Source organism: Sphingopyxis sp., from assembly GCF_965279755.1.
In the GTDB taxonomy this organism is placed as follows: domain Bacteria; phylum Pseudomonadota; class Alphaproteobacteria; order Sphingomonadales; family Sphingomonadaceae; genus Sphingopyxis.
In genome coordinates, this window is sequence record NZ_OZ257261.1 from 336,568 (window position 1) to 394,238 (window position 57,671).

Annotated in this window: 50 protein-coding genes and 1 tRNA gene (2 of these 51 only partly in view); 16 read left to right on the forward strand and 35 right to left on the reverse strand. The window is 65.3% G+C overall.

The annotated features are described in order from the left end of the window. From ACQY80_RS01685 to pyk, 4 genes are all read right to left on the reverse strand, one after another. Positions 1-1,214, reverse strand: the beginning of a protein-coding gene (locus ACQY80_RS01685; protein WP_428683006.1) for a cyclic nucleotide-binding domain-containing protein. 1,222 nt of this gene lie to the left of the window's left edge; 1,214 of the gene's 2,436 nt are visible here — the first part of the coding sequence; it begins with the start codon at positions 1,212-1,214; its stop codon lies off the left edge, out of view. Positions 1,215-1,461: 247 nt separating this feature from the next. Next, on the reverse strand, positions 1,462-1,851 hold the full coding sequence (locus ACQY80_RS01690; protein ID WP_428683008.1) for a DUF3060 domain-containing protein: 390 nt from the start codon (positions 1,849-1,851) through the stop codon (positions 1,462-1,464). 91 nt (positions 1,852-1,942) lie between these two features. Then, on the reverse strand, positions 1,943-2,716 hold the full coding sequence (locus ACQY80_RS01695; RefSeq protein WP_428683010.1) for an arginyltransferase: 774 nt from the start codon (positions 2,714-2,716) through the stop codon (positions 1,943-1,945). Positions 2,717-2,915: 199 nt separating this feature from the next. After that, a complete protein-coding gene (pyk, locus tag ACQY80_RS01700) occupies positions 2,916-4,370 on the reverse strand; it encodes a pyruvate kinase (protein WP_428683012.1) in 1,455 nt (484 codons plus the stop codon). A gap of 106 nt (positions 4,371-4,476) precedes the next feature. Here pyk and ACQY80_RS01705 point away from each other — a divergent pair, with 106 nt between their 5' ends. The 9 genes from ACQY80_RS01705 to ruvB all read left to right on the forward strand — a co-directional run bounded on the left by ACQY80_RS01705 (position 4,477) and on the right by ruvB (position 9,906). Further along, positions 4,477-4,797, forward strand: coding sequence for a DUF1244 domain-containing protein (locus ACQY80_RS01705; RefSeq protein ID WP_428683014.1), 321 nt, complete (start codon positions 4,477-4,479; stop codon positions 4,795-4,797). Between the two features lie 63 nt (positions 4,798-4,860). Beyond that, positions 4,861-5,103: a DUF2312 domain-containing protein gene (locus ACQY80_RS01710; RefSeq protein WP_106000147.1), complete on the forward strand. Its 243-nt coding sequence runs from the start codon at positions 4,861-4,863 to the stop codon at positions 5,101-5,103. A 23-nt stretch (positions 5,104-5,126) separates the two neighbouring features. Continuing rightward, a complete protein-coding gene (locus tag ACQY80_RS01715) occupies positions 5,127-5,444 on the forward strand; it encodes a YbjQ family protein (protein ID WP_428683016.1) in 318 nt (105 codons plus the stop codon). Positions 5,445-5,500: 56 nt separating this feature from the next. Beyond that, complete coding sequence (locus ACQY80_RS01720; RefSeq protein WP_428683018.1) at positions 5,501-6,247, forward strand: YebC/PmpR family DNA-binding transcriptional regulator; 747 nt, start codon at positions 5,501-5,503, stop codon at positions 6,245-6,247. Between the two features lie 166 nt (positions 6,248-6,413). Continuing rightward, entirely contained in the window at positions 6,414-6,887 is a 474-nt protein-coding gene (gene ruvC, locus ACQY80_RS01725) for a crossover junction endodeoxyribonuclease RuvC (RefSeq protein WP_428683020.1), read from the forward strand. A gap of 264 nt (positions 6,888-7,151) precedes the next feature. Continuing rightward, positions 7,152-7,751, forward strand: coding sequence for a Holliday junction branch migration protein RuvA (gene ruvA, locus ACQY80_RS01730; protein ID WP_428683022.1), 600 nt, complete (start codon positions 7,152-7,154; stop codon positions 7,749-7,751). Next, on the forward strand, positions 7,748-8,158 hold the full coding sequence (locus ACQY80_RS01735; protein ID WP_428683024.1) for a GFA family protein: 411 nt from the start codon (positions 7,748-7,750) through the stop codon (positions 8,156-8,158). Before ruvA ends, ACQY80_RS01735 begins: the two co-directional genes overlap by 4 nt. Next, on the forward strand, positions 8,151-8,882 hold the full coding sequence (locus ACQY80_RS01740; RefSeq protein ID WP_428683026.1) for a haloacid dehalogenase type II: 732 nt from the start codon (positions 8,151-8,153) through the stop codon (positions 8,880-8,882). Before ACQY80_RS01735 ends, ACQY80_RS01740 begins: the two co-directional genes overlap by 8 nt. 1 nt (position 8,883) lies before the next feature. Then, positions 8,884-9,906, forward strand: a complete 1,023-nt coding sequence (ruvB, locus tag ACQY80_RS01745; protein WP_428683028.1) for a Holliday junction branch migration DNA helicase RuvB — start codon at positions 8,884-8,886, stop codon at positions 9,904-9,906. Here the strand turns inward: ruvB and ACQY80_RS01750 are convergent. Together ACQY80_RS01750 and ACQY80_RS01755 are read right to left on the reverse strand one after the other, a co-directional pair. Next, entirely contained in the window at positions 9,886-10,092 is a 207-nt protein-coding gene (locus tag ACQY80_RS01750; RefSeq protein ID WP_428683030.1) for a helix-turn-helix transcriptional regulator, read from the reverse strand. The two genes, ruvB and ACQY80_RS01750, sit on opposite strands and share 21 nt — an antisense overlap. Before the next feature lie 9 nt (positions 10,093-10,101). Further along, positions 10,102-10,548 (reverse strand): hypothetical protein, encoded by a 447-nt coding sequence (locus tag ACQY80_RS01755; protein ID WP_428683032.1) that lies wholly within the window; start codon positions 10,546-10,548, stop codon positions 10,102-10,104. A 181-nt stretch (positions 10,549-10,729) separates the two neighbouring features. On the opposite strand from ACQY80_RS01755, the gene ACQY80_RS01760 reads away from it, so the two are divergent. The 6 genes from ACQY80_RS01760 (at position 10,730) to pal (ending at position 15,217) form a co-directional block, all read left to right on the forward strand. Beyond that, positions 10,730-11,194: a YbgC/FadM family acyl-CoA thioesterase gene (locus tag ACQY80_RS01760; protein ID WP_428685717.1), complete on the forward strand. Its 465-nt coding sequence runs from the start codon at positions 10,730-10,732 to the stop codon at positions 11,192-11,194. Further along, positions 11,188-11,886 carry a protein TolQ gene (gene tolQ / locus ACQY80_RS01765; RefSeq protein WP_428683034.1) on the forward strand — a complete coding sequence of 233 codons (699 nt, stop codon included), beginning with the start codon at positions 11,188-11,190 and terminating at the stop codon, positions 11,884-11,886. Before ACQY80_RS01760 ends, tolQ begins: the two co-directional genes overlap by 7 nt. Next, complete coding sequence (tolR, locus tag ACQY80_RS01770) at positions 11,886-12,395, forward strand: protein TolR (RefSeq protein WP_428683036.1); 510 nt, start codon at positions 11,886-11,888, stop codon at positions 12,393-12,395. Before tolQ ends, tolR begins: the two co-directional genes overlap by 1 nt. A gap of 9 nt (positions 12,396-12,404) precedes the next feature. Then, entirely contained in the window at positions 12,405-13,229 is an 825-nt protein-coding gene (locus tag ACQY80_RS01775) for a hypothetical protein (RefSeq protein WP_428683038.1), read from the forward strand. Positions 13,230-13,234: 5 nt separating this feature from the next. After that, the gene (tolB, locus tag ACQY80_RS01780; RefSeq protein ID WP_428683040.1) at positions 13,235-14,599 is read left to right on the forward strand and encodes a Tol-Pal system beta propeller repeat protein TolB; all 1,365 of its coding nucleotides are present in this window, start codon (positions 13,235-13,237) and stop codon (positions 14,597-14,599) included. Positions 14,600-14,707: 108 nt separating this feature from the next. After that, positions 14,708-15,217: a peptidoglycan-associated lipoprotein Pal gene (pal, locus tag ACQY80_RS01785; protein WP_428683042.1), complete on the forward strand. Its 510-nt coding sequence runs from the start codon at positions 14,708-14,710 to the stop codon at positions 15,215-15,217. Here the strand turns inward: pal and ACQY80_RS01790 are convergent. The 15 genes from ACQY80_RS01790 to ACQY80_RS01860 all read right to left on the reverse strand — a co-directional run bounded on the left by ACQY80_RS01790 (position 15,204) and on the right by ACQY80_RS01860 (position 31,707). Continuing rightward, positions 15,204-15,974, reverse strand: coding sequence for a prepilin peptidase (locus tag ACQY80_RS01790; RefSeq protein ID WP_428683044.1), 771 nt, complete (start codon positions 15,972-15,974; stop codon positions 15,204-15,206). The genes pal and ACQY80_RS01790 overlap by 14 nt on opposite strands. Before the next feature lies 1 nt (position 15,975). Continuing rightward, positions 15,976-16,692 carry a type II secretion system protein N gene (gene gspN / locus ACQY80_RS01795; protein ID WP_428683046.1) on the reverse strand — a complete coding sequence of 239 codons (717 nt, stop codon included), beginning with the start codon at positions 16,690-16,692 and terminating at the stop codon, positions 15,976-15,978. Beyond that, positions 16,689-17,171: a type II secretion system protein GspM gene (gspM, locus tag ACQY80_RS01800; RefSeq protein ID WP_428683048.1), complete on the reverse strand. Its 483-nt coding sequence runs from the start codon at positions 17,169-17,171 to the stop codon at positions 16,689-16,691. Before gspM ends, gspN begins: the two co-directional genes overlap by 4 nt. Further along, positions 17,168-18,313, reverse strand: coding sequence for a type II secretion system protein GspL (gene gspL / locus ACQY80_RS01805; RefSeq protein ID WP_428683050.1), 1,146 nt, complete (start codon positions 18,311-18,313; stop codon positions 17,168-17,170). Before gspL ends, gspM begins: the two co-directional genes overlap by 4 nt. A 1-nt stretch (position 18,314) precedes the next feature. Then, a complete protein-coding gene (gene gspK, locus ACQY80_RS01810) occupies positions 18,315-19,322 on the reverse strand; it encodes a type II secretion system minor pseudopilin GspK (protein WP_428683052.1) in 1,008 nt (335 codons plus the stop codon). Further along, complete coding sequence (gene gspJ, locus ACQY80_RS01815) at positions 19,319-19,930, reverse strand: type II secretion system minor pseudopilin GspJ (RefSeq protein WP_428683054.1); 612 nt, start codon at positions 19,928-19,930, stop codon at positions 19,319-19,321. Before gspJ ends, gspK begins: the two co-directional genes overlap by 4 nt. Then, positions 19,927-20,301: a type II secretion system minor pseudopilin GspI gene (gene gspI, locus ACQY80_RS01820; protein ID WP_428683056.1), complete on the reverse strand. Its 375-nt coding sequence runs from the start codon at positions 20,299-20,301 to the stop codon at positions 19,927-19,929. Before gspI ends, gspJ begins: the two co-directional genes overlap by 4 nt. Next, on the reverse strand, positions 20,291-20,764 hold the full coding sequence (locus ACQY80_RS01825) for a GspH/FimT family pseudopilin (protein WP_428683058.1): 474 nt from the start codon (positions 20,762-20,764) through the stop codon (positions 20,291-20,293). Before ACQY80_RS01825 ends, gspI begins: the two co-directional genes overlap by 11 nt. Continuing rightward, complete coding sequence (gspG, locus tag ACQY80_RS01830; RefSeq protein WP_428683060.1) at positions 20,739-21,239, reverse strand: type II secretion system major pseudopilin GspG; 501 nt, start codon at positions 21,237-21,239, stop codon at positions 20,739-20,741. Before gspG ends, ACQY80_RS01825 begins: the two co-directional genes overlap by 26 nt. 4 nt (positions 21,240-21,243) lie before the next feature. Further along, positions 21,244-22,461: a type II secretion system inner membrane protein GspF gene (gene gspF, locus ACQY80_RS01835; protein ID WP_428683062.1), complete on the reverse strand. Its 1,218-nt coding sequence runs from the start codon at positions 22,459-22,461 to the stop codon at positions 21,244-21,246. Continuing rightward, the gene (gspE, locus tag ACQY80_RS01840; RefSeq protein WP_428683064.1) at positions 22,454-23,947 is read right to left on the reverse strand and encodes a type II secretion system ATPase GspE; all 1,494 of its coding nucleotides are present in this window, start codon (positions 23,945-23,947) and stop codon (positions 22,454-22,456) included. The genes gspF and gspE overlap by 8 nt, the downstream gene beginning before the upstream one ends. Continuing rightward, entirely contained in the window at positions 23,944-26,157 is a 2,214-nt protein-coding gene (gspD, locus tag ACQY80_RS01845) for a type II secretion system secretin GspD (RefSeq protein WP_428683066.1), read from the reverse strand. Before gspD ends, gspE begins: the two co-directional genes overlap by 4 nt. Before the next feature lie 5 nt (positions 26,158-26,162). Then, positions 26,163-27,032 (reverse strand): type II secretion system protein N, encoded by an 870-nt coding sequence (locus ACQY80_RS01850; protein WP_428683068.1) that lies wholly within the window; start codon positions 27,030-27,032, stop codon positions 26,163-26,165. A gap of 188 nt (positions 27,033-27,220) precedes the next feature. Next, positions 27,221-30,001 (reverse strand): TonB-dependent receptor domain-containing protein, encoded by a 2,781-nt coding sequence (locus tag ACQY80_RS01855; RefSeq protein ID WP_428683070.1) that lies wholly within the window; start codon positions 29,999-30,001, stop codon positions 27,221-27,223. Between the two features lie 83 nt (positions 30,002-30,084). Beyond that, a complete protein-coding gene (locus tag ACQY80_RS01860) occupies positions 30,085-31,707 on the reverse strand; it encodes a hypothetical protein (RefSeq protein WP_428683072.1) in 1,623 nt (540 codons plus the stop codon). A gap of 307 nt (positions 31,708-32,014) precedes the next feature. Here ACQY80_RS01860 and ACQY80_RS01865 point away from each other — a divergent pair. Further along, positions 32,015-32,101: transfer RNA gene (locus ACQY80_RS01865), tRNA-Leu, on the forward strand. 219 nt (positions 32,102-32,320) lie between these two features. On the opposite strand, the gene ACQY80_RS01870 is transcribed toward ACQY80_RS01865, so the two are convergent. From ACQY80_RS01870 to ACQY80_RS01935, 14 genes are all read right to left on the reverse strand, one after another. Next, positions 32,321-33,631, reverse strand: a complete 1,311-nt coding sequence (locus ACQY80_RS01870) for a tetratricopeptide repeat protein (protein WP_428683074.1) — start codon at positions 33,629-33,631, stop codon at positions 32,321-32,323. 151 nt (positions 33,632-33,782) lie between these two features. Beyond that, positions 33,783-34,844: a helix-turn-helix transcriptional regulator gene (locus ACQY80_RS01875; protein WP_428683076.1), complete on the reverse strand. Its 1,062-nt coding sequence runs from the start codon at positions 34,842-34,844 to the stop codon at positions 33,783-33,785. 79 nt (positions 34,845-34,923) lie between these two features. Next, entirely contained in the window at positions 34,924-38,607 is a 3,684-nt protein-coding gene (locus tag ACQY80_RS01880; RefSeq protein WP_428683078.1) for an autotransporter domain-containing protein, read from the reverse strand. A 465-nt stretch (positions 38,608-39,072) separates the two neighbouring features. Next, positions 39,073-41,595, reverse strand: a complete 2,523-nt coding sequence (locus ACQY80_RS01885) for a beta-glucosidase H (protein WP_428683080.1) — start codon at positions 41,593-41,595, stop codon at positions 39,073-39,075. Further along, positions 41,595-41,930, reverse strand: a complete 336-nt coding sequence (locus ACQY80_RS01890; RefSeq protein ID WP_428683082.1) for a hypothetical protein — start codon at positions 41,928-41,930, stop codon at positions 41,595-41,597. Before ACQY80_RS01890 ends, ACQY80_RS01885 begins: the two co-directional genes overlap by 1 nt. Next, a complete protein-coding gene (locus tag ACQY80_RS01895) occupies positions 41,927-43,603 on the reverse strand; it encodes an AMP-binding protein (protein ID WP_428683084.1) in 1,677 nt (558 codons plus the stop codon). The genes ACQY80_RS01890 and ACQY80_RS01895 overlap by 4 nt, the downstream gene beginning before the upstream one ends. Continuing rightward, complete coding sequence (locus ACQY80_RS01900) at positions 43,600-45,198, reverse strand: tannase/feruloyl esterase family alpha/beta hydrolase (RefSeq protein WP_428683086.1); 1,599 nt, start codon at positions 45,196-45,198, stop codon at positions 43,600-43,602. The genes ACQY80_RS01895 and ACQY80_RS01900 overlap by 4 nt, the downstream gene beginning before the upstream one ends. After that, positions 45,195-46,058, reverse strand: a complete 864-nt coding sequence (locus ACQY80_RS01905) for an alpha/beta hydrolase (RefSeq protein ID WP_428683088.1) — start codon at positions 46,056-46,058, stop codon at positions 45,195-45,197. The genes ACQY80_RS01900 and ACQY80_RS01905 overlap by 4 nt, the downstream gene beginning before the upstream one ends. After that, entirely contained in the window at positions 46,058-47,521 is a 1,464-nt protein-coding gene (locus tag ACQY80_RS01910; protein WP_428683090.1) for a carboxylesterase/lipase family protein, read from the reverse strand. Before ACQY80_RS01910 ends, ACQY80_RS01905 begins: the two co-directional genes overlap by 1 nt. Beyond that, the gene (locus tag ACQY80_RS01915) at positions 47,521-50,775 is read right to left on the reverse strand and encodes a family 78 glycoside hydrolase catalytic domain (protein WP_428683092.1); all 3,255 of its coding nucleotides are present in this window, start codon (positions 50,773-50,775) and stop codon (positions 47,521-47,523) included. Before ACQY80_RS01915 ends, ACQY80_RS01910 begins: the two co-directional genes overlap by 1 nt. 13 nt (positions 50,776-50,788) lie before the next feature. Further along, positions 50,789-53,434, reverse strand: coding sequence for a TonB-dependent receptor plug domain-containing protein (locus tag ACQY80_RS01920; RefSeq protein ID WP_428683094.1), 2,646 nt, complete (start codon positions 53,432-53,434; stop codon positions 50,789-50,791). Positions 53,435-53,644: 210 nt separating this feature from the next. Then, positions 53,645-54,403: a DeoR/GlpR family DNA-binding transcription regulator gene (locus ACQY80_RS01925; protein ID WP_428683096.1), complete on the reverse strand. Its 759-nt coding sequence runs from the start codon at positions 54,401-54,403 to the stop codon at positions 53,645-53,647. Positions 54,404-54,487: 84 nt separating this feature from the next. Continuing rightward, entirely contained in the window at positions 54,488-55,783 is a 1,296-nt protein-coding gene (rhaI, locus tag ACQY80_RS01930; RefSeq protein WP_428683098.1) for an L-rhamnose catabolism isomerase, read from the reverse strand. Positions 55,784-55,805: 22 nt separating this feature from the next. After that, on the reverse strand, positions 55,806-57,671 hold the 3' portion of the coding sequence (locus ACQY80_RS01935) for a bifunctional rhamnulose-1-phosphate aldolase/short-chain dehydrogenase (protein WP_428683099.1). 249 nt of this gene lie beyond the right edge of the window; only the last 1,866 of its 2,115 coding nucleotides appear in the window; the start codon falls outside the window, past its right edge; its stop codon occupies positions 55,806-55,808.

Here is a 57,671-nt window from a genome sequence, read left to right on the forward strand (position 1 = left end):
TCCGGGCCAACCTCGACCTCGGCATGGCCGTCGGCGATCGCGAACAGCGACGATCCGGGATCGCCCTTTTCGAATACGACATCGCCCTTGCTGTAAAAGGCTACCTTCGAATCGAGCATGAATTCGCGCATCTGCAACGGCGAAACATCGGCGAAAATCCGTACCCGCTCGCGCAGGAAATCGAGCCACTCCGCAACGCTCTTTTGCTGCGGCAGACCAGCAAAGATCGCCGCCAGATCCTTTTCGTCGGCAGGCGTCAGGCTGGTGTTGCCGTTTATGAATTCAACGACGTCATAGCCCTGATTCATGCAGTGCTTGATCAGCGGATAGCCCGCAAGCGCACCGATCACGAAAATGCCGGGAACGGTCGATTCAAAGGTAGGCGACAGCTTTGGAAAGGCCTCGCGGTCCGGGCCGGTGAATTCGATCCCCATCGATTCGACGAAGCCCCGCGGAGCGACCGACCCCAGGCGCGCAACGATCACATCGCATTCGATTTTCTCGTCACCCGTAGGCGTTTCGAGCGTCAGCCAGCCCGGTTCGACCAGCTTCGGCTGCGTTTCGGTGCGGATGCTCATCAGCCCGTTCTCACCCGCCTCCATCATGTCGGAGACGTTCTTGGCCTTGGCGCGCGCGAAGTCCTTTGAGCGATTGAGGATGGTGACGGTGTTCTCGAGCGCCTCTTCGGCGACGCCGAGCGCATTCTCGATCCCGGCGTCGCCCGATCCGACGACGGTGATATGCCTGTCCTTGAAATCTTCGGGATCATCGACGGTGTAGATGATATGCGGCAGGTCGTTGCCGGGGCAGCGCATGCGGTTCGGATTGCCCTGCGTTCCGATCGCGAGAATGATGTTCTCGGCGTGAAAGACATCGCCCTTGGTGGTCTTGATCGCGAACGCGCCCTTCTGGCCGGTCACTTCGGCGACTTCGGCATGATAGGCGACATTGACCTTGTTGTTCGCGGCGTCCTCGTCCCAGTTACCGAGGATATATTCGCGTGCGCCCTCGGCGAACCGGCAGTCGGAGCGCAGGTCGAGCCGCTCGGGCGTCGCAAGAACGCGCTTGCCCTTCTGGTATTTGTAGATGGTGTCGGAGAGGTGGTCGGTCTTTTCGAGCAGGATATGGCTCAGCCCGAGCTGCCCGGCGCGCGACGCCGCGCTCAGCCCGGCCGGGCCCGATCCGATGATCGCAACCTTCACCGCTTCGCTCATGCGCGCCGGCCTGCCCGGGCGGAGCATTTATTTCCGGCCGTGATGCTGACGAACGCGTGAACGGGCATCCTATTCCCCCCGATCGCCTACCCCTAGGCGAGATCAATATGGATGCGACCCGGACTTGTTGTCCTGAAGGGAAAGCTATGCCCTTGAAAGCGGGAAAAGGTCAACCGGCGAGGTCGAGTTTTCGGCTGCTGCGAGACGTTCTCAATAGCGCACTTTTCTGCCGCCTTCGCATCGCCTCTCAGGGCGACGGCCGGACCTGATTGTCGACACCCTGAACGGATACGCGCGGCTTGCCCTTGCCGCTCACGCGCCAGGTCACGACATTCTCGACACCCGAAACCTGAACCAGCGCACCCGGGCGAAGCGTGATGCTGATCTGGTTATCGACGCCGTTGACGATCAGGCTGGGACAATCGCCGGTAAAATCGATGCGATTGCCCGATCCGGACACTTCGGCGGGCCGGCCTTCGCAATCGATCTGATGCGCCTGATCGACGCCGTTGATCAACGAACCATCGCGAGTTCCGGTGCCCTGATTGCGCTGAGCGGCCACAGCAGGGAGCGTGACGAGAAGCCCCAAGACGGCGACAGGATAGAGTGCGCGAACGGCGGCTTGATTGCGGAACAAGGGTATCTCCTTCGTTCCCCGCCTCGAAATCCCCACCTATTCAATGATGTGGGTCGGCGGCCGCGTCAACGGTCGAGACGTCCTCGCCCGACTATGCGAGTTCGAACATCGCCGCGATCCGGTCCGACGTCGCCGGCTCGAACCGCGTCCAGCCATCGGGACCAAGCTTTTCAAGCGGGCGGAAGCGCGCCTTGTACGCCATGCGTCCCGACCCTTCGATCCAGTAGCCGAGATAGACATAGGGCAGTCCGGCCTTCGCCGCGCGCAGCACATGATCGGCGATGATATAGGTGCCAAGACCCTCGCGCAGCGGGTGGCTGGCATCGAAGAAGCTGTAGATCATCGACAGGCCGTCTCCCTGCCGGTCGGTCAGGCAGCAACCGACGAGACGGCCTTTGCCACCATCGACCGCGGGCTCGCGATATTCGATCATATAGCTGTCGACCGGGGTCTGTTCGACCATGTCGGCGAAATCCTGCTCGTCCATGTCGGCCATGCCGCCATCGGGATGGCGCGAGCCGAGATAGGAACGGAGCAGCGTATATTGTTCTTCGGTCGCCCACGGCTTGCAGGCTGTTGCAACAAGATCGCTGTTGCGACGGATCGTCCGCTTCTGCGAATTGCTGGGCGTGAATTCATGCGCTGAGACCCGGACCGAAACACAGGCCGAACAGTCGGCGCAGCTCGGGCGATAGGCGACCGACTGGCTGCGGCGGAATCCGATGCGGCCAAGCGCGTCGTTCAATTCATTGGCGTTGTTGCCGCTGAGTTCGGTGAACACCTTGCGCTCGGTCTTGCCCTCCAGATAGGGGCATGGCGCCGGGCTGGTCACAAAAAAGCGCGGAAAACGGAACGGTGCGGACACGCGGGACAAACCTCCGGACTGGCGATGCGGATCCCCCCAACCGGGTCCCGATGCGCTACATGCAGCGAATATGCCGCGCCCGGTCAATGGTGCAAATACCATTTACCATTTTTGTTCGTCCCGAACTGAATCAGGCGCAAAATTTTCTGAATCGCGCGGTAACTTTTGTGCCGATTTGAATCGACCCGGACGAAATCCGTTACGCGTAGCCGCGCAGTTCGTCGCCGGTGAGCGTCGCGACGTGCAGCACGTTGGTCGACCCGGGCGTGCCGAAGGGGACGCCCGCCATCATCACCAGCTTCGATCCCGCAGTGCCGATCCCGTGGCGCAGCGCCATGCGCTTCCCCTTGGCGATCATTTCCTCGAAGCTGCCGATATCCTTCGTCGGCACCGCATGCGCGCCCCACAGCAACCCCATCCGCCGCGCGGCGTCGCGCTTAGGCGTCAGGACGAGCAACGGCGCGCCCGCGCGTTCGCGCGCAACGCGGCGCGCGGTCGAGCCCGAAAAGGTGAAGCAAATGATCGCATCGGCACCGATCGTCCGCGTGATATCGCCCGCCGCCTCGGCCAGAGCATCGGCGGTCGTCGAATCGGGCGTCGTCTCGGTGAAATGCAGGCGGCGGAAATAATCGGGGTCGCTTTCGACCGAGCGCGCGATCGAATCCATCATCGTCACCGCTTCGACCGGCCACGCGCCGGCGGCGGTTTCTGCCGAGAGCATGATCGCATCGGCGCCGTCATAGACGGCGGTGGCAACGTCGGAGACTTCCGCGCGCGTCGGCGATGGCGAAACGATCATCGATTCGAGCATCTGCGTCGCGACGACCACGGGCTTGCCCATGCGCCGCGCGGTCGCGACGATGCGCTTCTGGAGCGGCGGCACGGCTTCGGGTGGCAGTTCGACCCCCAAGTCGCCGCGCGCGACCATCGCGGCGTCGGCAATCTCCAATATTTCCTCGAGCCGCTGAACGCCCGAGGGCTTTTCGAACTTCACGAGCAGCGCTGCCTTGCCGCCGATCAGGCGCCGCGCCTCGGCGACATCCTCGGGCCGCTGGACGAACGACAGCGCAATCCAGTCGACATGCTGTTCGAGCGCGAAGGTCAGATCCTTGCGGTCCTTTTCGGTCAGCGCCGCAAGCGGCACGACGACGTCGGGGACGTTGACGCCCTTGCGGTCCGAAATCTTGCCGCCGACCTCGACGATCGTTTCGATCCGGTCCTTCGCGACGCTCTTCACGCGCAGCACCAGCTTGCCATCGTCGACGAGCAGGCGCGTGTCGGGCTCGAGCGCCGCGAACAGCTCGGGATGCGGCAGGTGGACGCGGGTCGCGTCGCCCGGCGCCTTGTCAGCATCAAGGACGAAGGTCTTGCCCTTCACCAGTTCGGCGGGACCATCCTTGAACGCCCCGACGCGCAGCTTTGGCCCCTGCAGATCGACCAGGATCGTCGTCGGACGCCCCGTTTCCTTCTCCAAAGCGCGGATCGCGGCGATGACTTTAGCGTGCCCCGCATGGTCGCCATGGCTCATATTGACGCGAAAGGCATCGGCGCCGGCCCGATGCAGCGCGGCGATCATGTCGGGGTTGGCGCTCGCGGGGCCGAGGGTCGCCAGAATGCGCACCTTGCGCTGGCGGGGGGTAAAGCTCTGGGCCACGGATGCTCCGATTGCTGGGGAAATTACTTGGGCCTGCCTAGGCCCGTTGCCTGGGCGAGCGCAAGCCGCGTATAGCTATTCAACACCCCTCAGAAGGAAACGCCCGATGTCCTGCAGCGACAATATGGATACCCCGAACGATGCGCTCGACACACTCGACGACGCCGTTGCAGCCGCTGCGTTCCGCCGCCTGGTCCGCCTGCTCCAGCATCGCAGTGACGCGGCGAACATCGACCTGATGGGGCTCGCGGGTTTCTGTCGGAACTGCCTCGGTGACTGGATCGCCGAAGCGGGCGACATGGACAAGGAAGCAGGCCGCGCGATCGTCCACGGCATGCCGACCGCCGACTGGAAAGCGGCCTTTCACACGCCGGCTACCGCAGAGCAGCTTCAGCGGATGGAAGAAAGCATGGCCAAGAATCCCTGACCTCGCTAGGTGGACGCCCAAGGCGATTCTCGCCGCCCAATCAAAACCTCAGCGGAGTCCAAAATGAGCGAAGCCACCGTGTCCGACGAACAACTGCGCCTTTTCATCGAGCGCATCGAACGTCTGGAAGAAGAAAAGAAGGGCATCGCCGACGATATCCGCGACGTCTATCTCGAATCGAAGTCGCAGGGTTATGATCCCAAGATCATGCGCCAGATCGTTCGCCTGCGCAAAATGCCGGTCCACGACCGCAAGGAAATGGAAGCGATCCTCGACGTTTACAAATCGGCGCTCGGCATCGGCTGAGCCCGCCTGACAGGAGAGTGACGATGTTCAGCACCACGACCAACAATGTCGAGGGCCATCCGGTCCGCGAATATCTGGGCATCGTCACCGGCGAGGTGATCGTCGGCGCCAATTTGTTCCGCGATTTGTTCGCCAGTATCACTGACATCGTCGGTGGCCGGTCGGGCAAATATGAGGATGTCCTTGCCCGGGCGCGCAAGGAAGCGATTCAGGAGATGGAGGCCGAAGCCGCACGCCTTGGCGGCAATGCCGTGATCGGCGTCGACCTTGACTATGAAGTGCTCGGACAGAACGGCTCGATGTTGATGGTGTCGGCGAGCGGAACAGCCGTGGTTGTCTGATCGGCCATGCCGCGCTAGGGGCGACGCCACATTTTTCCATTCGATGGAGGTAGGCTGTGGCCGGCCATAGTAAATTCAAGAACATCATGCACCGCAAGGGTGCGCAGGACAAAAAGCGCAGCAGCCTCTTCTCGAAGCTCAGCCGCGAAATCACCGTCGCCGCCAAGATGGGCCTGCCCGATCCCGATGCGAACGCGCGCCTCCGCGCCGCGGTCAACGCCGCCAAGGCGCAGTCGATGCCGAAGGACAATATCCAGCGCGCTATCGACAAGGCCGCAGGCAACGACGGCGATAACTACGAAGAAATCCGCTACGAGGGCTATGGCCCCGGCGGCGTCTCGCTGATCGTCGAGGCGCTGACCGACAACCGCAACCGCACCGCGACCAACGTCCGCACCGCCTTTTCGAAGAATGGTGGCAACCTCGGCACCTCGGGCAGCGTCAGCCATGGCTTCGATCGCCTCGGCATGATCAGCTATGGCGTGGGGGCCGGCGACGCCGACACGGTGTTCGAAGCCGCGCTCGACGCCGGCGCCGACGACGTCGAATCGTCCGACGACGGCCACGACATCTGGACCAGCGTCGACAGCCTGCACGAAGTCGCGAAGGCGCTCGAGGGCAAGCTCGGCGAGGCCGAAGGCGTGAAGCTGGCCTGGCGCCCGACGCTGAAGAGCGAAGTCGCCGACGAAAGTATCGCGCAGACCCTGTTCAAGCTGATCGACACGCTCGACGACGACGACGACGTCCAGACCGTATGGGGCAATTACGAGATCCCCGATGCGGTGATGGAGAAACTGGGTTGATATCCCCCTCTCCCCTTGGGGGAGAGGGATGCGAAGACTTGCGGGCTTTGCCCGCTAGTCGTAGCTGGGTGAGGGTGTGCCTCCGCCGCATTCCCTCACCAAGTCCGGCTAGCCAGACAAGCTGGCAAGCCTCCCTATCCTCTCCCCCAAGGGGAGAGGAACGGCGATGATCATCCTCGGCCTCGATCCTTCGCTCAGCTGCACGGGCTGGGGCGTCATTCGCGTGGAGGGTAGCCGGATCAGCCACATCGCCAACGGGCAGGTGAAGACCGACGCCAAGGCGCCCCTGCCCGACCGGCTGGCGCATCTCGACACCGTGCTGGCCGCGGTGATCGCCGATCACGCGCCCGAATGTGCGGCGGTCGAAGAAGTTTTCGTCAACGACAATCCGCAATCGACGCTGAAGCTGGCGCACGCCCGCGGCGTCGCGCTGCTCGCCTGCGCGCGCGGCGGCTTGCCGGTGGGCGAATATGCGCCGCGGCTGGTCAAGAAGGCCGTTGTCGGCACCGGCGGCGCGGCGAAGGAACAGGTGCAGGCGATGCTGCGCATCCTGCTGCCGGGCGCGAAGGTTGCGGGCGCCGACGCGGCGGACGCCCTCGCGGTCGCGATCTGCCATGCGAACCATCGCCCCCGCGTTTAAAAAATCTCACACAAAGACACAAAGACGTCGGCCTTGGCAGCCACGCCTTGTCTTTGCCAACGGTGGCTTGACTGCCCGCCGGACTTCGTCCGACTTTCAGCAGCGAAGGTCAGGCAGCCAGCGCTTCGCCAGTGGCAGCAGCTGCCCTCTTCGTGTCTTTGTGCGAGGATATTTTTCTCCATCTTCTTCGCGCCTTTGCGCCTTTTCGTGAGGCATTCTCCCTTCCTTGTTCCCTTTTCATTCCCACCGCGCTAGCACGGCGACATGATCGCAAAACTCACCGGACGGCTCGACAGCAGCAGCGCAGGCCATGCGGTGATCGACGTCGGCGGCGTCGGTTATCTGGTCGAGGCATCCGCGCGCACATTGGATGCGCTCGGCCCGATCGGCGGAGACGTCACCATCCACACCGAAATGCTGGTCGGCGAGGATTTCCTCCGCCTCCTCGGCTTCGCCAAGGCTGAGGAGCGCGACTGGTTCCGCCTGCTCACCAGCGTCCAAGGCGTCGGCGCCAAGGTCGCGCTCGCGATCCTCTCGGCGCTCGAAATCGGCGACCTGCAACGCGCGCTTGCAAGCGGCGACAGCGCGATGATCGCACGCGCGAACGGCGTCGGGCCAAAACTGGCGCAGCGGATCACGCATGAACTCAAAGACAAGGCGGGAGCGCTGGGCGGGATCGCGGGTTCGAATCCCTCCGTCTCCGCCACATCCGGCCCGCTCGGCGACGCCGTCACCGCCCTCACCGGCCTTGGCTTCAAGCCCGGCGAAGCGGGCGCTGCCGTTGCGGCGGCGAGCGAGGAGCTGGGGTCGGACGCCAGCCTCGACGCACTTGTAAGAACGGCGCTCAAAAAGGCGGCCAAGTGACCCACCGTGTCCGCAACGCATCCTGCCGCTGCGGTCAGATCCGTATCGCCTGCTCTGGCGAGCCGATCCGCGTGTCGGCCTGCCACTGCCGCGAGTGCAAGGCGCGAAGCGGCAGCGCCTTTGCCGCGCAGGTTCGCTTCCCCGCCGAACAGGTCCGCGTCGAGGGCGAGGCGAAAGCCAGGATGTGGCAGTACACCGGGGACAGCGGCAACACGGCCGATTTCTTCTTTTGCGAAACCTGCGGTTCGGGTGTCTGGTACCGCTCTCGGCCTTACCATGAGGCCTATGCGATACCGCTGGGCAATTTCGAGCCCGGCCATGGCTTCGTCCCCGACTATTCAGTGTATGAGGAACGCAAGGAGCCTTGGGTTTCGATCGCCGGCGAGGCAATAGAGCATTATGACTGAGCCCGCCGTCCGCCGCCCCAAAGCTCTTGCCTTCGACGTCTTCGGCACTGTCGTCGACTGGCGCACCAGCATTGCGCGCGAATCCGCCGAATTTCTGGCCCGGATCGGACGCCCCGACATCGACCCCCACGATTTTGCCGACCAATGGCGCCGCCGCTATATGCCCGCGATGGCGACGGTCAGCAGCGGGCAGCGCGGCTTCGTCAAGCTCGACATATTGCACCGCGAAATGCTGGAAGCGGTGCTGCTCGATCGGGACATCGATGTCTCCACTCTCGACCCCGCGATGCTCGCCGACTGGACCGATGCGTGGCACCGGCTCGACCCATGGCCCGATGCGGTTGCGGGGATAGCGCGGCTGCGCGCGGCGTTTCCGGTCGTCACGCTGTCGAATGGCAATGTTTCGCTGATGATCGACATGGCACGCCGCGCCGGGCTGGTATGGGATGCGATCCTCGGCGCCGAATATGCCCGCGCCTACAAGCCGCAACCGGCGGCCTATCTGGCGACCGCCGATGCTTTGGCAGTCGAACCTCACGACGTGTGCCTCGTCGCCGCGCATCACAGCGATCTGGCAGCCGCACGCGGTTGCGGCCTGATGACCGCGTATATCGACCGTCCGATGGAATATGGCGGCGCGCGCGCATTCGATGCCGACGCGGCACAGCATTGGGAGTATCGCGCCGACAGCCTGACGGCCTTGGCGGAGCAATTGGGGTGCTGAAATGACCGAGCTCACCTCTCCCCGGCGCACCCCCGAGGACGTCGACGCTGCGCTGCGGCCGAAGTCGCTTGCCGAGTTCGTGGGCCAGGCGGCGGCGCGCGAAAACCTTCGCATTTTTATCGAAGCGGCGAAGGCGCGGTCGGACGCGCTCGACCATGTGCTCTTCTATGGTCCGCCGGGGCTGGGCAAGACGACGCTGGCGCAGATCGTTGCGCGCGAACTGGGCGTCGGCTTCCGTTCGACGAGCGGCCCCGTGATCGCCAAGGCGGGCGACCTTGCCGCGCTGCTCACCAATCTCGAGGACGGCGACGTCCTGTTTATCGACGAGATTCACCGGCTGTCGCCCGCGGTCGAGGAAATCCTCTATCCCGCGATGGAGGACCGCGCGCTCGACATCATGATCGGCGAAGGCCCTTCGGCGCGCAGCGTGCGGATTGATCTGCCGAAATTCACCCTCGTCGGCGCGACGACGCGGCAAGGCCTGCTCACGACGCCGCTGCGCGATCGCTTCGGCATTCCGGTGCGACTGAATTTCTATACCCACGGCGAGCTCGAACAGGTGATCTCGCGCGCTGCACGCCTGCTCGCCCTGCCGATCGCTGCCGATGGCGCGCTGGAGATCGCAAAACGGTCGCGCGGAACGCCGCGCATTGCAGGCCGCCTGCTCCGCCGCGTCCGCGATTTTGCGACCGTCGCAGGACATGCGATCGTCGATGCGAAAGCAGCCGACGCGGCGCTCAACCGGCTCGAGGTCGATGCGCTGGGGCTCGACGCGATGGATCGCCGCTACCTCACCATGATCGCCGACATCTATCGCGGCGGCCCGGTCGGTGCTGACACGCTCGCTGCGGGCCTCAGCGAACCGCGCGATACGATCGAGGATGTGATCGAGCCCTATCTTCTGCAGATCGGCCTGATCGCCCGCACCGCGCGTGGGCGGATGCTCAACGCGAGCGCGTGGAAGCATCTGGGTCTCAATCCGCCGTCGGGCACGCAGGACGGACTATTCGACGAGGGAAAATAGCGCCTCGACCGGACGGCCGAAAGCGCGCGCCAGCTTCAGCGCCACCAGCGTCGATGGAAGAAAAACGCCATTTTCGATCGTGTTGATCGTCTTGCGGCTGACCCCGATGCGCGCGGCAAGCTCGGCCTGCGTCCATCCCAGCCGCTCGCGCTCGGCCCGCAGATTGTTCGACAGCGTCTCGCTCACTCGCGTGCCCTAGTCGAACCCACGTCGTTCGAGAAAGCCGAAACGCAGAAGCGCGGCGACGATCCCGCTACTGACGATCAGATGGATCGCCTCGTGCAATCCGACGTCGGATATCCGGGCGAGGACATAGAGCAGGAGCGCCGCGGTCATCGCGAAAAGGAAGCCGAGCGACATCGCATCGGCCCGGTTGGCCCGCACCCCATCGTCGTTGAGCAATGCGCGCACCGCGCCGCGATATCGCCACATGCCCCCGGTCCAGAGAAAGGTGAGCAGAATCACCGACAGGAACACCCAGGCCCCAACCTTCACATGATCGACCGTGCGCGCGAGATCCGGCGGCGGCGACACCATGAAGGCCGCTTGCTGCAGCAGGAAAATGGAGGCCAGTGCCAACGCCATGCGCGCGCGCTTTCGGCCAGCCCGTTCGGCGATCTCGATATCCCTTGGCGTCGTCATACATTCCTCCAAGTAACCCACAGGTGACTAATGTCACCTGTGGGTTACTTCGGTCAAGAAGTTTCTGACGCCGCGCTATGGGCGGAAAACGGCGATTTTCTCTGCCAGATGGCTTCAAGCTGCGACGAACCGTTGAAGAGGGGTTGTGCGACGAGTCGCCCGCCCGCTATCGGTTAGCCAGATGCTCGACGTTCCTCCACCCTTCGTTCCCGGCGCCTTCGTCAGGGCCGCGCACCATTACCGTGCGCGCATCTATTTTGAGGACACCGACCTGTCGGGCATCGTCTATCACGCCAATTACCTGCGCTATATGGAGCGCGCGCGCTCCGATATGCTGCGCCTTGCCGGCATCGACCAGCGCGCCGCGATGGAAGCCGGCGAAGGCGCTTGGGCGGTCACCGACCTCGCGATCAAATATCGCAGCCCTGCAAAGCTCGACGACGACATCCTCGTCGTCAGCACCGTCGAGGCGGTGCGCGGCGCGAGCGTCATTATTTCGCAGCGCATCCTTCGCGGTCAGGACGAGTTAACGAACGGGCGTGTTACCGCGGCCTTCCTGTCGCCCGAAGGCCGGCCGCGCCGCCAGCCCGCGGGCTGGGCTGACCGCTTTACCGCCATCATGAATGGAGAGACTTTCCCTTGCTAGACAATATCAAGCTGGCCGCCGATGCGGCGACGCTGTCCCCCATCGCGCTGTTCATCCAGGCTGACTGGGTGGTCAAAGGCGTGATGATCGGCCTGCTGCTCGCCTCCATCTATGTCTGGGCGATCATCTTCACGCACGGGCTGAATGTCCGCAAGCTGATGGGCGCATCGGAAAGCTTCGAGCGCGATTTCTGGCGCGCCGACAATATCGACAAATTCTATGACAAGAACAGCGGCGAAGAACTGCCGAGCGCAAAGGTTCTGGCGGCCGGCATCGGCGAATGGCGCCGTTCGACCAAGGGCCGCAATGTCGACCGCGAGGGAACGCGCGAGCGTCTGGGCGTCGCGATGAACTCTGCCGTCGCGGGCGAAGTCGACCGCCTCGCCGACAAGATCGGCACGCTCGCCACCATCGGCTCGGTCGCGCCGTTTGTGGGCCTGTTCGGCACTGTCTGGGGCATCATGCGCAGTTTCACCGCCATTGCAGCGTCGAACAACAGCAGCCTCGCCGTCGTCGCGCCGGGGATCGCCGAAGCGCTGTTCGCTACCGCGATCGGCCTGTTCGCCGCCATTCCCGCGGTCATCGCCTATAACGCTTTCTCGCAGCGCCTGAACCGGCTCGAATCGCGCCTCGGCCGCTTCGCCGACGGGCTGCATGCTATGTTCAGCCGCGAGCTGGAGGCCGAAGCCTGATGGCGATGACCGGACCTTCGGGCGGAGCGGGCGGACGCCGGCGCGGTCGCGGCGCGCGCCGTGCGCCGATGTCGGAAATCAACGTCACGCCGCTCGTCGACGTGATGCTGGTGCTGCTGATCATCTTCATGATCACCGCGCCCCTGCTCGCCTCCGCGGTGCCGATCGACCTGCCGGAAAGCCGGGCGAAGCCGGTCGAGACCGAGGAGCAGGAGCCGGTGCAGCTGTCGATCAATGGCGACGACACGATCTATATCGGCGAGGACGTCGTGCCCGACGCCGAGCTTCCCGCCCGCCTCGACGCGATCGCGGCGGCGCAAAAGGACGGCGACAAGCCGCGCCAGATCATGCTGCGCGCCGACAAGGGGCTCGATTATGGCCGCGTGATGCGGATCATGGGCGAGCTCAACCGCGCCGGCCTGTCGCGCATCGCGCTCGTGACCACCGGAGCCGAGAGCGGCGCGGCCGCCGAAGCCGCGGTCACCGACGGTTCAGAAACGCAGCCATAGGCAGGGACGATGGCTGCGCAAACGGCACCTTGGGGGAATGACAAGACCGGCATCGCGATCGCGGTGGCGCTGCATGTCGTGATCCTCGGCCTGCTGTCGGTCCAGTGGAGCGGCGGCGACCGCCGCTTCGACAATCCGCCAATGGAGGTCGACCTGATCGCCGAGACCGCGCCGCAATCGTCGGCGCCGGTGATTACCGAAACCCCGCCCGCCGCGCGACTGGGAGAGGAATATTCGGAAGACATCGCGGTGTCCGATCCCGTCCCCGCGCCTCCGGTGCCGGAACCGGTTGTGCGTCCGACACCGGCGCCGACACCCAAGCAGGTCGCGCGCCCGGTGGTGACGCCGAAGAAAATGCCGCCAGCCGCTCAAAAGGCGGTGCCGAAAGCGACGCCGAAAGCAACCACGCCGCCGAAAAAGACGCCGACGCGCCCGACAGGACGGCTCGACGGGATCGTGGACGGTCTCAGCAAGGCGCCAACCAAGTCCACCCAGACCAAGGGCGCGCCCGCCGCGACGACATCGGCTGAGGTTCGCCGTTCCATCGACGTCAGCATCAAGGCGAAGGTTCGCCCTCGCTGGGATCGGTGTCAGGTCAGCGGCTTCGACGCCGATAAGCTTGAAACCGAGGTAAAGTTCCGCCTCACGCCCACCGGAGCGCTGGCGGGTTTTTCAAGTATCACGACCACCGGACAGAATGACAGCAACAAGAACTTGGTTCAGCGGCACCAGGAATGCGCGAAACGCGCTGTCGAACTCGCCGCCCCCTTCGACCTGCCCGATGAAAATTACAGCTTCTGGCAGAATTATACGCTCGATTTCGTGAAGAGGTGATATTCATGCTGCGCCCGATCAGTCTCTCGCTCGCCTTGCTGCTGACCACCGCGCCCGTGTTTGCGCAAACAACGGTCACACCGCCCGCCGTGCCGGCGCCCACCGAACCGCGCGAAACGATCGAGGGTACCCTGTCGCAGGACCGCACCGTCGTCGCGGTGCCCGCATTCGCGACGCCCGCCGCAGTCAATGTCGCCGGGCTCAACACCGCTTCGCTCGGCAAGCAGATCGCCGATGTGATCGCCGCCGACCTTGAACGCAGCGGCCTCTACGCACCGCTGGGCCCCGGAAGCCTCCGCGCGATCACGATGGCCGAAGTGCGGGCGCCGCGCTTCGCCGACTGGCAGGCGAAGAACGCCGAAAATGTCGTGCATGGCTTCGTGCAGGCAAGCGGCACCGGCGGCCTTGTCGTCGGTTGCTATCTCTACGACACCGATCTGGGCAGCGAACTGGTGCGTCAGGGCTATGAAATCCAGCCCGGCGACTGGCGCCGCGCCGCGCATAAATGCGCCGACGCCATCTATTCGCGCCTGTCTGGGGAATCGCCCTTCTTCGACAGCCGCGTCGCCTACATCGCCGAGAGCGGCCCCAAGGGGAACCGCATCAAGCGGCTGGCGATCATGGATTCAGACGGCGGCAACCACCGCTTTATCACCAACGGTCAGGCGCTCGCGATCAGCCCGCGCTTTTCGCCCGATTACAAGAAGATCGTCTACGTCTCCTATCTCAACAACCGCGTCCGCGTCTTCATCTATGACGTCGCAAACGGATCGCAAAAGCTTGTCACCGAAAGCGGCAATGCGACCTTCGCACCGCGCTGGTCGCCCGACGGACGCCAGATCCTCTATTCGATGGCGGTCGGCGGGAATACCGACATCTATCGCATCTCGGCCGACGGCGGCACGCCGGTGCGGCTGACCAGCACGCCCGGGATCGACGTCGGCGGCAGCTTCTCGCCCGACGGCAAGAAGATCGTCTTCGAAAGCGACCGTTCGGGCAGCCAGCAGATCTATACGATGAACATAGACGGATCGAGCCAGACGCGGATCAGCTTTGGTGGCGGGCGCTATGCGACCCCCGAATGGTCGCCGCGCGGCGACCTGATCGCCTTTACCAAGATGGGCGGCGGCGAATTCCGCATCGGTGTCATGACCCCGTCGGGCGGTGGCGCGCGGCTGCTGACCAACAGCTGGCAGGACGAGGCGCCGACCTGGTCGCCGAACGGCCGCGTCATCCAGTTCTTCCGCACCTCGCCGGGCAAGGAAGGCAAATCGAGCCTGTGGCAGGTCGACCTGACCGGCGTGAACCTGCGCCGCCTGCCGACGCCGCAGGACGGATCGGATCCGAGCTGGGGCCCGATCCAGCCCTGACAGGTGGCGGAACCAAAGGAAATCGGCGGGGTTTGACTCAACGCGTTCAATGCAGGTTCATTCCCTGCCGCCACGACTGAAAAACGCAACAACAAGAGGACAGACAACATGACGATACGCAAAACAACCGCGATGATCGCGGCGATCACCATGCTTGCTGTGGGTGCATGTGCAAAGAAGGCGCCCGAGGTTCTTCCGCCCGCTCCCGAAGGAACGGGCGCCGATACGGGATCGAACACCGGCGGTGTGGTCCCCGGATCGCAGCAGGACTTTGTCGCCAATGTTTCCTCGGACCGGATTTTCTTCGATCTCGACCAGTATAATGTCGATGCCCAGGACCAGACGACGCTGCAGAGCCAGGCGCAGTGGCTCGCCCGTTATCCCGCGGTCCGCGTCACGCTGGAAGGTCATGCCGACGAACGCGGTACGCGCGACTATAATATCGCGCTGGGTGAGCGCCGCGCCAATGCGGCGAAGAATTACCTCGCCTCGCTCGGCGTCGATCCGAACCGCATCCAGGTCATCAGCTATGGCAAGGAACGCCCCGCCGCACTCGGTTCGACCGAGGAAGCCTGGGCGCAGAACCGCCGCGCTGTGACCGTTGTTATCGGGAACTGATCCAGAGCCACAGCGGCACCGCGGCCCACGCCGCGATGCACGCGAACAGACCGAAAGGGACCGGCCGCTCGGCGAGAGGCTGGTCCCTTTTTTGTTGGCCGAAGAGCGCCCAGAAAATGCCGCCAAGACTGGCGAGAACCAGCATCAGCGGCAGCGCCTGCCAGCCGATCCACGCGCCGATCGCCGCGACGAGCTTGGGATCGCCGCCGCCCATCCCGTCCTTCAACCGGATCTTGCGATAGAAGGCCGCGAGCGCCGCAAGCGTAAGACCACAAATCACCGCACCCACCCAGCGATCGATCAGCGAGGTCGCGAGCATCGGTCCGGCGAGTACCAGCCCGGTCGCACCCAGTACCGCATTGAGGCCATCGGGCAGCCAGAAATGGCGCGCGTCGAGCAGCGCCAGCGGCAACAGCATCCAGCCGAACAGCGCCCACAGCCAGCCAGCGGTCCCCGGCATCAGCGCCAGGGCGACCACGCCGATCAGGCCCGCGCCGAGTTCGACGCGCCAGTGGAACGGGTCGATCGGCCGATTGCATTGCCGGCAGCGCCCGCGCGCCGCGAGCGCCGAAAGCAGCGGCACCAGATCAACGACGCCGAGTTGCCGCCCGCAACCGTCGCATTGCGAGTGTCCCAGCACCGAGCGCCCGGCCGGCCAGCGCAGTACCAGCGTCGCGATGAAACTGCCGAGAATGAGGCCGATCAGGCCGGCAAATATTACGCCTGCGCCGATCGGCAGGGCGTCGAGGGCGGGCACGTCAGAAGCGGCCCGTGGTCGTCAGAACAAATCCGTTCGAGCCCGACTTGAACCCCAGCACCGCGAGCGCCGCCGCCATCGCAGGGTCGCGGTCGACGTTGATCGCGAATTGCGCGCGATACGCACCGAGCCCGTCGAACGACAGCGTCAGCCGCTCCATCCCCGACTGACTTGCGAGCGCTGCCTGCGCGCGGCCATTTACGCAGGTCAGCGGGCCCGACAAGCCGCGCGACAGGTCGAGACCAGCAATCGGCGCGCTGACGATCAGTTGCAGCCGCCCCGCTGCCTTGATGCATTTGCCCGCGCTGTCGAAGCGCAGCGACGCTCCCTCGAACCGGATCGTATCGACCGGCACCATGCCCAGCCCGGCCGAGAGAGATGTGACGCCGTTCACGTCTGACATCCCACGCGGATTGCTGCCGTGCAATGTCCCCGACAAAGCGCCCAGCCGGTCGTCGGCGCGCGCGAAGCTGAGGTCGGCGTTGCCGCCTAGCAGCGCGAGCGGCGAAAGGCTGGCACGAACGGTGCCGAGCGGCAGCGCACCGAGCCGCGCGTCGATCAGCGCGCCTGACCAGACCGAGCCGCGAACCTCGCGGGCCGCGATACCCGCATCGCCCGCTCCGGACAGCGACAGTGCAAGGCGCATCGGGAAGGTCGCAATAATAAGGACCAGCGCCAGCAAGGCGGCAACGAAAATCCAGCGGCGGCGCGCGCTCATTGCCCGGCCTTTCGAAGTTCGGCGGTCATGCCGACGGTCCCGTCGGCGGCTGGGGTGATGGTGAGCTGGTCGACGACGAAGCCCTGCCCCTCCAGCCCCGCAAGCCAGTCGGTCAGCACCGGCGCTTTCGCGGTCGCGATCGCGATCGTTGCCTGCCGGTCGCCGCGCGCTTCGTTGCGATCGAGCGTTAGCCCGATCTCGCCCGCGGACTGCGCGAGAAACTGGTCGATTGCCGCGGCATCGACTGCCGAAGGCGCCGACTTTGCAGGACGCTGAGCGAGCAGCGCGACCTTCGCGGCGACGCGGCCCCCGCGCTCGACCGCAGCGCGGTGGCGCGTCTCGAGATCGAAAAAGGCAGCCGCCGCAGGTCGCCCGACCGCCCAGCCGAGCACGACGAGCGCCAGCGCGCCGGCGACGCCGACCAGCCAGCGCTCGCGCGTCGACAGGGCAAGCCACCAAGTCTTTACCGCATCCATCATGGCACCGCCCGGATCGTTACATTCGCCATCTGCTGGCCGTCGGTGCCCGCCATCGGCTGAGCCGTGATGCGATAGCCGCGCGCCTGCAGCGCAAGCAGCACCTGGTTGACGTCATCGATGCGCGGCGCCGCCAGCGTCGTCGTCAGCGTGCCATCGGTGCGGTGCGCGAGCGTCTTCAGCGACACCCCGGGCGCGTCGCGCAGCGCATCGTAGAGCGCGGAGGCCGGGACCGAAAAGGCCAGCGGGCCGCCACCCGCCGCAGCGAGACGACGGTCGAGCTCGGCTTCCGCAGTCTCCGCATCGCTCGCGGTAACCCCAGCCTTTTTGGCTGCAGCTACAGTGGCTTCGTCGGCGCGGCTGGTATCGGAGGTCAACCGGATCGCATAAATGACTGGGATCAGCAGGCTGACGACGACCAGCGCAATCAGCAACCGCTTCGCAAGCCGCAGCAAGGCAGGATCGACCGACCAGCGCCGTTTCGGTTTCCACGCGCCACTCAGCAGATCGAGCGGAGCGGCGGCGAGCGACAGCAACAAGGCTTCGCGCATCTGCGCCGCATCGAGCGATGCGATCGACCGGTCGCCCGCAATCAGCGGATCGAGTTCGGGATCGGACAGGAAGGCGCGGTCATCGGTGCGGACAATCGCCTCGCCGCCAACTTCGGCCAGCCACAGCGCCCCGGGTTCGGGCGGCGGCACGGTCGCGGCAGCCGGGATGATCGCCGATGCGGTAAGTCCCTGCGCCGCCAGCCAGCCTGTCCACAGCGTCATCGCCGCGTGCGTCGTGACGGCGACAGGCACTGCCTGCCCGGCGTCGGCGGGTTGCCCCGCGACGACGTGCAGCGCGGCGGCATCGCCGAGGCTGCCCTTCAGCGCGTCGAGCCGAGCGGCAGCGGCGGCCTGTGCCGGCGCGGCATCGGGATAGTGAAGCCAGCGCAGCGGCACGTCGGCGACAGGTGCCAGCGCGATCAGACGATCGTCGGAAGCGCCATCCTGCGGACGCTCCCATGCGTCGACCCAGCCGTCGTCCTGCCCCGAATCGACGATCACGCCGTCATCGACGCGCAGCCATGCAGGACGGGCGTCATTCTCGCCGTCGATTGCTGCCAGGGGCGGCAGCCAGAGAAGCAGAGTGCGGGTCACGTCAGTCGCTTTCGCCCCAATCGCGCCGCACGATGACCGGCGACGCCTGCCCGGCGGCGGCCGCACCGCCATTGGCGTCAATGAGCGACCTTGCCGTCAAAACCCCGTCCCCCACCTTCACATGCGTCGTCAGCGCAAGCCAGCGACTGTTTACCCCCGCCTGTTCGGCGACATCCTGCGACGGCTTGCGGCCTTCGAAGATGCGGCCCTCCCAGAATCGGACGCTGCTGCCATAGCCCCCGGCGGGGCGTGCCGCCAGCGCCGCGCGCGCGTCGGCAACGGTCAATTCGCCGGGCATCAGCATGGCGATCAGCGGCGCCTGTTCGGGTGTCAGCGTGTTGACGTTGAGCTTCACCGGCTCGGCAACCGGCAGCACGCAGATCCAAGGCTTGAGCCGGGCATAAATCTTCGGCGTGACGCCGCGCACGGCGCGCAACTCGCTGACGTCGGCCATCTTGCGATTGGCGGCGAGATAGCTCGCCGGCATTCCGCGATAGACATTATCCTCGGCGCCCAGCGGGCCGTCATTGCTGTCGCTGTCGATCCAGTCGGCGGTCGCGCCTGCGATCTGCTGCGCCTCGCCGTCGCCCACACCGACGAGCTTCATGAGCCCAGCGAACTGAGCCACGGCGCCGGCGCGCTGGCTGAGCTTGCCCGGCGTCACCTCGGCCGCCAGACTGTTGAGATTGAAGCAATTGTTCGCGTCGGTCAGCCGCGCGGTCCCTTCACCGCCGGGAAGCGGCAGCGTGAAATCGCGCCCCAGCCACCCCCCGTCCAACGTCAGGCGCGCGGCGTCGCGTGACATCAGATTGTTGACGCGGCGAAGCGCGATCTGTTCGGCCGCAAAGGCATAGGCGCGGCCCTGATCGACCGTCGCCGCGCTGCCGGTAATGCGCGTTGCAAGCATCAGCCGGTCGAGCGCGGTCGCGGCGATCACCGCCATGACGGCGACGAGCAGCAACACCGCCAGCAGCGCCGCTCCGCGCTCTTCGGGTCCGTGCGGCGTCATGGCGCGGGCGCCGGAGCGACGGGCGGCGGCGGGACCGCCGGTGCCGTCAGGAACAGCATCGTCAGCGGCGCCCGGCCGGTGCGCGTCATCCGCACCTCGACCGCGCGCGGCAGCCGGTCGCCGGGATCGCTGGTCCAGGTTTCGGACCAGTTGCCCCGATCGTCGCGATAACGCGCCGAGACCGCCGACACCTCGGCAACGAGGCGGTCGCCATCGGACAGCGCCGTGCCGTCGAGCATCGGCTGCGTCGCGCGGCGCCACTCACCGCCGGTCAGGGCATAGCCGACGCGCTCGACGTCGGGCCGCGAGCTGCCGTCGCCTGTCCCGGCGCCCGCATGGACGAAGGCGAACCCGGTCGACGACCCGAGGAAAGCCGGGACATTCTCACCCGACGGGCCGCGCGTCGCCCGCGGCACGGCTTGCGCCAAATCGTTCGCCATCACCGCGCGAACGCGATTAAGGCCGCTCATCCCCTTCAGCCGTTGTTGCACAGCATCTTGCGTGTCGACGCTGCTGCGAAGCAGCCCGACGCCCATCGCCGCGATCATCGCAAAGATCGACAATGCGACGAGCATCTCGACAAGGGTGAAGCCGCGTTCGTCCTTCATCGCGACGGCCTGATGATCGTCAGGACGGCCTGTCCGTTGCCGCTTTCGGGGCGCACCGTCAGATCGATGCGCAGAAGACTGTCGTCGGCGGTCTTGGTGACGCGCTGTTCGATGCGCCAGTTACGCCCCGCGTTCGCAACGCCGCTCGCGCTCGCGCCGATCGTCGGCGGCGACGGATCGGTCCAGAGTTCGACTGCGCGATTCTGCGCAACGATTCCCGCCACAGTGCTTTCGTCGAGATCGCCCGCAGTGCGTACCGCATAGGCATCGAGCCGCACCAGCGTCAGCGCCGCGATGCTGATGATGCTGAGCGCAACGAGCATTTCGAGCAGGGTGAAGCCCGCCTCGCGGCCCAGCCGGTCATTGCCCACGATCAACCTCCCCCGTGGCCGAAACGCGCACGACCTCGCGCGCGTCGCCGCCCGCCAGCACGACGGCCTGCGGGGTCGGGCTGGTCCCGATCCGGTCGAACAATATGCGCGTCACCGTCTGTCCGTCGCCCGCGACGAAACGAACACCGCCGGGCCAGTCGCGCCGTTCGAACGCCCGGCCGGGCAAAGGCTGCCAGCCCCCCTCGATCCGCCGTTCGAAGCCATAGCCCGAGGGCGCAAAGCTGACCGAGACGCTGCGCCCCTCGATCACCGCAACGTCGCGTGCGGCGGCGAGCCGCGCCGCAAGCCGATCGGCCTCGCTGCGCACGGTGCGTTCTTCGCCCGGGATGGTCAGCACGACCGCGGTCGCCGCGAGCGCCATGATGGCCAGCACGACCATCAGTTCGACGAGCGTGAAACCGCGTTCGCCGGGGCGCTCAATTGTCTCCGTGGATGTCGGCATTGTCGTCGGTTCCGCCCGGCGCCCCGTCGGCGCCCTGCGACCAGACGTCGAACGCCTTGCCGTTCGCGGCGGGCGCCTGATAATTATAGGGACGACCCCACGGATCGCTCGGCAGCTTCTTGATATAGCCGCCGCGACGATAGCGTTCGGGCTGCGCGAGCGATGGCGGTGCCGTGACGAGCGCGTTCAGCCCGTCGGTGGTCGCCGGATAGACGAGATTGTCGAGGCGATATTGCTCGAGCGCGCTTTCGAGCGTCGCGATATCCGCTTTCGCCTTCGTGACCATCGCCTTGTCCTGGCTCGGCAGGACATTGATCATCACGACCGTTGCGAGCAGGCCGATGATGAAGATCACGACCATCAGCTCGGTCAGAGTGAAGCCGCGTTCATCCTTCTTGCGGCGTCGCGCCGGGCGCGCCTGGTTGGTGAAGGATGGATCGAGGATCAGGCGGACGAAGAGCTGCATCAGCGACATGATATTATAGACCTGCGAGGTTCTGCAACTGGAGGATCGGAAGCAGGATGGAGAGGATGATGAGGGCGACGCACGACCCCATAACGACAATTATGACAGGTTCGAGAAGCGCCATCGACGCGGCGGTAAAACGGTCGAACTCGCGCTCGAGATAGTCGGCGGCGCGTTCGAGCATCTGCTCGACGCGGCCCGCGCTTTCACCGCTCGCGGTCATATAGACGAGCAGCGGCGGGAAGACCCCGGCATCGCGCAGCGCGGTGGAAAGACTGCCCCCCGCGCGCACCTGATCGACGATGCCCGCCGTGGCGGAAGCAAGCGCGCTGTTGCGGATCGTCGGCACGGTGAGCCGCAGCCCTTCGACCAGCGGCAGGCGGCTCGACACCATCGTCGAAAGCGTGCGGGCAAAGCGCGCGGCATACAGATCACGCAGCAGCCTGCCGATCAGCGGCAGGCGGAGCAGCCGACCGTCGACCGCCGCCTTGAACGCCGGGCGGCGCATCGCGCTGAACCAGCCGAAGATCGCTGCGGCGATCAGCAGCAGCGCGAGCCACCACCAGCTCGCAGCGAAGTCCGATATCGCAATCACCGCGCGCGTCAGGAAGGGAAGCTGCTGCCCGACGTCGTCGAACTGTTCGACGACGCGCGGGACGACGAAGATCATCAGCGCTGCAACGACGCCGATCGCGACGACCGCGAGCACGACGGGATAAGCGAGCGCGGCGATCAGCTTGCCCTGCACCTCGGCCTGCCGTTCGAGCAGATCCGCGAGACGCGCGAGGATCGTCGTGAGGCTGCCCGTGGTTTCGCCTGCCGCGACCATCGCGCGATAGAGCGGCGGAAAGCTGGCCGGCTGGCGCGCCATGGCGTCGGCGAGGCGGCGGCCTTCGAGCAGCCCGGCATGCACGTCGCCGATCACCGCGCGCGCACTTTCGGCTTCACTCTGCCGCGTCAGCGTGCGCAGCGCCTCTTCGAGCGGCGCAACCTCGACCAGCGTCGCGAGCTGGCGGGTGAAGAGCGCCAGTTCCTTCGACGACAGTTTAGTGCGGCGAAAGGCGAGCAGCGAGCGGCCGGCCGGGGGTTTTGCGCCCGCCTCCTCGACCGCGACGATATGGAATTTGCGGCGAACGAGGTCAGCGCGCGCGGCATCGTCATTGGCGGCGGTCAGCCGCCCCTTGCGCTCGCGGCCCTGCGGATCGATCGCCACATAGCGATAATCAGGCATCGACATCCTCGCGCCGCGCGATGCGGATCGCCTCCTCGGGCGTCGTCAGCCCCTTGGCGACCATCGTGCGCGCCGAACTCGCCAGCGTCGGCGTTTTCAGGAAGGCATGTTTCGCGATCATTGCCTCGTCGCCGCCGGCGTAGATGTAGCGGCGGACGGTTTCGTCGACCTTGATCGCCTCGAACACCCCGATCCGGCCCTTGAAGCCGGTATGCCCGCACTGGTCGCAGCCTTTCGGGCGCCAAACCACCGTACCGATGTCTAGGCCGAGGACCGCGGCGATGCTGTTGTCGGCCTGCACCGGTTCGCGGCAATGCTCGCACAGCTTGCGAACGAGCCGCTGCGCGAGCACCGCGCGCAGGGTCGAGGCGAGCAGGAAGGGTTCGACTTTCAGATCCTTGAGGCGCGTGATCGCCCCGACCGCGTCATTGGTATGGACCGTCGACAGAACGAGGTGCCCCGTGAGCGAGGCCTGCACCGCGATATCGGCGGTCTCGCGGTCGCGGATTTCGCCGACCATCACGACATCGGGATCCTGACGCAGGATCGCGCGGAGGCCCGCCGCAAAGTCGAGCCCGACCTTGGCATTCACCTGCGTCTGGCCGATGCCGTCGACCGCATATTCGACCGGATCCTCGACCGTCAGGATGTTGCGCTGACCATCGTTGAGCTGCTTCAGCGCGGCATAGAGCGTCGTCGTCTTGCCCGAACCCGTGGGGCCGGTGACGAGGATGATGCCGTTGGGCTCGGCGAGCGCTTCGCGCAGGATATGGTCGGCGGCGCCGGTCAGGCCGAGGACGTCGAAGTCGATGCCCGCGGTGTCCTTGTCGAGGATACGCATCACGACGCGCTCACCCGCGCGGCTGGGCAAGGTCGAAACCCGGACATCGACCGCCTTGCCCGCCAGGGTCAGCGCGATGCGGCCGTCCTGCGGCACACGGCGTTCCGCGATGTCGAGGCGCGCCATCACCTTGATGCGACTGACGACGACCGGGGCGACGTGCGGCGGCATGCGCAGATGCTCGCGCAGTACCCCGTCCGTCCGCATGCGGACGACAAGGCCGCTTTCATAGGGTTCGATATGAATGTCGCTGACACCCTGCCGCACCGCTTCGGCGATGATCGCGTTGATCAGGCGGATCGCGGGCGCATCGTCGGCGCTGTCGAGCAGATCTTCGGCGCTCGGGATTCCGAGTTCAAGGTCGTTGCCGCCCACAGTCCCCGCCATCGCCGCCGCCGAGGCATCGACGGCATAATGGTCCGAGAGCAGCCGGTCGAAGTCCGCCGCGTTCGCGGTCGCAACGCGGATCGGCTGCGCGAGGTAACGCTTCACCTCGATCAGCACGGCGGGATCGCTGCCCTCGCGCAGGGTGGCGAGCCAGCGGCCCTCCCCGTCCTGTGCGATGACGACGCCATGGCTTCGCGCGAAGCCATAGGGAATATCAACCGGCGCCGGGGGAGGCGCCGCCGGCTCGATGTCGGTCACGGATACTCTCCGGTCGGGGGTGCGGGGGCCTGCGAGACCGAGGGCGGCACGTCGGTGCTGATCACCTTGCCGTCGGTCCCGCGCAGTTCGGGAAGGTTGACCGGGCCAACGGTCACGTCATTTGTGGTCGCGGCAGCCGGGATCGGCGGCACGGTGCCCATGTAATCGCGCACCAGCGTGTCGATCGCGGGTTCTTCGTCGGGGTTCCGCCGCAGCTGGAAGTCGCGGATATAGCCATAGCGGCGCGCAGTCAGCGCGGCATTGTCGGCGCGGCTGCGCAGGATCGTCGGGCGGATGAAGACCATCAGGTTAGTCTTCGATCGCGAGCGGCTGCGCGACTTGAAGAGTTCGCCGAGCAGCGGAATGTCGCTGAGCAGCGGGATGCGCTCGATCGTCTTGCGCTCATCGTCGTTGAGCAGGCCGCCGATCGCCAGGATCTCGCCATCGTCGACGGTCAGCACGGTCTCGAACGAGCGTTTGTTGAGGATGAGGTCGCTGTTGCGCGACGACACGGGACCGGCGACGCTCGATACTTCCTGACGCAGGAACAGCTTCACCTCACCCGCGCCATTGACCTGTGGCGTGACTTCCAGCTTGATACCGACCTCTTCGCGCTGGACGGTGCGGAAGGCGTTATCGAAATTGTCCGAAAGCGCCTCGCCGGTGGTGATCGGCACTTCCTGCCCGACGAGGAATTTCGCGGCCTGATTGTCGAGCGTAACGATGTGCGGGGTCGCGAGCAGGTTCGACGTCGTGTCCGACTTCACCGCATTGATGATCGCGCCGAAGATCGTATTTTTGCCGATGTCGCCGGCAAAGCCCGCGAAGCCGCCGGTCGCGGTGAGCAGCGACGCGGCGGCCGCCTCCTGCAAACTGCTGCCGAGCGCGCTCGACGTCTGGGTCACGACGGTGGTGCCATCGACCGTCGTCTTGTCTTCGGTCAGCTTCGTCGCCGCATAGGCGCCGCCGAGCGTGAAGATGTTCGGCTGTGCATTGCTGTAATTGGTCGCGACGAACGGGATATTCTTGCCGCCAAGCAGGAACTGGACGCCGAGCCGCTTTGCGGCATCGTCGCCGATCTCGACGACGATCGCCTCGACCAGCACCTGTTCGCGGCGGCTGTCGAGCTGGCGGATCAGTTCGCCCAGCATCCGCTGCACTTCGCTGTTCGCGGCAACGATGATCGCGTTGGCACCCTCATAGCGGGTGACGATCGCGGGACCGCGCGTCGCGATGCTGCCGCCCGATCCGCTGACCGAGGTCGGCGTCGTCGCGGCCGATGCGGTCGGTGTCGGCGTGCTGCCGCCCGAGGTCGACGACGAAGAGGAGGAGGATGCCGGCGGCAATCCCGCCTTCTGCGCCGGATCGCTGCCACCGCCGACGAGCTGCTGCAGGGTCGGCAGCAGCGTCTCGGCATTCGCATGCTCGAGCCAGTAGACTCGCAGTTCGGTCCCGCCCGCCGCCTTGGCGTCGAGGTCGTTCGCCATCGATACGAAGCGCGCGACCATTGCCTGGTCGCCGCGCAGCGCGATCGCGTTGCTGCTGTCGATCGGCACGATCGCGATCGGCGCCTTCGCCCCCTCGCCCGCCGCCGGGACAAGCGCGGTGAGCGCGGCCGCGATCTCGCGCGCGCCGGCGTTCTTCAGCGTCACGATCTGGCTGGACGAGGTGTCGCGGTCGATGCTCGACGCCAGCGCGCGGATGCGGCGGATATTGTCGGCGAAGTCGGCGACGACGAGGCTGTTGGCGTTGCGGTTCGCGGTCAGCGAACCCTGCGCGCTGACCAGCGGCCGCAGCGTTTCGACCGCCGCGACGGCGTCGATGTGACGCAGCCGGATAATCTCGGTCACGAACTGGTTCTGCGCGGCGCGGTCGCTGCCGATCCGGCCCGGCTGCGCGGCGGCGCCGTCGATCGGCTGGATACGATAGGCGCCGTTCGGGCCGGGAACCGCGACGAGTCCGTTCGAGCGCAGGGTCGACAGGAAAATCTCGAAATATTCGCTGCGCGACAACGGCCGGTCGGTGACGACCGAAACCTTGCCGTTGACGCGGCCGTCGATCACGAAAGTTCGCCCGGTGATCCGTGCGGCATCCTGAATGAAGGCGCGGATGTCGGCGTCGCGGACGTTCAGCGTATATTGCGCGAAGGCCGGTCCCGGTGTGGCGGAAACGAGCGCTGCGGCGAGCATCAGGGACAGTTTGAGGCGCATAAACCCTATTTCGTGAGGAAGATGGCAACGGGAACGACGCTGGCACCACGCTCGACCTCGAGCGAGATACGCGCGCCCGGCGTGAGCTGGTTGGCGAGGGCTGCGACATCGCTCGCCGAGCCGATGGGGCGGCCACCGACCGACCGGATCACATCGCCGGGTTTGAGGCCCGCGGCGCGAAAGACAGCGCCATCGCCTTGCGGCTGGACGACTATGCCGGTGACCTTGCCGCTTTCGGCGCGTGGCGCGAAACCGATACCGGCCTTGAGCGCAGCGGGCGACAATTCGCCCCCCGGCGTGACGGCGGTGCCGGCCGCTGCACCGGGTTCGGGCGTCGGCGCGGGAAGCGGAGTCGCGGTGCCCGTCACCGGCGCCTCGCCGCTCTGGTCGAGGAACAGGCTTTCGCGCGTACCGCCGCGGTCGAGCAGAACATGGTCGAACGCGACGCCGACGAGTTTCAGCCCCGGCGCGATTTCGTCGCCGACGGCATAGCTGTTCTGCACCCCGTCCTCAGCCGCGATGATCGCCGAACCGCCGCCGGTCGCTTCATTTATGTTGATCCCGAACAGGGTCAGCCCCGCCGAGGTGACCGTCGCGTTCGCCGGTCCCTGCGCGGCGCCGCGGAAGAAGGGGTCGATGCTGGTGAAAAGCGCGCGGCGTTCGGCGGGCGAGGCGATGACCGCCGTCTGCGGCTGCCAGGCGCCGAGCGGCGACAGCGGAGTGACCAGTGTCCACAGCAGGCTGACGGCCTGCCATATGAGCGCGGCGCCAAGCAGGCCGACGAGCAGCAGCGGCGCAAGGTCGCGCGGCGAGCGTTTGCCGACCCGCAACCACGAGGGCAGCGCGCGCGGCAGCCGAACGGCCGATCCGGTCATCAGCGTCGCCATCGAATCCTACCCGTCCCCCAGCCTGAAGAAACCTGTCTCGCGAATCGCCTAGGGGCGATCGGTGACAATCAGCTGACGGAGAGATTACAGTTTTTTGACAATCGGGCGAGTCCGCCCGCGCGTGGCGTCCGGCGCCGCCATCCCCGGCGAAGCGGGAATGGCGGCATAGGGACACGTCAGAATTTGACCGAGCCGCTCAGCGAGAAGGTCGTCCCGGGCTTGTACAGGTTGTAGTAGATGGTGTTGTCACCACTCTGCTGCATTTCCTTATATTTGGTGCCCAATATGTTGCGCGCTTCGAACTTCAGCTCGAACTCCTTGCCCGCCAGCATAACGCCCTGACGCGCCACGAAGTCGAGCTGGATGCCCGGACGTTCGAAAATGTCGGGCTGGCCCGACGGGCCGCGCCGCGTGATGCGATCCGACGCATAGGAAATGAGGATCGTCTGCTGCGACAGCTTTTCGGTATCCTCGAGCCCGATTTCGATGTTGCCGAGATGGTCCGACTGGCCGGTCAGAGGCGCACCATCGCGGAAGAACTGGCTCGCCAGCGTCGCGCCGGTGAAGGGGAAGGCCTGGACCGGATCGTCGGCGCCGACCTTCAGCTTCGATTTCGACCAGGTGTAGTTGCCGATCAGCACCGCGCGGCGATTGGCGAAGAAGCTGCCCCAGCCGCTAAGGTCAAAATGCTTCTGCGCCTCGACCTCGACGCCATAGAGCGTGGCCTCGGGCGCATTGGCAAAGCGCGTGATGACGCTGTTGCCGTCGAAGCTGGCGTAGGTTTCGATCGGATTCTTGATCTTCTTCCAGAAGCCACCAATCGACAGGCGCTGTTCGGGCGCGAAATACCATTCGAAGCGGCCTTCGGCATTATACAGCTGGCTGTCGACGAGCTGCGGGTTGCCCTGATAGGCGCGGTTGGTGTCCGGGTCGTAATAGGTCTGGAACACCAGTTCGCGGAACTGCGGCCGCGCGATCGTCTTCGACGCGCTGAGGCGAACCTGCATCTTCGGCTCGATCTCGTAGGTCAGCGTCGCCGCCGGCAGCAGATAGTTGCGGCTAAGGTTGGTGTCGGGCGGCAGCACCGGGCTGACAGTATAGACCTGCACCGCGCTCACCTGCTGGTCAGCAGTCTCGTAGCGCGCACCGACATTGAGGTTCAGCCCCTCGAGAAGATCCGCCTGCAGCTGGAAATAGGCCGCATGGTTGCGCAGCGTCGCGCGGAAAGTCGGGTTCGAGCCGGTGCTGTCGACTAGGCTGATCCCGGTCGGGCTGGGGTTCGCCGGGCAATTGGGATTGCTCACCGGATTGAGCGGCGGGAAACAGATCACCGCCTGCGACAGCAGCAAATCGGGCCGCAACAACGAGACGCCGAGCGGGATATTGTTGTTGCCTTGGAATAGGAAATCGCGGCGTTCGGTGACGCGGCTGGTGTCGCTGAAGGCATAGCCATAGACGGCCTTCACCGTCGGCGCGATTTCATAGGTGAAGTCGATTCCGGCCGAATAGAGGTTCTCGTTCAGGTCCGAGAAGGCGATCGTCGCACTGCCCGGACGCTGACCCGTGTTGAGCGTGTTCGTGAAGAACTGGCCATAGGGATCGGTCGGGCTGTTCGAGCGGCTGTAAAGGAAGCTCAGCTCGAACGGCGCCTGACGCTGCGAATTGGCGTAGCCGGCACGAACGTCGACGTTGAGGTCATCAAAGGGCTGAAATTCGCCCACGAACTGCGTGTTGAACAGCTGGCGCGCATACCAGGCGGTGTCCTGATACTGGAAGCTGACGCCAGGGTTAGCGTCGGCCGTGTCAGGCCGATCCTCGGCGCCGAGGCGTGCCTGCTTGATCGTGTCGCGGATATAGAGGTTGGTCCAGCGGACCTTGTTCTCGCCGAATTCGGCACTGAGGCCGATGAGGCTGTTCACGACGACGCGGTTGTCGGTGATCACCCGGCGGACATTGGTGTTCAGCGACGAGAGGTCGAGCGCGTTTGCGGTCTGCTGCGTCACGTCGCGGGTGCGCCACTTGCTGGTATAGCCTGCGGTCGCGATCAGGCCGATTTCGGTATCGCCGAGCGTCCACGACTTGCCGCCAGTGATATTGGCACCCCAGTTGACGGGCATATTGTCGTTGCGCTGGAGCAGCGCATTGCGCGGGGTAACGAACTGGCCTGCGATCGCCTGTTGGTTCACCGTCGGATCGTTGATGCGCAGGCCCGAGGCGCGCCACGCGGCATAGGCCGACGGCAACTTGCGCCCGCCGTCGCCGAAGCCGGTCCAGTCGCTGCCGGTGCCAAAATAGGTATAGCCGAGCTGGCCTGTCGTTTCGGAGTTACCGCCGATGCTGCCGCCGATTTGCAGGAAGGGTTCGCGCGGGACCGCCTTCGTCGTCAGGTTGATCACGCCGCCGCCGAATTCGCCGGGGAAGTTCGCCGAATAGCTTTTCTGCACCAGCGACGAGGCGATGATGCCCGAGGGGAAGATGTCGAGCGGCACGACGCGCTTCAACGGCTCGGGGCTCGGGAGGGGAGACCCGTTGAGCAGCGCCAGCGAATAGCGGTCGCCAAGGCCGCGGACGTAGACGAAGCCGTTGCCGACGACGCTGAGGCCGGTGACGCGGCCGAGCGCGCCGGCGATATTGCCCTCGCCCGTGCGCGCGATGTCGGCGGCGCCGAGGACCGAGACGACCTGCGGCGCGGTGCGCTCGACATTGGCATTGCGGCGGCCGGTCACGACAATGTCGCCGCCGCCAGGGATCGAAATATCGAGATCGTCGGCAGGCGCTTCCGCTGCCGCGTCGGCAGGCGCTTCCGCTGCCGCGTCGGCAGGCGCTTCAGCGGCCGGATCGACCGCCGGCGGCGCGGGGGTGTCCGCCGCGGGATCCGACTGCGCCATCGCCGTGGCGGGCGCGACGAGCGCCGTGGAAATCAACAACAGGCTGGCGAGCCGGATCGGCTTGGACATGACAGTCACCCCTCAGGAAACCCGAAAATATGCATGAGAGGGGGCGGCACGATGCCGCCCCCTCCCCAATCGAAGCAAAGGCCTCAGGTGGTCGGCACCGAGGTGCACAGACCCGAGTTGCCGGTGCCGAAGTTCGCGGTGGCGCTGTTGCAGGTCCAGCCCTGATACCAGGTGTCGCTCGCGTCCTTGACCGCGCCGATATAGGTCGGGGCGTCGAAGAAGCCGGCGCGGGTCTGCTCGATCCCGTTGAACGTGCTGCCGTTCAGCGTCGAGACGTTGAACGGCGTCACAGCCGTTTCGGTCGCGCCGTTGATGTAGAGGCTGGTCAGCGTCGGCGTATAGGCATCGTTGTTGCCGTTGGTGCCGGTGCCGAAGATCGCCTGCACTTCAGCCGCGGTGACGCCGCTGCCGATGTACTTCGTCGACGAACACTGCATCAGGACCGAGCGGAAGATCGGCGCGCCGAATTCGTCGATCGCGGCGTTCTGCGTGCCCGAGGCCGTCTGCGCGCGGCTGATGCGCAGGCAGGGGTTGGTCGGGCTGACGACGACCGAGTTGTAGACCGCGTAGTCGGTGCCGCCCCGCAGCAGGATCGAGGCCTGATCCGACGACGAGTTCTGCGAGTTCTGGTAGAAAACATAGTTCGAAACGCGGGTGTTCTGGCGGGGATTGTCACCGTCGAGCGCGTCATCCGAGTCCGCTTCGATCAGCGCGTCGCCGATGTTCGGACGCTGCACGACAATGCCGTACTGCCAGTTCGACTTGGTGCCGACGTCGGTGTCGAGGTTATCGTCCTCGGCGCCGACCGCGATGAAATGCTTCACATGGGCATGGCCGCCGAACACTTCGATCGCATCGTCCGAGCTGTTGTACGACATGATGTGGTCGATCTGGGTGCCCGAACCGACACCCTGCAGCGTCAGCGACTGAAGCTCGCTGTTGCCCGACAGGATGTAGCCCGAGAAGCGGATCTGGACATAGCTCATCCGGCCGCTGCTTTCGCTGTTGTTCGCGCCGCCGTAGAGCGCCGGATCAACCGAACCCTCGGTCTGGCGTTCGCAGGCGGTGGTGCCCGGCGTCGCAGTGCCGCTGGCGCAGTTGGTGATCTGGCTGCGACCGCTCAGCACGACGCCGCCCCACTGGCCCGACGAACTTTCGGTATTAAGCCCCTGGATATTGTCGCGGCTCGTGAAGATGATCGGCTTGGTCGGGGTGCCGACGGCCTGGATCGAATTGCCGCGGTTGACGTTGAGCCACGACGGACCCGATTCGCCATAGAGGATGACGCCCGGTTCGATCGTCAGCACCGAAGTGGTGGTGCCGGTGGTGGTCGAACCCAGGTCGTTACCGACGTCGACACGGCCGTTGATACGATACACCAAGCCGGCGATCTTGGGCAGCGTGACATTACCCGTCATGCGCGCGGGCAGCGTGCAGACGCGGAAGCTGCCGACGGCTGCGTTGCTGATCGTGCCGCTGTCGGTGAGGGCGCCCGAAGAAATGGTCGGGCAGCCGGCGGCCGGAGTCACCGACGGCGGGGTCGGGGTCGGCGTGGGGGTCGGCGTCGGCGTGGGAGTCGGAGTCGGATTGATGATGATCGTGCCGCCGCCACCGGGCGACGCGACGTCGTCGGCTCCGCAGGCCGCAAGGGTGGAACAGGCCACGCTGGTAAGCATGATCAAACGAACGCGTGCGAAAGCCGCCATGAAAGTCTCCGTTCCCGGTGTGCGCACAAGGGGGCGCTGCTGAAAAACCACCGGCGAACGAAGGAGAAGGAATCGCGCCCCGCCCCCGGTGACGCCGCCACTAGGATGATTCGATGACGGTCTGACGCCAGACCCGTGACAGTTGAGAGACTCTTTGGAGTCGTTTCGGTGACATCGGCCAGCGCCGCGCAGCCGCGCCGTCGCCCATGCAAGAAATAAAAGCGGCCACCCCCGCTTGCATCGCCTGAAAAGCTTTGCTAGGCGCCCGCTCCTACCTGGTGCCGGCCCGTCCGGACCATCATGATGTGCGGTCGTGGCGGAACTGGTAGACGCGCAACGTTGAGGTCGTTGTGGCCGAAAGGCCGTGGAAGTTCGAGTCTTCTCGACCGCACCATCATCGCCAGAATATGGCGGTTTTAGGTATTTAGCATTAGTATCGAGCCATACTTTCGTTGTTGGCGTAGCCAAGAAGGATTTGCACGGCGCACAAATTGCCGGTCGCCGCGTAATAGCTGACGGCTTCGTTCTGCATAGCGAGTGTGTTCCGTAATCGCCGTTCGAACTTCATCCCGTCGTCTTTGGTTGAGTGACCTTTGCCCGGGGAGCAGCCCCGTCAGGACGCCGTCAGAAGGCCGAGTTGCCGTTCAACATCGGGATCATCGTGCCACCGGACCGCGATCGAACGGACCAGACCGGCGTCGCCCCATCGTTCGCGACGCTCGACCGCTTGATGCAGCATCTGCAACAGACCCGGCCGGTCACCCGCAACCGATAGCAGGAAGCTTGGCCAGGCGCGCGATCGCAGATCTCCGGTCGCGAGGTCGGTGAGCGCCTGCTCCATCAGCACCGCATGCGCGCGCGCCTCGCTCTCGGCGAGCGCCGTGGCGACCGCATCGATCCGCCCGACAAGCCCGGCATTTTGACGAAGCGCGGCAAAGCGCTGCTGCGCGGCAACAAAGCCTCGATAGTCACCCTTGGCGAGGCGGATGACACTCAAACAATCGTGGATCACCGCAAAGTCGGAATGCCGACGCTCGAGGTCGGTCAGTGCGGCAATCGCCGCCGCTTCGTCACCCATCGACCATTGCGCCCAGGCAAGGTCGGTCTGGATCGCGACCGAACCTGGCAACAACGTACGGGCGTCGTTGAGATGCGACAGCGCGGCCTGCCCGTCGCCATGATCGGCCAAGATGTTACCGAACCAGAAATGGCCGTTAGCGTCGTTTGGCGCGAGGGTCAGCGCCCGGTCGAAATAGCGCTTCGCCGCGTCGAAGTCCCGGTCCCACCAGTAAGCGACGAAGCCGTTGACGCGCTGGGCAGAGGCGAGCGAGGGGCTGAGCCGCAAAGCGTCGAGGGCGGCGGCCCGCGCCTCCGGAAAGGCATCGGCATCGCTCCGGCTGCCGAATTCGCGCGACAGGATCAGCGCTTCGGCCAGCGCGGCATATCCCGGCCCGTAGCCGGGGTCGTCGCGCGTCACCCCCCGCAGGGTTTCGATTGCGCGTTCGATCGATCCGGCATTTCTGTCGGCGAGGAGGTCGCGTGCTTCGAGAAAGCGCTGCGCCACCGCAGGTTCGACTGGAAGCACAGGTGCAGCGGCAACGACGCGCGCCGGCGGGGCCGGCTGGGTCATGGCCCATAGACCGCCGCCGACGGCGAGAATGAGCAGAGCCGATGCCGCCGCTCCCGGACGCAGCCAAAATGGCTGGCCGGAAGCGGCGGTCGATACCCGGTCCGCGGGTTTAGGGTCGCGTAAACTCGCGGCCCAGGCATCGAGCTCGTTGCGCAGCGCGTAGACCGTCCCCGTCTTGCCCCCCGGAAGACGGTGGACGGGAAGCCCACGCTCGCGCGCCCAGCGTATCGCGGTGGTCCGGTCGCGTCCGAAATGGGCGCCGATCGATTTCCAGCCGTCGATGCGATCTGGCACGGACTTGCTGCTGGCTGTCACGGGCGGACAGGTCGGACGACGAACGGAAACACGCTTGACCCACCCCTTCTGCGCTGGCGGACGCCAAGGATCGATTGCGCGGGGGCCTATGCGATCGGACGCAGGCCTGCATCCATCATCTGTTTAGGCGTCAGGTCGCCGCGACGATGAACCGGTGGGCAAACAGGCAAAGGTCCGGAAAGCCGGAGGTTTCCGTCTTGGCATAGATGCGGTGCAGATGGCTGCGCGCTGTCGCGCGCGCGATACCCAACCGGTCCGACGTGCCGATCATCTCGCCATGCGTCAGCACGTCCTGCAGCACGCGGGTTTCGCCGGGAGTCAGGTCGTGCGCGCTCGCAATGGCGTCATAGGCAAGACCCCAGCGACGATCGACCTCGGTTACGCTCACCGCATAGGCGGCCCCCGGCCCCTCGCTGACGTCGCCATAGCGGTTACGCGACAGCGCGCGCGAGGCGAGCAGCAGCCGTACCGGCCGCTTGCCGAAGCTGAATTCGTGGAGAACCGGTTTGCCATCGTGCGCGGCCCGCGCCAGCGCGCGACCGAAGGCCGACCGCCCGGCCGCTTCGATTGACGCAAACCCGGTCAATCGTTCGATCTCCGGCCCCAGGTCGAGGATGCGGCCGTCGTCGCCAAGCAACACCAGCCCGTCACGCGCGCCTTCCGCCGATTGACGATAGGCCGAAAGCAGATCCGCCTGCCCGATCCGATGGCTCGAGAGATAGACGGCGCGCCGCAGATGCGGAACCAGCACCCGCATCGCCTCGATATCGCCGGTATCGAAAGGCGCCACGTCGCCGGTGCGAAGGATCGCGACTGTCGCGAACATCCCGTCGCGTTTGATCAGATTGGTCGCCAGATTGTCGACGATGCCCTGCGGCGCGATATATTCGCGGTAGAAGCGGCTTTCCTGAATCTCGTCCGATTGCAGCAATGGATATGCGGGCCGCGGTTCACCCTCGGGCGTATCCATCAGCGCCGGACGAAGGATATCGAGCGGCGCATAGGTTTCGACATAGGACTGCAGAAAGGCCGGATCATTGCCATATTCGGCTTGAAACCCGGCACCGCTGGCCCCGCCCATCCAGCCGAGAAAACCCGCTTGCGCGCCGAAATGATCCACGATCCGCCGAAGCAGATCGGGAAACAACCGCTCGTCGGCGGCAGCATCATAGATGGATTCGACCGGGAACACGTGACCTGGCTATGCCGCACTGCAACACGCTGCGCAATCCAAACCCGGTCCCCGCCGCCAGACGGGGACCGGGCCGGAGTCAGAAGGCGATCCGCAGCCCAGCCTTGATGCTGTGATCCTGTCCTGCCGACCCAATCACGCCATCATAGCCGACGCTGACGGTGATCCGTTCGCTTGGCCGGAAGCGCCCCTCGATGGCTGCCGCCCCCGCGTTCCGCGATTGTCCGGCGGCCAGGATCGAAAAGGCCGGACCGGTGCCGAAGCGAAGTTGGCTGACCGGTTCCAGCGTGCCGAAACCATGCTGCCATCCAGCCATGCCGGCGACCGAGAACGTCCCCGCCGGTGCCGTTTCGAACCGGATGCCTAGCGTCGAGGCGAGCGCATTCTCCTTGGCCTTTACTCCAGCCAGCGCCGCGCTGCCTCCGGTTTCGGCGAAGCCGTCGGTCTTCGCCCGAATCGCCACGACCTGCGCGAAAGGTTCGACATGGCCGCCACCGAGCCCGATGCGATAACCCGCTTCGGCAAAACCATGGATCACCGATCCGTCATAGGCGCCGAGCAGGGTCTGGCCGACACCGGGGAACGCAGTGAACCGGTCGGTGTCGATGTCGTAGCTCGCATAGCCAACGCCGGCCTTCAACGACAGGTCGCCAAAGCCGACACCCGCATAGCCGAGGATGTGAAAGCTCTTGAGCTTCGCATCGCTGGCGCGCGCGGCAAGCGTCAGGTCGGTTTCGAGATAGGCACCGGCGGCGCCGATCACCACGCCGTCCCCGACCCCGAAATCGGCCCCCAGCACGCCGCCGATCATGTCGCGATCGAGGTCGGCGGTGCCACCCTTCCCATCGCTCTCGCCCCAATTGCCTACCAGTTGCGCCCATACCGCGCCGCCCTGCGGCGCGCGGAGCCGTTCGAGCACGGCGTTACGCGGCAGGCGCGTGTCCTCGACCATCGCGGTGCGAACCGCGGGATGAACCTCGCCCGACAGGCCGTCGAAAGCCGCCTGCGCCGCCGCGTCGGTCGACAGCAGCATCGCCGCCGCCGCCAGCGGATCGCTCCCCGCCTGCCCGTCGAGCGCGGAACCGACCGCCGTCTGGTTCGGCGTCAGTCCGGCCGCCGCAAAGGCCCGCAGCCGCGCCAGTTCGACGAAGATCGTCGTCGGTGTGCTGCCCTGACGATAGCCGAGGAACGCCGACTGGAGCGCATTGTCGAGCGTGAAGCTGCCGACAACCCCGCCCGCCGATTCCAGCACCGTGTACCGCGTGCCGAGGACGAGCGGCTGCGGATTGCTGACCTGGAGTCGGGCGCCCGCCTCGATCGTGGTCGCGCCATCGGCGAGGAAGCGGTCCGACCCGCTACCCCCGGCGTCGACCGCGAGCACCGATCCGGCAGCAAAGCTGGCATCGCCGCTCGTCTGCACAACGTCGCCGAAGCCGCCATCGACCATCGTGATCGTACCGCCGTTGACCAGCGTCTCGAGCCCCGAATAGGTCGTGGTCTCGGCAGTTGCTGCCGATACGCCGCCAATCAGGCGGCCGCCGACAATATTGGCCAGCACATCGTCGTCGCCGCCGAAGACATTGACACCGCCGATGCTGTTCCACGTTCCAGCGTTGGTGAAGCGGTGGCTTGCGGCGATATCAGGAACTTCCGCGATGACGAACGCGCTCCGCGCCCCCAACTCGCGTTGCTCCTCCGGCGGATCTTCGGGCTCGGGCTCGGGCACGACGACACCGGCATCGAGCCGGACCGTGCCGAGCAGGCTGCCATTGTTGACGATTTCGACCGCACCGCCCGCCGACTGGATCGCCAGATCGGCCGATGCGGCAGAGCTGTTGCGGATCGTGCCGAGGTTGGTGAGCAAGAAGGCGCCGCCATTGTCGGCCAGATAATCTACCCCTGCGATGCCGCCCTCGACCAGCCCGCGGGTGATCAGCGTCGCTCCGCCCGCGTCGCGCGTCTGGATCGACACGCCATAGTCGCCGCCCGATGCATTGTTCACATCCATCGCCAGCGTGCCCGTCGTTCCCGCCGCCGTCGCGGCGCGCACGCCGCTGGCGCCGCCGGTCGCGGTGCCCTGCAATAAAATCCGCGCTTCGTCGGGCCCGCCGTAGCTCAGCGTCAGTCCGTTGCGCGTGCCGACGCTGTCCGTGGCGTCGATCCGGATCGTCCCGGCATTGCTGAAGAACGCGCCGTCGCCGCCGGTTCCGGTGAGCGTCCCCGTCGATACGAAATCGATGCTGCTGCCCGGTCCGGACGTGCTGATCAGCACGCCGTTAACCCCGGTCACATCGACGACATCGGCCTCGATCTCTCCGCGCGAAAACATGTTGAGCCCGGCGCCTCCCTCGCCCGACAGCGTGCCGGTCGCGACAAGCCGTGCATTGCCCGATCCCGTCGCAAGCATCAGCACACCGTTTTGCCCGCCGCTGACCGAACCAACGGTCACGTTCAGATCGCCGATGCCGTTCGCCGAATGCTCGACGCGCACCCCGTTGCCGTTCGCGATGACCGGCCCGGCGATCGACAGATTCACGGGGCTGTTGCCCTGCGCGGCGATGGTCACGCCGTCGGTCGCGCCAGTCACGGCCGCCAGATCAACGTCGATCGCACCTGCGGACGATCCTGCAACAATCTCGACCCCGCGGCCGTCGCGCCCTTCGACCAGGCCGGTCGCGGTGAGCGCGAGCGAACCGCGGCCGAGGTTGCGGATCAGGATACCCGCCCGCCCCTCGACCCCCGCGACATTCGCGATCACGTCACCGGCGCTACCACCGGTGGTAATGTTCATGCCGTTGCCGCTGATGTCGCTTTCCTGCGGCCGGACGTTATTACTGAGCAACTGGCCCTGTGCGGTGATGACAGTAAGCCCCGTACCCACATTGCTGATCGCGATCGCCGTCGCGCCCGAAGTTACGCTGCTACGCGCTGTGACAGTCAGATCGGTTGCGGTCGCAAAATTCCCGATCGTAAGGCCCTGTCGGCTGGCGACATCGAGCGTGCCGTTCACTGTCACGCTCGTCGATCCTCTGCCCATATTGTTGACCTGGATGCCGCCGCCGGCACCTCCGACATGGTTCGCCTCGATCACGAGGTCGCCGCCGGCGCCTTGCACGCTGTGGAAACCGAGGATCGCAAAGCCTTCGCTGTTCGTCGCGCTGGCCGTACCGGTCGAAGTGATGCGGATCGCGCCGGTGCCGCCGCGGTTCTCGACGCCGATGCCCGACGTCCCGCCGGCGGCGTTGTTCGAGATCACTTCGCTGTCGCCGCCGCTGCCGGTCAGCGCCACGACGGTAATGCCGGTCAGCGCACCGGTGACGGTTCCCCCCGCCTCGACGAGCACGCCGCCCGTGCCCGCATTGTTGACGATGATCCCGGCGCGGCCACCGCCGGTCACGTCGCCGGCGGTGCGGATCTCGACGCGCGACGCGCCACCGCCGTTGCCGACCGCGATGCCGTCACGCCCGCGTCCGATAATGGTCGAGGCATTGTCATCGTTATAGATTAGCGAACCGGAACCGGAAATGACGAGCCCGTTGCCCGGGCTGTCGATCCTGAAGCCCGGCGTCGTGGTCACCGTGACCGCGCCACCGCCGTTGATAACCGTTTGCTCGGCGCCATTGTCCCCCGAGCAGGTGGCGGCTCCGCCGGGCTGGACGACGCATTGGGCCGCGGCCGGGGCGGCAAGCGAGAGGGCGGCTATGGCGGTGGCGCCGAGCAAAGCGGCGCGGTGTTGGCGCGGGCAAGAAAATGGCTTGGTCATCGATCGTACCTCAAGGCTGGAAGGGCAGATGCGATCGGTTCCCGAACGCATGCCGCGCCCTCCCGATCGCCGTCCTTCCTGCCGGTCCCCGACGATGCGGACCAAGTTGCAAGCTGTTGCATTTAGTGGTTTTCGATAGCTCGCGGCGGCTTCGAGCCTACGCAACGCGTCAAGCTCGCACTGCAACTTACATCTTTGGGTGAGATGCTGTAATTCCGCTATCGGGTGCGGAGCCAAAGGCACGGGCATACGCGCCGACCCGGAATTGAGCGCAGGGCTGGCCAGTTGAGGACGCTGGAGTCATCAAACTTTCAATGGTTTATGCGCGGAGCTGACCGTCCGGTTCCGGGCGGCCCTTGATGGCCGTGTGCTACTGGCGCAAACCGGGGTGGCGATCTGTCGCCACCCTGCTTTTGACAATAATTCCGACGTGACCGGGAGCTCGCACCCGCGTCAAGCGGTCCCTCATTCGACCTCGACCTCGCGGGCTTCGCGAATGTCCGCCGACGATGACCCGGCCAGTATCCTGTAACGCCCGGGCATCACCCGCCACTGGCCTGATGTCGGATCGAACTGCGAAAAAGCACGTCGATCGAGCATAATGGTGACGGTGCGGCGTGCTTTCTGTGCGAGGTCCACCTTAGCAAAGCCGCGTAGCGCGATCGGCGGGTCGCCGGCCGCCGGCGCAACAGGCGCAATGTAAATCTGCACGACCTCCTTGCCCGCGCGCGCGCCAACGTTGCGCAGCGTCACCCGGACAGGCACCGCCGCCTCACCCTTGATCCGTGCGGGCGCCGAGAGGCCGGAATAGGCGAAGCTGGTGTAGCTGAGGCCGTGGCCGAACGCGAAGAGCGGCGTCACGCCCTTTGCGACATAGCCGCGATACCCGACGAGCAACCCTTCGGAATAGGGTGTCTTGGCGCCCTTGAGATTGATGGTGTCGTCCTCGGTCCGCGCCGGGAAAGTCACCGGCAGTTTGCCCGACGGGTTGACCTTGCCGGTCAGGATATTGGCGAGCGCCGCAGCGCCCCCCTCCCCCGGAAGCCACATGTCGACGATCGCCGGCGCCTTGCCTGCCCAGGGCATTGTCATGGCCGCACCGGCATTGACGACCACCGCAGTCTTCGGATTGGCGGCAATGATCGCTTCGACGAGCTTGTTCTGATCGCCCGGCAAGTCGAGCGAGGTCCGGTCGTAACCCTCGCCCTCGGTCGTCGAAGACGAACCCACGAACATGACCACGGCATCGGCGCCACGCGCCGCGGCAACCGCCTCGTCGAACGAAGGAAGCGGTTCGCGAATGCCGAAGCTCAAATATTCATAAGGGGTCTGGCCGTTCACATAGTCGAGACGGATCGGATAGCTACGGCCGGCTTCGAGCTGGACCGACACCGTCCGGCGGGGAATGGGGAAGCCGAGCACGTCGCGGATATCGGGCGTCGATGCGCTCGCCTTCGACAATACCGTCTTGCCGTCGAGCGTGATCGTCGCGTTGCCGGTACCGCGCGTGCTGAATTCGTAGGTGCCGCTCTTTTCGGGCCAGAACTGCCCTTCCCAGCGAAAGGCCGCATATCCGGTAACCTGCGGCCCCGCGATGTTGCCGCTGATCCGCTTCAGGAAGCTGGTTGCGGTTTCGCGCTTGACCGGTTCACCGCTCATGTCGGCGTTGGCATAATAGGTCGCGGTGAGGCCGGTTACGCTGCGATCGGCACCAGGGCTGAATAGCTTCGGGTTGGCGCCCGGCGGCGTTTCCTCGTTATCGACACCTCTCGCGTAAATGATGTTCACGCCCGGCAGCGCGGCCTTGAGTGCGGCGAGCGGAGTGCTCGTCTCGAACGGGACCACAGCCGAGCTGCCACCGCCCTGGATACGCACGACGTCGGCATTGGGCCCGATCACCGCGAGCGTCCTGATCGATGACTGCAGCGGCAGGACGCCGTTATTCTTGAGCAGGACGATAGCCTCTTCGGCTGCGGCCTGCGCAAGCGCGGCATTGCGCGGCGTCTGTTCGGCGACCGGGCGGGCAACCCCGCGCTCGATCGCACCGCTGCGTACGATCAGCCGCACCATGCGGCGGGCATTGTCGTCGAGCTGCGCCGTCGTGACCTTGCCTTCTTCGACCGCCTTCTTGAGTTTCGCACCGAAATGGTTCGGCGGACCCGGCATCTCGAGGTCCATACCTGCATTGACCGTCGGTGCGGTCGAATGGACCGCGCCCCAGTCCGACACGACGAAGCCCTTGTAGCCCCATTCGGTCTTGAGCAGGTCGGTGAGCAACCAACGGTTTTCCGCCGCATGTATGCCATTGATCTTGTTGTACGACGCCATCACCGACCAGGGATCGCCCTGTTTGATAACCGTCTCGAACGCCGGGAGGTAGATTTCGCGCAGCGTTCGCGGATCGACGACCGAGTCGACGATGAAGCGGTTGGTTTCCTGATTGTTCGCGGCGAAATGCTTGAGCGAGACGCCAATGCCCGCGCCCTGCGCGCCCTTCACATAGCCGAGCCCGATCTGGCCAGCGAGATACGGGTCTTCCGAATAGGTTTCGAAATTGCGCCCCCAGCGCGGGGTGCGGACGATGTTGACCGTCGGCGCGAGGAGGACGTCGGCGCCGTGCGCGAGCGTTTCCTTACCGATCGCCGCACCGACCTTTGCAGTCAAATCGGGATTCCACGTCGCCGCCATCGCGACACCAACGGGAAAAACCGTCGCCGGCTTGCCTTCGGGCGAACGGACACCCGTCGGGCCGTCGGTCATGCGGATCGACGGGATGCCGAGCCGCGGAATCGGGTTCAGCGTCATCGAGCTCTCGCCCGCGAGCAGCAGGATCTTCTCGTCGAGCGTCAGCCGCGCCATCAGGTCGTCGACGCGCGCTTCGAGCGGTGCCGATTTATTCTTGTAGATCATATCCTGCGCCTGAGCGCCGGACAGCGCCACCGTGGAGGACAGCAGAGTTGCCGCCAGATAGGCTGTCCGGCCCTTCATTACTTGATCTCCGCCAGATCCTTGGCCGTCGCGGCCAGCATCTCGTCGGTGATCTTGCCGTTGGCATAAGGCTGGAGCTGCGTCAGGCTGATCGCCTTGAACATTTCATATTCGGGCAGCGCCATCATGCCGGGGAAATGCTTTTCGATCACCGCCTTGCCCTTTTCGTCGGCGGCGATGTCCTGAAGCGGCGTGTCGAGCGTGAATTTCGCGTCGCTGGCGGGCGCGGCCGGCGCCGGAGCGGGCGTTGCGGGGGCAGGCGCCGGCGCGGCGGTGCCTTGGGCAAAAGCGGGAGCGGCGGCCATCAGCGCCGCAACAAACATGGCAATCTTCATTTTGCGTCTTCCTTTTCGAGATCGGCGACCATCGCTTCTCTGATCAGATATTTCTGGACCTTCCCCGTCACCGTAGTGGGGAATTCGCCGACGATACGTACGTAGCGCGGGACTTTATAGTGGGCGATCTGGCCGCGACAGAATTCGCGTATCGCTTCGGCATCGGCGCTGGCGCCGGGCTTGAGCCGTACCCATGCGCACAGCTCCTCGCCCATGCGTTCGTCGGGAATCCCGACCACGGCGACATCCTCGACCGCGGGATGGCGATAGAGATAATCCTCGACCTCGCGCGGGTAGATATTCTCGCCCCCGCGGATAACCATGTCCTTGAGGCGGCCAACGATATTGCCGTAACCTTGGGCATCGATCGTCGCGAGATCGCCCGAATGCATCCAGCCATCCTCGTCGATCGACTCCATCGTCCGCTGCGGCTCGTCCCAGTAACCGATCATTACCGAATAGCCGCGCGTGCACAGCTCGCCGGGCTCGCCGGGTGCGACGATGTTGCCATCGACGTCGACGATCTTGCATTCGAGGTGCGGCTGCACCCGGCCGATCGACCCGACGCGGCGCTCGAACGGATCTTCGGGCGTGGTCTGGAAGCTCACCGGGCTTGTCTCGGTCATGCCGTAAGCGATCGTTACGTCGCGCATGTTCAGCCGCTCGACGACTTGCCGCATCAACGGTTCGGGGCAGATTGCGCCGGCCATGCAGCCGGTGCGTAACGACGAGACGTCGAACTGCCCGAAACCGGGATGCGCGAGCACCGCGATGAACATCGTCGGCACGCCATAAAGCGACGTGCAGCGCTCCGCCGCGACCGCGCGGAGCACCGCATCGGGATCGAAGCCTTCCGAGGGGTAGACCATCGCTGCGCCGTGCGTGATACTTGCGAGGTTGCCCATCACCATGCCGAAGCAATGATAGAGCGGCACCGGGATGCAAATCCGGTCGCCTTCGGTCAGCCCCTGCGTGCGGCCGACGAAATAGCCGTTGTTAAGGATGTTGCGATGGCTGAGCGTCGCCCCCTTCGGAAGGCCGGTGGTGCCGCTGGTGAACTGGATGTTGATCGCGTCGTCCGGGTCGAGCGTCGGCGCGATCGCAGCGAGGCGCTCGCGGTCGGTGTCGGTCGCAAGTCCCGCCGCATCGTCGAAACGCAGCCAGCCGGGACGCGCCTGCTCGCCAATCAGGATCAGCGAGCGGAGCATCGGCAGCCGTGCCGCGTGAAGCCCGCCCGGCGTGCTCGCCGGAACCTCCGGGGCGAGTTCCTCGATCATCGCGGGATAGTCGCTGGTCTTGAAGCTCGTTGCGGCAACAAGCGCCGACAGTCCGACCTTGTTGATCGTATATTCGACTTCGGACAGCCGATAGGCGGGATTGATCGTGACGAGGATCAGCCCGGCGCGTGCAGCGGCGAACTGGGTCAGCACCCATTCGGCGCAATTGGGCGCCCAGATGCCAATGCGGTCTCCGGGATGGAGTCCGAGTGCAAGCAGGCCGGCGGCAAAAGCGTCGGACCGTTCGAGCAATTCCGCGAAATTCCAGCGGATGCCCTGCGCCACCGAAACCAGCGCATCGTTTGCGCCCCAGCGTTCGGCGGCGAGCGAGAGCGCTTCGCCGATCGTATGTTCGATCAACGGCGGCTCGTTTGCGCCTGTCACATGGCTCGTCATTTGCCGGGCGCCTCGCACGCAAAGCTTGTGGCCTCGTCGGTCGAGCCCTTGCCGTCCCATTTCGCGACTTTCGGGAAAGGACACAGAGGACGGGTCCGTCCGGCCTTTGCAGGCAAGCCGATATAGGCAAACAGATCATTGTCATATTTGGTCGCAATGATCCGCTCGGGCGCGGGCCCGCCCTGCCGCCAGCCATCGAGCGCGGCCAGCGGATCGAAATTGTTCGGTCCCGGCCCCGCAAGGCAATGCGACATGCCCGGCACCATGAACAGGCGCACCGAAGTGGATGCCGCTTTTGGATTGGCAGCGACCAGACGCTCGTAATAATCGACGGTGTTCTGTGCCGGAATCCCGGCATCGTTCCAGCCATGGTAGAGGATCAGCTTGCCGCCGCGTTTGTAGAAGGCGCCAAGGTCGCTGCTGTCGGCATCGAGGTCCCCGCCAACGCGCGCCTTTGCCAGCGCATAATCCTTCTCTAGATCGAAGTCCGAGAGCTGCCAGTCGGGATCAGCATGCACGAAATAACGAAAAAATGCGGTCCCGAACTTCACATGCTGCGACGTCTTGCCGGTCAGCCATTGCGACCAGGTGCCTGCCTCGGCCTCGGCGCCCGGCGCGAAACCGGGGTAGAAGGGCTTGCCGTCGGCGGTTTTGGTGCCCTCATAGAACAGCTTCGCGGTCGCGACTTCGCCCGCGGTCAGGCAATCGGCGCCATCGCCGCCCTTGCACGCCAGCTTCGCGGGATCGAAACGACAGGTACGCGGATCGTCGATCACGCCGTCCTTGACGCCATCGAGACCATCGCACGCGCCGAGCGAAGCGGACTGGAGCAATTTCAGCTTTGCCATCGGCAGATCGCCGCCGGGCTTCCCCGCCGCGACAGCATTGTTCGTAAAGGCGCTCGCCATGCGTGTCCACGGCATGGCGGGGGCGCCCGCGATGATCGCATCATAGTCGGCAGGAAAACGCTGCGCGAGCATCAGCGCCTGTCGGCCACCGTCCGAGCAGCCATGGAAATAGCTCGCCGCAAGCGGCTCATCATAATAGGCCGCGAGCACCTGTTTCGCGGCCTCGGCGCCGACATGATTGGCGCGCCAGCCATAGTCGCGGATTTTCTCGGGCGCGTTCAGCGCCCAGCTCGCATCGACATCGGCCTCGCTGAAATGCCCCATGTCGGTTCCGACCGCGGCATAGCCCTTTTGCACCGCCCCGCGCATCAGCAGCGACGGCAGCAGCATGTTCGCGCCGAAACCACCGTTGCCCGCGCCGAGCAGCTTGCCGTTCCAGCCAGCGCGAGCGGGCAGCCAGACCTCGACCTTGATCGACGATCCCGGCACCGGCGAAAGCGTCGCCTGCACGCGGCAAAAGGCGGCGGGCGCCGGCAGGCCGGGCTTGCCCGCCTCGAGATTGACCATCGCGCCGCCCGCTAGTGAGGTCGCGGCATCGACCTTGCCGCCCTTGAGCGCCAGACCGGTCAGCGCTTCGCAGCTATCGGCCTTTTGCACGGCGGGCGTTGGCGCGGGTGCAGGCTCGTTCGCGGTACAACCCGCAAGCAGCGATCCACCGACGAGCAGGAGGAGCGATGCGGCCCTCATTTGCCGACGAGTCCCTGGCTGCGCATCCACGCGGCCATCGCGTCGGTCCATGCGTCGCTCGGTTTGCCACTTTTCTTCATGCCGAAACCATGACCTCCGCTCTCGTATGTGACGATCGTGCTGCTCGCGCCGGCACTCTTCCATGCAGCGGCGAGGCGGACGCTGTCGTCATAGGCCAGCTTGTCGTCCTTCGCTGCCGCAACGAACAGCGGCGGAGCCTTCTTCGGCACCGCGATCGTGTCGGGGAGCAGGCCGGGATAGATGGCGATCGCGAAGTCGGGACGGCTCGCGGGTTTGTTTGCCGCCAGCGCCCACACCGTCACCGCGCCGCCGGCCGAAAAGCCCATCAGTCCGACGCGGTTCGGCTTGATGTGATAGCGGCCGGCATTCTTGCGCACCCATTTCACCGCATTCTCGCCATCGGCGGTCGCTAGCGGGCGCAGCGGTTCGACGGCTGTGCGCAATGAGGGAAGATTGGCCAGATAGCGCATCATCTGGAGCGGAAAATCCGCGCCGGTCTCGAGCAGGCGATATTTGAGCACGAAAGCGGTGACGCCTTGGCTGTTCAGCCATTTCGCAACCGCCTCGCCCTCGTTGTCGATCGACAGCATGTGAAAGCCGCCGCCCGGCGCCACGATCACCGCGGTGCCGTTGGGTTTGTCCGCCACATAGGGGGTCAGTGTCGCATCCGAAACATTGCGGACGATCGTTCCGAACGGCCCGGTCTCGCGCACCTCTTTCGAAGTCGCAGGCACAGGGTCCGACGACAGGCGGATCACCTCCCATGCACAGGCGGGAATCGCAACAATGGCAAATGCGCCAGCAAGGACGGCCGAGAGGCGCATGGTTATGACTTTCATTATTTTCCGTCCCGTGCGGCGGCGATGGCGTTGAGCGCGGGCGTGGTTGCCGGCGCCATTGCGGTCTTGTCGATACCCATCGACAGCAGCTGCGGTGCCGCGGGATCGAGGCGTGCCCAGACGGGCAAACCGCTACCGTTGGGATCACCGGTCTTCGCAAAATTGGTCCAGTAATCGCCGAGCTGTTTCGCCGCAGCGCGATCGGCGGCGGTTGCATCGGCAGACAGATTGCCGAACTGGAAGGCGACATCCGACGCGTGCACCGCACCGACGTCGGGCTTGCGCTGCCCCTCTGCGACATAACCGAAACGATAGAGGAAGGTCGGCGCCCCGACGCGAGCCTGCATCAGGCCGAAGGCCAGCGCCGGTTCGGCAAAGATCGCGTCGCCGCCAAGCCGCCGGTTTGCCTCGTCTTCGCTGGCATAGGCCGCCCTCACCGTGATGGCAGCCGCGCCCAGCGATTTTTCGACCGGGCCATTGACCATCGCCCGGAACGGCGCGGGGATGAAGCCGAGCTCGTCGTCGTTGTTGCCGATGATATAGGGAATGCGCGCCTGCTTCCCCTCGGCGAAAATAGTGTCCGCGCCCATGGGTACGATCATGCCGTCGGTCATCGGTCCCGAATAGCGATCCTCTTCCTTGCTCATCAGCGCGAGGCTGCCGAGCACTTTGTCGGCGGGCAGCGCGCGGAGATCTGCAGCGTTGGCAGCTCCCGCACGCGTACCGAACGCCTCGCCTTTCGCCTGCGCCTCGGTCAGCGTCGGCCAGTCGTCGCGGCCGCCGCCCGAGGCCACGATCGCACGCGCGAACAGGCCCTTCGCGGCAGGCGAGGCCATCAGCCGCGACACCGATTCCCCGCCGGCGCTTTCACCAAAGATCGTGACCTTCGCCGGATCACCGCCAAAGGATGCAATGTTGCGCTGAACCCATTTGAGCGCGGCGATCTGGTCCATCAGCCCCCAGTTTCCGCCCTCGCCCAGCGCCGGGTGCGCAAAGAAGCCGAAGCGGCCGAGACGATAGTTGAAGCTGACGACCACCACGTCGCGCTTTGCAAGCAGACTGCCGTCGGTTTCGGGCAAGGTGCCCGACCCGCCCACGAAACCGCCACCGTGAATCCAGACCATCACCGGCAATCTGGCGCCCTTGGCGGGTTCCGGCGTCCACACATTGAGCGTCAGGCAATCCTCGCTCATCGGCCGCGACCCGGGTTGGATACCGGGCAGCGGGTTCTGCATGCAGTCGGGACCATAAGCCATCGCGTCGCGCGGCGCGTTCCATGATGCGACGGGCGCGGGTGCGCTCCAGCGCAACGCACCGACCGGCGGAGCGGCAAAGGGGATACCCTTGAACGATGTGACGCCGTCGGCGCTCACGCCGGCAACGGGACCGCTGTCGATCGCAACCTGCTGTGCAGAGACCGGAGATGCCAAAAGTGCAACTGAAATCAGTGTGCTGCGGATCATCACTTGCCTCCGGTAGTAAAGACGAAACGGCCGGGGCCGGTGCGATAGATGGAATAGCCCTTGTCCTCGCGAACCGGGCTGGCGCCAGAGGGCAGCGCCACGGCGCCAAAGCGCGACGGCACCCAGATTTCGCCCGACGTGTTTGCCGGCACTTCGGCGGTCAGCGTCAGCCTGCCCCCGTCGACCTTCCACCCCGAAAAGGCGCGGCCGTAGATCGTTTCCATCGCCGCTTCGGCGCTCGCAAGCCCGTCGGGGATCGCGGGTTTGACCAGCACCACCTTGTACCCCGGCGCGCCTGGACGCAGCCCCGCGAGCCGCTGGCGCATCCAGTCGGCGATCGACGCGAAATAATGATGGTCGCGCGAGCGGCTGTTGAGGCTCCACGTCTCGAACATCGTCGAATGGCCGTTCTTGATCCACCAGCCCCAGCCCGGTTCGTCGGTGCGCGTCGCGACCCGGTAGGCGAGATCGGCGTGGCCATAGTCGCTCAGGATTTCGAGCAGGTAGCGTGCGCCATAGACACCGGTGCGGAGGCCCTGCCTGTCGACGTCGCGCGCTATGGTGTCGGCCACGCCTTGCTCACGACCCGACGGCACCATGCCAAACGCGAGCGGCAGGATATTCTGCACCTGCGTAGCGGGACCGACGACGCCCTTGGTATCGACCGTGCGATACCAGCCTTTGGCAGCATCCCAATAGCGCGCGTTATAAGCCGCGCGGATATCACCCGCGAGTTTCGCGTAGCGCACAGCATCCTCTGCCTTGCCGACGACCGCCGACGATTTCGCGAGCAAATCGGCCTGATGGAAAAAATAAGCCGTCGTCACCGCATCGATGCCGCCGCCGCGTGCATTGCTGTAATCCATGCCGCCCGCCGACGCCCATTCGGAGAGCCCCGCCGAGCGCTGGTAATCGGGCGCCTTGATGAAGGTCGCGGTATAATCGACCAGCCGGCGCTGCATGTCCTGATTGTCCGCAAGAATGCGCGTGTCGCCAGTGGTTGTATAGAGTTCCCACGGCAGGATCATCACCGCGGCGTCCCACGGCGTCGTCGGACCCCAGATCACGTTCCAGCCGGGCGTGTTTTCATAGCCATAGAAGGGTGTTGTCGGCGCGATCTCAGGCACCTCGCCCTTCTCCGACTGGGCATCGCGGAAATCGGCGAGCCATTTGGTCCAGACGCGCGCAATATCGAGGCTGCGCGCTGCGGCGCCCGCCGACGCCTGCGCGTCGCCGCTCCAGCCATTTTTCTCGTAGGTCGGCGTATCGGTCTGGAAACCGTGGAGGTTGTTGAGAATCGACGCGATCGCGGCAAAATCGATCTGGTTCAGCAGCGGGTCAGCGCTTGTAAAGCTTCCGGTGCGCGCGACCGCCGAATGGACGATCCGTGCGGTCAGCGCCCCCTCGGGCGGAATCCCGGGAAAGCCATCGACCTGCACATAGCGGAAGCCGCGATAACCGAAGCGCGGTTCCCATTGTTCCAACCCCTTGCCCGCGAGCGTATAACGGTCGGTCTGGAGTTGCGCGTCGATCAGGCCGGCGGCCGGAACGACCTTGCCATCGTCGGCGATGCGCTCGCTCGCCACCATCGATACGGTCATCCCGCGCGGCCCGCTGAGCTTCAGCACCGGCCAGCCCGCAACGATGCGTCCGAAGTCATAGACATGGACGCTGGGAGCGACCTCTTTCACCGCGACGGGCGAAATCGCCCCGACCGGTTCGATCGCTTCCGAGTTGGCGGCGACGAGCTGCCCCGTCGGCCCCTCGACAACCTGCGCGGCCTGCCATTTGCGGTCGCGGAAACCCGCGCGGTCCCAACCCGCCTGCACCAGCCGCGCGTCGAAGCGCTCGCCGCGATGCACCGAGTCATTCAGCGTCGGACCGGACACGGTGCGCCAGCTTCCATCGGTCGCGACTGTTTCCCGCGTCCCGTCGGCATAGGCGATTTCGAGCTGGGCCTTCAGCGCAGGTTCGGCATGCCATGGCGCCGCGTGGAAATACCATTCGTTCGGATCGGTCAGCCCGTACCAGCCGCGCCCGAGTTCGGCGCCGATCACATTTTCGCCGCGGCGCAGCAGGCTGGTGACGTCAAGAGTATAGCCAAGGACGCGTTTGTCATAGGCGGTGTAGCCAGCGCCGAGCGACGAACCGACGACGGTGCCATTGACCGAAAGGCGCGGCATGCCCGCCCCGGCATAATAGAGGCGCGCACTTGTGATCGGCCTGGTGAGACGAAAGCCACGGCGGACAAGCGGTGCGGGCCCCTCGATGGGCAGCATAAGATCAACGCCGGGCACGCCGCTGGCAATGACCAGCCCGTCCTTCGCCACGCTGCCGCCGGTAAAAGGATTGTCGCCGCGCGCGAAATCGAACGCGACCGCGGGACTTTGCGTGCCCGCCACGCTAACCTTGTGGACAATCGCCGCGTCGGCTTCCTTACCGGCGAAACCGATCGTGCCATGCTTGTGCACGTCATTGTCGACTGTCGCGACGATGGCGCCGTCGATGCGCGTGACGATCTGGCCGCCTTCGGCGCGGATCGACAGCGCGATGCGGCGCCCCTTGAGCGGCGGCGCAAGCTTGACCTGCCCCAGCCGCTCCATCTTGATCGCCGAACTCGTCCCGCCGGGATAGCGGCGGATCGCCTGGATCAGCTCGGGTCCATTCTTGTCGTCGGCGAGCGTCCAGACATAGGCGTCGCCATAGGTTTTGCCGTTGGGCAGCGCACGAAACAATATGTCGACACTCTTGCCGGTCAGCGTGAGGTCGGCGTCGAGGGTCAAATCGCCCCAGTCATGGTCGCGACGCCGCGGCCCCGAAATCCACTTTGCTTGCCAATCAGACGAAGCCAGAAGCCCCATTTCCCACCAGGCGGGTGTACTCCAGCCGGTAACTTTTCCGTCGGCGTCCCACACCTGCACCTGCCACCAATAGCGTTGGCGTGAGGCGAGCGCCGGCCCCGCATAGGCGATCTGGACATTGTCCGCCGAGGCCACCTTGCCACTGTCCCAGAGCGGCGCGGCCTCGAGGTCGGCTTGCGAAGTCGCGACGCGGACCCGGTAGGCACTCTGCAGCGCCACCGGCGACCGCCACGTCAGTCGCGGCGCCGTGGTGTCCAGCCCCAGCGGCGCCGCAACATATTCGGTCCGCAGCTCCGCCGGAGCCTGATCGGCCGCCCGTGCAGGCAAGGTCGCCATGCCGACGGCCGCGAGCGCACCCCAGAGCAGGCCTCGCAAGCTTCCGATCAGCGGCAACCCAACCTCCCCGTCAGAATTTGGTGCGAATACCGAAAGATACCAGCCGGCCGAGTGTGCTGCCGTTGGTATAGCCACCCGCACTATTCAGATAGGGCGGATCGGCGTCAAAGACATTGTCGACATTCAGCGTCAGCAGCGTGTTCGCAAGCATGTCTCCCAGATCGTAGCTGAAGAAGAGGTCGACGGTGTCGAACGCCGAAATGCGCGTCTGCGGCGGCAGGCCGATAATCGGATAGCCGCTGCGATGGTTCAGCGTCGCACGCGCCGCGAAGTCGCCGACCGTGGCACCAAGTCCCGCGGTGAAGAGAAACCGTCCGGTGCCGTTCTTGAGATCGTCGTTGACCGGACCGCCTTGCACGACCTGCGTCTCGCGATTGAGCAGATAGCTGCCCGTGAAATTCGCGTTGATCGAACCGAAGCCCGTCGGCCGATTATAGGCGAGATTGAAGTCGATCCCGTCGACATTCACCGCGCCGAGGTTCGCGCGCTGTGCAAGGAACAACACATAGGGCGAACTGAATGCGAAGAGCGTCGCAAGGTTCGGCACGCCGTCGACGCGGAGGTTGCCCGCCGCCGCCTGCGCCTGTGCCAGCGTCGGGTTGAGGATGTAGAAATCCGAATAGGCCGGCGTCGTGAACAGCAGCGGCGAAGTGAAGGGCGGGACCGCGATTGCGTCCTTGAACTTCACGTTGAAATAGGTCGCGCTGGCGACGAACCCTTCAAGCGCTGCGGGCTTGAGATCGAAACCGAGCGACCATGTGTCGGCGCGCTCGGGCTTAAGATTGGCATTGCCGCCAGCGATCGCAATCGTCGGGCGCAGCGCGTCGAACGGCGAGCTGGTCGGCGCACGGAACGGGCTGAACGGCAGAACCTGAACGCGCGCGTCGACCGAATTGCCAAGGTCGGCGAGGCTCGGCGCGTGGAACGACGTGCCGTAATTGCCGCGGATCGTCAGCGCCTCGAACGGGCGCCAGGTCACCCCGATCTTGGGATTGGTCGTGCTTCCGACGTCGCTGTAATCGTCGTAGCGGATCGATCCCGACAGCTCGAGGCTGTAGAACCCCGGCGTGCGGTTATCGGCGCCGAAGATCGGGATCAGCAATTCGCCAAACAGCGACTTCACATTGCGCGCGGTGTAGGCGTTCGAACCGGTGACGGCACTTTCGGGCCCGCTGCCGGTAAAGGAGCGGATATTCTCGTAATGATATTCGCCGCCGACCGCGAGGCGAATGTCGCCGCCCGGCAGCGCGGTGATCGGGCCGTCGAGCACGACGCGGCCCTCGGCAAGCTCCTGCGTTGCCTCGCCATAGTTGACGAAATCGTCGATCGCGGCGAGCACCGCAGGCGAGGTCGCTGACAGGTTATACGGGTTGAGCGCGGTTGCCGTCGTGGTGCCCGCAAGAGCAATCGTCGCGAGCGTCGAGTTGAACGAGCGCTCGGTCGACTCATTCTCGCTGCGTCCGAAATTGGCGAGCGTGCGCAGCTGCCAGCCGCCGCCCAGTTCGAAATCGAAGCTGGGCGTGATGCCATAAGAGGTGAAGCTCGACGGGCTGTCGTTGCTCGGGCCAAAGACGTCGTCGAACGCGAAGGAAACCGTGTGCGCCAGTTCGGCGCCGATCGGGCGGAAGAAGGGGTTCGCGGCGGTGATCGTGCCGCTTGCGCTGCTCTGCGCGCTGCGATGCAGCGTGTTGCGCTTCGACCAATAGGCCGACAGTTTGAATGCAACCGAATCGCTGAGATCCTGCGTCAGGCCGGCGAAGACGCTGTGACGTTCCTCGCGCGGATAGATCGCCGCATAATCGGTCTGGTCGCAGCGGTTCACTCCCGGCGTCCGGCCGGGCAGCGCATAAGTCGTCGTGCCCACGGTAATGTTCGCGAGCGCGCAGGCGGTGCTGCGGAAATCGCCGCCGCCACGGTCGGTCTGGTCCGCGGTCGCATAGCCGCGGTCAAGCCCGATCAGATCGTCATGCCAAGCATAGGAATAGGAAACGAAAACCGAGCCCGAGCCCCAGTCCTTGCCGGCGATGACGCTGGCATCGATCGTCTGGTAATTTTTGGCGAAGCCGTAGCGCGCGTTAACGCCGACGCCGTCATAGCGGTCACGCGTGATGAAGTTGATCACGCCGCCGATCGCGTCGGAACCATAGATCGACGAGCCGCCGTCGGGGATGACGTCGACGCGCTTGATCACGTCGGGCGGGATCGCCGAGGGGTCGAAGCTCGTCTGGAGGATGCCCGCGCCGACCATCCGGTGACCGTCGACGAGCACCAGAGTCGTCGACCCGCCGCTGTTGCCGAGATTGCGGATGTTCGGGCGCACGATCGGATTGCCGAAGTTGCCAAGGCCCGCCGGGATCGTGCCGAAGTTGCCAACCTGCGGGATCGAGGCGAGCAAGTCGTTCGCCGATGCCGCACCCGATGCGACGACGTCGGCTTCGCTCACCGCGATAACATTCGTGCCGACAGGCGCAACGCCCCGTAGCAAGGTGCCGGTGACGACTATGTCCGCATCGCTCGGCGCCTCGGAATCAGCATCCTGCGCATGTGCGCTGCTTGCCCCGAGAAGCGCGCCCGCGCACGCGAGTGCCGAAATGCCGCACCGCCAAGCGCCGCGCCGCGCAACCATATCCAGACCCGCTGTCGTCATCGCCTTCATCGCATCCTCCCTGCACTCGCCTTGGCGAGTTGTCCCTTTTTACGGAGGCGCCTGTCCGGCAATCTTGTTCCTCCGATGCCACGCTTCGATGAGCGTTTATGCATCAATGGTCATTATTTGTCTTTATCAATCACGTCAACGATCAAATTCAATCATCTCTGCCCCAACAGCACGGTCGGCTGCGGTTTTCTTTCAAAGGCTTTGAGAAAATCAGGCGATAACGACGCGGATACCGGCGGCTTCCATCATCCCGACGTGGCGCGGCTCGATCGCGGAGTCGGTGACGACGATGTCGATCTCGTCGAGCGAGCAGACGACATTGCCCGACGGACCGGAGAATTTCGAACTGTCGACGAGCACGATGATCTCGTCGGCGCGTTCGATCAGGCGGCGCTCGGCGGCAACGAGGATCACATCGGCCTGCATCAGCCCCGCCGGGCCCATCGACGCTGCACCCATGAACAGTTTCGGCGCATGAAAGCGCGGCATACCGTCGTCGCCCGCCGCCGACAGCACGATATTCTGTTCGCGGAACACCTGTCCTGACGGCACGAGGATACGCGTCGTCGGCTGTGGCAGCAGCGCACTGACGATATGCAGCGAGTTGGTCAGGACCTGCAGGCTCAGGCCGTCGAGATGCGGGCACATCTGCAGCGTCGTCGAGCCGCCATCGATCATCACGCCTTCACCCGGGATGCAGAACTGCGCCGCAGCGCGCCCGATAGCTTCCTTGGCGGCGCGGTTGCGACCGATATTCTCGTGAAATGGGATGCCCGACAGCCCCTCTTCGGATGCGGTCGACGCGCCGCCACCGCCGACACGCTTTGCCCCGCCGCGAACGCGCGTGATAACGCCGGCTTCTTCCAGCCGGTCGAGATCGCGGCGGATGGTTGCGGGGGACGCGGCGACACGGCTTTCCAGATCGCGAAACGAAACAAATCCGTTCTCGCCCAGGCTGTCGAGGATCATTTTTTCGCGTTCGGCTGCGTGCATCGGGGTCCCTGTCTGATTGCGCCTATTTGACCGGAGCTGCACCGAGTTGCAATCGAATGATTAGACTATCCCCGCCGCTGCCCCGGCTGCCCGCCGTTCCTGCGCCTTGCGGTCTCGCCAGCCACTCGCACGATACGCGGCGATCGTGTCGATCCCCCCGCCCGCTTCGGCGCGCGCGGCGGCGAGGATCGGCGTGACATCGGTACGATACGCCATGCGCAAAGTCTGGAACGCCAGCATCGTGTCGTTGGCTTCCTGCGCTGCGAGCAAGGCCTCGCGATCGACAAGCAGCGCCTTCGCATATGCCCCCACGATCGCCTCGGCCGACGAGAGCATCGATTCGATCGGATCGGTCACATTGTGCGACTGGTCGATCATGTACGCGGGGCGGAAATCGCCACGCGGGTTCATCTCGGCCTCGATCAGTTCGTTGAAGACGAGGAAGAGCTGGTGCGGATTGATCGAACCCGAATCCAGATCGTCATCACCATATTTGCTGTCGTTGAAATGGAATCCGCCAAGCTTTCCGAAACGGTGGAGCCGCGCGACGATCTGCTCGATATTCACATTCGGCGCGTGATGCCCGAGATCGACGAGGCACTTCGCCTTGTCGCCGAGTTCCTGCGCGACGAGGATCGAGCTGCCCCAGTCCGAGATCACCGTCGAATAGAAGGCGGGCTCGAACATTTTGTGTTCGATCAGCATCCGCCAGTCGTCGGGCAGCGCCGCGTAAACCTGCGCCGCCGCATCGAGATAGCGGTCGAGCGAGCGACCGAGATCCTGCTGCCCCGGAAAGTTGGTGCCGTCGCCGACCCAGACGGTCAGATCGGTGACCCCGAGCTGCCTGCCGATCTCGATGCATTCGATGTTATGCGCGACCGCCTGTTCTCGCACGTCGGCGCGGGTCGAGGAGAGCGAGCCGGTGGCATAGCTCACCGCCTGCTCCGGCCGATCCTGAAAGGTGTTGCTGTTGACCGCATCGAAACCGAGCCCGAGCGCGGCGGCTTCTTCGCGCAAGGCACGATAGTCGCTGACCTTGTCCCACGGGAAATGCGGGCTGACGCGCGGCGTCGCGCGGCCGAGCTGCTGGATGACCGCACAATCCTCGAGCTTTTCGTGGATGTTGGTCGGTTCGCCCGCGATCGGGAATTTGGCGAAGCGCGTGCCGCCGCGCCCAGCGCCCCAGCTCGGCACTGCGACCGAGAAGCCCGCGACCTTTGCTTTCACGCCATCGATGTTGATCCCGCGACGGCCCAGCTGGCGGCCGAGGCTGCCATAATCATCGTCGAGCGCGTCGGCGAGGCCGGCGTTCAGCCGCTCGATATCATCCTGTGCGAGCGGCAGGTTGCCGGCCATCATTCTCTCCTGATTCCGCATCTTATCGTGTAAATGCCTGCGCGTTGCCCGCGTCGACGTTGATCATGTTGCCGGTAGACTTTGCCGACATATCGCAGCTGAGGAAATAGACCGCCTCGGCGACATCTTCGGGTAGAACGTCGCGCTTGAGCATCGACCGATTGCGATAATGTTCCTCAAGCTCGCTGCCTGAATCGATCCCGTGCGCGCCCGCGCGTTCGCGGCGCCAGTCGCCGTCCCAGATACGCGAACCCTTGATCACCGCGTCGGGATTGACCGTGTTGACGCGAATCCCGAACGGCGCGCCTTCGAGCGCGAGGCAGCGCGCGAGATGCAGCGCCGCCGCCTTCGCCGACGCATAGGCCGACGCGTTGGTGGCGGCTGCAATGCCGTTCTTCGACCCGATGAAGACGATCGAACCACCGTCCTGCGCCTTCATCAACGGGAAGGCGGCGCGCGCGGTGAGGAAATAGCCTTGCGCCAGCACGTCGTAATTGCGCTGCCACAGTTCGAGCGTCGTATCCTCGATCGGTGCCGACGAGGCTATGCCGGCGTTGGCGACGAGGATGTCGAGCCCGCCAAATTCACGTGCGCAAGCAGCAAAGGCAACGGCGACCTGTGCCTCGTCGGTCACATCGCACACCGCCGAACGGATGCGGTCGTGGCCGAAACGGCTTTCGAGTTCCTGTGCCGCCTTGCTCAGCGCGTCGGCATCACGGTCGACGATCAGCACGCAAGCATCATCTGCGGCGAGCCGTTCGGCGGTCGCGGCGCCGATTCCGCCTGCCCCGCCGGTGACGAGCGCAATGCGCCCCGCGAGCGGCTTCGGTTTCGGCATGCGCTGAAGCTTCGCTTCCTCGAGCAGCCAGTATTCGATGTCGAACGCTTCCTGTTCGTCGAGCCCGACATAGGCGCCGATCGCCTCGGCGCCGCGCATGACGTTGATCGCATTGGCGTAAAACTCGCCTGCGAGCCGCGCAGTCGTCTTGTCGCCGGCGAAGGTCATGCGGCCCATGCCAGGAACGAGCACGACGACCGGGTTCGGGTCGCGCATCGCGGGCGAGGTCGGGCGGGCGCAACGCTGGTAATAGGCCGCATAGCCGGCCCGATAGGCCTCGATCCGCTCGGCGAGATAAGCGGCATTGTCGATCCGCGCCGGGTCGAGGACGAGCGGCGCGATCTTGGTGCGCAGGAAATGGTCGGGGCACGACGTCCCGATCGCGGCAAGCCTGGCGAAATCGCGGCTGCCGGTGAATTCGAGCGTTTCGGCATCATCGGCAAAATGGGCGACGCGGCGCCCGCCCATCAGCCCGCGCAGCAGCGGCATCAGCTTCGCGGCAGCGACGGCACGCTCGGCAACGGGCCGGGACGCAACAGTCTCGCCGCCGAACGCCGGCGCGCCGGCGAGCTTCGCATTCAGATAATTGGCGGCGTCGGTGATCAGCGCGATCGTATTGTCATAGCAGCCCCGGGCGCTGTCGCCCCAGCAGATGATACCATGCCCTGCGAGCATCACGCCGCGGAGGCCGGGATGCGCCGCAACATAGTCGCGCAGCCTGAGCCCGAGATCGAAGCCCGGACGTTGCCAGGGAAGCCAGCCAACCGCCCCGCCCCAGATCGCCTGCGTCGCAGCTTCGCCTTCGCTCGATGCTGCGAGCGCGATGATCGCGTCGGGGTGGACATGGTCGACATGCGCAAAGGGCAGATAGCTGTGGAGCGGGGTGTCGATCGACGCCGCGCGCGGATTGAGCGCGAAGGTGCAGTGCGGCAGATAGCCGACCATCTCGTCTTCATGGTCGAGTCCGCGATAGAGTGTTTCGAGGCCGAGCAACTTGTCCTGGTAGAGCGTCGAAAATCCGTCGAGCTTCATCGAACCGATATCGCCGCC

Bases quoted from the DNA above. Each gene is read 5' to 3' on its own strand.
- gspJ (WP_428683054.1), bottom strand. From the start codon at position 19,930: ATGAAGGACGAACGCGGCTTCACCCTTGTCGAGATGCTCGTCGCATTG.
- tolR (WP_428683036.1), top strand. From the start codon at position 11,886: ATGGCGATGACCGGACCTTCGGGCGGAGCGGGCGGACGCCGGCGCGGT.
- ACQY80_RS01850 (WP_428683068.1), bottom strand. From the start codon at position 27,032: ATGACCGGATCGGCCGTTCGGCTGCCGCGCGCGCTGCCCTCGTGGTTG.
- ACQY80_RS01880 (WP_428683078.1), bottom strand. From the start codon at position 38,607: ATGACCAAGCCATTTTCTTGCCCGCGCCAACACCGCGCCGCTTTGCTC.
- ruvB (WP_428683028.1), top strand. From the start codon at position 8,884: ATGACCGAGCTCACCTCTCCCCGGCGCACCCCCGAGGACGTCGACGCT.
- ACQY80_RS01755 (WP_428683032.1), bottom strand. From the start codon at position 10,548: ATGACGACGCCAAGGGATATCGAGATCGCCGAACGGGCTGGCCGAAAG.
- ACQY80_RS01905 (WP_428683088.1), bottom strand. From the start codon at position 46,058: ATGAAAGTCATAACCATGCGCCTCTCGGCCGTCCTTGCTGGCGCATTT.
- ruvC (WP_428683020.1), top strand. From the start codon at position 6,414: ATGATCATCCTCGGCCTCGATCCTTCGCTCAGCTGCACGGGCTGGGGC.
- tolB (WP_428683040.1), top strand. From the start codon at position 13,235: ATGCTGCGCCCGATCAGTCTCTCGCTCGCCTTGCTGCTGACCACCGCG.
- gspM (WP_428683048.1), bottom strand. From the start codon at position 17,171: ATGATGGATGCGGTAAAGACTTGGTGGCTTGCCCTGTCGACGCGCGAG.
- ACQY80_RS01740 (WP_428683026.1), top strand. From the start codon at position 8,151: ATGACTGAGCCCGCCGTCCGCCGCCCCAAAGCTCTTGCCTTCGACGTC.
- ACQY80_RS01775 (WP_428683038.1), top strand. From the start codon at position 12,405: ATGGCTGCGCAAACGGCACCTTGGGGGAATGACAAGACCGGCATCGCG.
- ACQY80_RS01860 (WP_428683072.1), bottom strand. From the start codon at position 31,707: ATGGCGGCTTTCGCACGCGTTCGTTTGATCATGCTTACCAGCGTGGCC.
- ACQY80_RS01895 (WP_428683084.1), bottom strand. From the start codon at position 43,603: ATGACGAGCCATGTGACAGGCGCAAACGAGCCGCCGTTGATCGAACAT.
- gspN (WP_428683046.1), bottom strand. From the start codon at position 16,692: ATGAGCGCGCGCCGCCGCTGGATTTTCGTTGCCGCCTTGCTGGCGCTG.
- ACQY80_RS01910 (WP_428683090.1), bottom strand. From the start codon at position 47,521: ATGATCCGCAGCACACTGATTTCAGTTGCACTTTTGGCATCTCCGGTC.
- ACQY80_RS01885 (WP_428683080.1), bottom strand. From the start codon at position 41,595: ATGAAGGGCCGGACAGCCTATCTGGCGGCAACTCTGCTGTCCTCCACG.
- gspF (WP_428683062.1), bottom strand. From the start codon at position 22,461: ATGCCTGATTATCGCTATGTGGCGATCGATCCGCAGGGCCGCGAGCGC.
- ACQY80_RS01900 (WP_428683086.1), bottom strand. From the start codon at position 45,198: ATGAGGGCCGCATCGCTCCTCCTGCTCGTCGGTGGATCGCTGCTTGCG.
- pal (WP_428683042.1), top strand. From the start codon at position 14,708: ATGACGATACGCAAAACAACCGCGATGATCGCGGCGATCACCATGCTT.
- ACQY80_RS01920 (WP_428683094.1), bottom strand. From the start codon at position 53,434: ATGAAGGCGATGACGACAGCGGGTCTGGATATGGTTGCGCGGCGCGGC.
- ACQY80_RS01855 (WP_428683070.1), bottom strand. From the start codon at position 30,001: ATGTCCAAGCCGATCCGGCTCGCCAGCCTGTTGTTGATTTCCACGGCG.
- ACQY80_RS01710 (WP_106000147.1), top strand. From the start codon at position 4,861: ATGAGCGAAGCCACCGTGTCCGACGAACAACTGCGCCTTTTCATCGAG.
- gspK (WP_428683052.1), bottom strand. From the start codon at position 19,322: ATGACGCCGCACGGACCCGAAGAGCGCGGAGCGGCGCTGCTGGCGGTG.
- ACQY80_RS01925 (WP_428683096.1), bottom strand. From the start codon at position 54,403: ATGATCCTCGACAGCCTGGGCGAGAACGGATTTGTTTCGTTTCGCGAT.
- ACQY80_RS01715 (WP_428683016.1), top strand. From the start codon at position 5,127: ATGTTCAGCACCACGACCAACAATGTCGAGGGCCATCCGGTCCGCGAA.
- rhaI (WP_428683098.1), bottom strand. From the start codon at position 55,783: ATGGCCGGCAACCTGCCGCTCGCACAGGATGATATCGAGCGGCTGAAC.
- gspD (WP_428683066.1), bottom strand. From the start codon at position 26,157: ATGCGCCTCAAACTGTCCCTGATGCTCGCCGCAGCGCTCGTTTCCGCC.
- ACQY80_RS01760 (WP_428685717.1), top strand. From the start codon at position 10,730: ATGCTCGACGTTCCTCCACCCTTCGTTCCCGGCGCCTTCGTCAGGGCC.
- ruvA (WP_428683022.1), top strand. From the start codon at position 7,152: ATGATCGCAAAACTCACCGGACGGCTCGACAGCAGCAGCGCAGGCCAT.
- gspG (WP_428683060.1), bottom strand. From the start codon at position 21,239: ATGTCGCTGATGCAGCTCTTCGTCCGCCTGATCCTCGATCCATCCTTC.
- ACQY80_RS01825 (WP_428683058.1), bottom strand. From the start codon at position 20,764: ATGCCGACATCCACGGAGACAATTGAGCGCCCCGGCGAACGCGGTTTC.
- ACQY80_RS01705 (WP_428683014.1), top strand. From the start codon at position 4,477: ATGTCCTGCAGCGACAATATGGATACCCCGAACGATGCGCTCGACACA.
- ACQY80_RS01890 (WP_428683082.1), bottom strand. From the start codon at position 41,930: ATGAAGATTGCCATGTTTGTTGCGGCGCTGATGGCCGCCGCTCCCGCT.